The sequence below is a fragment of the Microbacterium sp. FG3 genome, assembly GCF_057809335.1.
Genome location: NZ_JBMDJT010000020.1, coordinates 1 through 44,719 on the forward strand (window position 1 = coordinate 1; position 44,719 = coordinate 44,719).

The following is a 44,719-nucleotide window of genomic DNA, read 5'->3' on the forward strand; positions in this document are numbered from 1 at the left end:
CCGTCGCCGGCGATCGGCTGCGTGCCACTGCCGGACTCCGACGAGCCACCGCCGCCACCGGGCTGCGTGATCGAACCGCCGACACTCACACTTGAACCGTCGTTCGTCGGTGGTGGGCACGACATCGTCGGGATCACCGCGCCGCAGTTCACCCCCGCCGCCGACGCACTCACCGCTCCGAGCCACACGAGCACGATCGCGAGCGGAAGTGCCGCGATCAACCGTCGGAGGTGCATTCCAAGCCTCCGCTTCGCCCCGTCATCGCTGCGACAGCGAGCCGCGTAGACGTTGTCGGAGCGGGAACGACCTCGACTCGCACCGCTTGCACATCACCGCGATCCGCGGCGATCAACGACTCGCCCGATTCGTCCAGCACCTCAACGTCGGCAACGTTGAGACAGACATCAAGAGAGGCTGTTGCATCGGCGGGATCAGCCTCGACGAGTTCCACGTCGTCGACGACCGCCTCGCCCGTGCGAGTCAGCCCCTGCGCGTGTCCAGTGGTCATCTCTTCTCGCGTTGCCGACAGTGCGTCGTCGACGAGCCACTCGTACACCGGCTCGGCCGTATCCGGATCACTCAGATCGACCTCGTTCGCCGCCTTCACGTACGCCCGGTACGTCTCCTCCGCGGCCGCGAACAGCTCCTCCTCGCTCGCGAACCCGGTCGGCGTCGGCGCCGGCTCGGGCGCGGCGGCGCACCCGGCCAGCGCGAGGGCAAGGCCGAGGGTCAGGGCTGCGGCGAACGGCGGACGCGACATGCCACACACGGTAGCGAGACGCCGCGAGTCTCGCAGGGACTGTCCACAGCCATTAGCGTGACGGCATGACGTTCAACGAGAACGCGGATGTCGGCGGCAACAAGGCGCGGCGGCGCGGACGGGGCGCGGCCATCGCGGGCGGCGGCACGCTCGGCCTCGGCGTGATCGCCGTGCTGCTCATCCAGGCGTTCACGGGGCAGGATCTCGGCGGGCTACTCGGCTTCGCCGACGGCGCCGGCGAAGGGCAGGGATCGGGCGGATCGTCCGTCATCGGAGACTGCGAGACGGGGCAGGACGCGAACGAGAACGACGACTGCCGGCTGGCGGCGGGATCGCTCGCGATCGACGAGTTCTGGTCCGAGACGCTCGAGGGCTATCGGGAGCCGCAGCTGATCATCGTCGACGGATCGACACCCACGCAGTGCGGCACCGCCTCGAACGCCACGGGGCCCTTCTACTGCCCACCCGAGGAGACGGTGTACGTCGATCCCACGTTCTTCGGCCTGCTGCGCGAGCGGTACGACGCCTCGGCGGGCTCTCTCGCGCAGCTGTACGTGCTGGCGCACGAGTACGGGCACCACGTGCAGAACCTCATCGGCGTCTTCGAGCAGTACCCGAACAACGGCACCGGACCGGACAGCAACGGGGTGCGCACCGAGCTGCAGGCGGACTGCTTCGCCGGGGCATGGGTGGCCGCGATGACGCAGCAGGAGGATGAGAACGGCGTGCCCTACCTGCAGCCGCCGACCGCGCAGCAGATCGCCGACGCGCTGGATGCCGCCGCGGCCGTCGGCGACGACCACATCCAGGAGCAGTCGGGCGGGTTCGTCAACCCGGAGAGCTGGACCCACGGATCCAGCGAGCAGCGGCAGCGCTGGTTCGACACCGGCCGCGCCGAGGGGGTGCAGGGCTGCGACACGTTCGCGGTGGCGGGGGATCAGCTCTGATCCGACCGGCCACGAAACGCGCTGTTGCGGTGGTCGCTTCATCTTCGGCCGCTTCGCGGCCTCAGTTCAGCAACCGCCGGGTGCGGGCGGCTCAGGCGGCGCAGTGCACGCACAGTGTCGCGCTGGGACGCGCCCTGAGCCGCTCGGCGGGGATGTCGCGCCCGCACCGCGCGCACACGCCGTAGCTTCCCGCGTCGAGGCGCGCGAGGGCGGCGTCGACCTCGGCCAGCTCGGACCGCGCCTGCGCGTCGAGTCCCTCCAGGCGTGACCATTCCTCGGCGAGCGTGCCGCCCTCCGGATCGTGCTCGTCGTCGGCTGTCGCGGCCGAGCGCGCATCCGCCATCGTCGCGCGCGCATCCTCCCGTCGCCGACGGCCGTCCAGCAGCTGCGCCCGACGCGCCTCGAGGACTGCCCGGAACTCTCCCGGATCGATCCCGCCCGGGCTCACGAGAACCCGCCCTCTCGGATCGCGCGCCGCACGAGCTCGAAGGCCGGATCCTGGAACGCGACGATCCGCGCCTCCTCGACGGCGCTGCCCGCTGCGGCGATCGTCGACACGGCCGCCTCGACCGCGTCCTCGAGCGGCCAGCCGTAGACACCGGCGCTGATGAGGGGGAACGCGACGGATCGGGCGCCGAGCTCGTCGGCGACCTCGAGCGCGCGGTTGTAGCACGAGACGAGCAGGCCGCGATCGCGCTCCCCGGCGGCGTGGTTCGGCCCGACCGTGTGGATCACCCACCGCGCGGGCAGCTCGCCCCCGGTCGTCCACCCCGCGTCGCCGGTGGCCAGGCCGTGGGGGAAGCGCGCGATGCAGTCGGCCAGGATCGCCGGTCCGCCGGCCCGATGGATCGCGCCGTCGACGCCGCCCCCGCCGCGCATCGCGTTGTTCGCCGCGTTGACGACGGCATCGACGTGCTGCTCGGTGATGTCGCCCCGCACCGCCACGATCCTGGTCATCCTTCCAGTGTGGACGATCCCTCCGACGTTGGATCGAGATACCCCTAGGGGGTACTATGAAGCGGAGACGACGACAAGGAGATCACATGGCTGTCGAACGCATCGAACTCGGCAAGAAGGACGCGGGCGCGACGGGTTGCGCCTGCTGCGCCGCCCCGGAGACCTCCACCGCCGCGCAGACGCGGTCGGGGGAGACCGAGACCATCCGCGTCGAGGGCATGACCTGCGGCCACTGCGTCTCGGCCGTGACGGAGGAGCTCTCGGCCCTCGGCGGCGTCGAGGGCGTCGACGTGGATCTGGTGGCGGGCGGCGTCTCGACCGTCACGATCCGCCGCTCCGCCCCGCTGGATCCCGCCGCGATCGACGCGGCCGTGAGCGAGGCCGGCTACTCCGTCGTCCGCTGATCCGCGCGGCGGCGCGGCGCCCTGGGGCAGAATGGCGCCGTGGAGACGGCCGCGGGCGACGAGCGGGAACTGAGGCTGCGGTACGCCGGCACCTGCGTGACCTGCGGTGAGGGCATCGCGAAGGGCGAGCGCGCCACCTACCTGCCGGCGGTTCGGAAGGTGCGGCACCTCGCCTGCGCGCCGTCGCAAACGGAGGTCGCATTCCCTGGACCCACGCCGGTGGAGGATCCGCCCGTCCACGCGGGCACGGCCGGCGCGTCCGCGCTGCGGGAGTTCGAGCGCCGGAGAGCGAAGGACGAGGCCCGCATCGCGGAGCAGAAGGCGAAGGTCGCCTCGGAATGGGGTACCGGGGTCATCGGACGGATCGCCGCGCTGCTCGCCGTGGACGCTCGCCCCCGCACCTCGACCACCGTCTGGTCCCAGGGTGCCGCGGGCGAGGCCCGGGTCGCCGAGAAGCTCGACGCGCTCGCCGAGGTGGGCGTCGCGTCGCTGCACGACCGCCGCATCCCCGGTTCGCGCGCGAACATCGACCACATCGCCGTCACGCCGTGGGGTGTCTGGATCGTCGATGCGAAGAGGTACGTCGGCAAGCGTGTGTCGAGCGACGTGGTCGGCGGGCTGTTCGGCTTCGGCGGGCGGCGGCGCCTTCTCGTCGGCGGTCGCGATCGCTCGCCCCTCCTCGACGGGATCGAGCGGCAGCTCGCGCTCGTGCGCGCGGTCGTCGGCGACGAGATCGACGTGACCGGGTGCCTCTGCTTCGTCGATGGCGAGTGGCCGCTGATCGGCGGCGACTTCGAGATCCGCGGCGTGCGGGTGTGCTGGCCTAATCGCCTCGCGAAGACGCTGCTGCGCACGTCGGAGCCGACGGTCGACGTCCCGCACGTCCACCGCCTGCTGGCCGCGGCGTTCCCTCCCGCCTGATCGCCGCCGAGTGGGCGCGAGACACCGCTTGACCTTGACGCTGCGTCAACCCCTAGCGTCGGAGGCATGAACGACGAGGAGTGGTCGATCCAGCAGGTGGCCCGGATCGCCGGAACCACCAGCCGCACGCTGCGTCACTACGGCGACATCGGGCTGCTTGCGCCGTCGCGCGTGGGCCACAACGGCTATCGCTACTACGACCGGGCCGCGCTCGTGCGCCTGCAGCGCATCCTGCTGCTGCGCGAGCTCGGACTCGGCCTGCCGCAGATCGCCGACGTGCTCGCCCGCGAGACGTCCGAGGCCGATGCGCTCGAGGCGCACCTGGCGTGGCTGCGGCAGGAGCAGGATCGGCTGGCGCGGCAGATCGCGTCGGTCGCGACCACGATCCGTGCGCTGAGAGGAGAGGAGCAGGTCATGGTGGAGAAGATGTTCGACGGGTTCGACCACACGCAGTACAAGGGCGAGGTGGAGAGCCGGTGGGGCGCCGCGGCGTACGCCGAGAGCGACCGCTGGTGGCGCTCGATGAGGGCCGACGAGAAGGCCGCCTGGCAGCGGAAGGTGGCCGACCTGGGACGCGACTGGATCGCCGCGGCCGAGAGCGGCGCGGCGCCCGACGGCCCCGAGGCGCAGGAGCTCGCGCAGCGTCACGTCGAGTGGCTCACGGGCATGCCGGGCACCCCGGCCGCCGATGGTAGCGACGTGAAGGGCTACGTCATCGGACTGGGCGAGATGTACGTCGTCGACCCGCGTTTCGGGGCGAACTACGCCACGAGCGAGGGCGGCACGGCGGGCGCCGAGTTCGTGCGCGACGCGCTGCGGATCTACGCCGAGGCGCACCTGTGATCCGGGCGCCGCGGCCGTAGCCTTGCCGCATGGCGCACGACGGCATCCTGGCGATGGGAGGCGACCTCCTCGCCCGCCTGCACGGCGGCGGGGAGGTCGCCTGGTCGGGGCCGCGGGCGTGGTGGGGCGGCCCGCTCGACGTCGAGGGACTCGCCCTCGGCGCGACCGACGCGGCGGCCCGCGCGCTCGCCGCGCTCATGGGCGAGACGGTGAGCGTCGACTCGGCCGGCGTCGCCGGCTGGTTCGGATCCTTTCCGCTGCTGCGGGTGGACGGGCGTGCGCTCACGGGTTTCGCCCCGCTGTCCGGCTTCTTCGAGGCCGGGGACGGCTGGGTGCGCACCCACGCCAACTACCCGCACCACGAGCGCGCGCTGCTCGCGGCGCTCGGCGCGCGCGACGGCGACGAGGCGCGCGTCGCGATGCGCGGTCTGCCGGCGCTCGAGATCGAGCGCGCCGCCTTTGAGGCGGGCGGGCTCGCGGTGGCCGTGCGCGAGCCGGGGGACTTCGCCGGGGGTGCGGAGGGGGAGTGGATCCGGCTCTCGCACCTCGGCGAGGGACGGCCCTTCGACCCCGCACCGGGGCCGCGCCCGCTCGCCGGGCTCCGCGTGCTCGACCTCACCCGCGTGCTCGCCGGCCCGTCCGCCACGCGGCTGCTCGGCGCGCTCGGCGCCGACGTGCTGCGGGTGGACCCGCTGCACCTGCCCGAGCCCCTCGACCAGCACCTCGACACGGGGTTCGCCAAGCGCTCGGCCGTCGCGGCCTTCGGCGAGGGCGTCGAGCGGCTGCTCGCCGACGCGCACGTCGTCGCGCTCGGCTACCGGATCGAGCGGCTCGCGCGGCACGGGATGGATCCCGAGAGCCTGCGGGAGCGGCATCCGCACCTGGCCGTCGTGTCCCTCGACGCGTGGGGCGACGCGCCGGGGTGGAGCGGCCGGCGCGGCTTCGACAGTCTCGTGCAGGCGGCCACGGGCATCGCCCGCGTGTACGGCCGCGACACCGGCGACGGCTGGCGGCCCGGCGCCCTGCCCGTGCAGGCGCTCGACATGGCCACGGGGCTCGGGATGGCGGCGGCCGCGATCGCGCTCGCCGCATCGGGCCGCGGGGGATGGGCGCACCTCTCGTTGCTCGGCGCCGCTCGCCGGCTGCTCGCCCTCGGCGCCGGGCCGCCCGATCCGGCCGCCCTCGACATCCCGCTGCGCACGACCGACAGCCCGTACGGGCGCCTCACGTACGCGCCGCCGCCCTTCCGCATCGCCGGTGAGGCCGTGGACTACGCATCTGCGCCGCAGCGGTACGGATCCGCCGGGCTCGCCTGGCTCTGAGGCGCCGGCGCCCGCTGGTCACACGTCGAGCTCGTCGCCCGGGTCGAGGTCGAAGAACTCGCCGCCGTGCTGCTCGGTCGCCCAGCGCAGGCGGTCGCGGTGCATCGTGCGCCCGACGACCGAGAGGGTCATGTCGTGCACGCCGAAGGCGCGGCGCGGCGCCACGGCGAGCACGAAGTCCATGGCGTCGCCGATGCGCAGCCACGGCGCCCCGAGCGGCGCGGCGAGCGTGTCGACCTCGACGCCCTCCGGCACGTGGAACGAGTCGCCGGGGTAGTAGAGGCGCTCGTTCACGAGCACGCCGAGGTTCTGCACCGGCGGCAGGCTCGAGTGGATCAGCGCGTGCGCGCCGCCGAAGAAGCGCAGCGTAAATGCGCCGGCGGTCACGACGTCGCCCGCCGAGACCACCTCGATGTCGTAGCCCGCCGCCGCATCGGCCACGCCCTGCGGCGCGTAGATCGGCACGCGGGGCGCGACCTGCGCGAGGTGGTCGAGCTGGGCCGGCGTCCAGTGATCCGGGTGCTCGTGCGTGATGACGACCGCCGCCAGATCGTGCAGCTCCGCGAGCGCGGTGGTGAAGCCGCCGGGATCGATGACGAGCGTGTCGCCGGCGTCCTGCAGACGGAGGGTGGCGTGTTCGTGCTTCGTGACGCGCATATCGCCATCCAATCACCGTCCGGCCCCGGCGACACGCGCGAGATGCGCGCGGGAGCCGCGCCGATTTGTCCGGCTCGCCGGACTCATGGCATACTCTTCTAGTTGCCCCGCTGAGGGAGCAACGCGAAAAACTCAAGAACGGCCCCATCGTATAGCGGCCTAGTACGCCGCCCTCTCACGGCGGTAACGCGGGTTCGAATCCCGCTGGGGTCACACTCGGAAGCCCCCGGTTCCTCGGAACCGGGGGCTTCCTCCGTCTCGGGGTCAGGCCTCCGCGTCGCGCGCGGCCGCCCGCGCCCGCCCGCGGCGCCGGATGAGCCACACGAGCAGCACGACGGCGGCGATCGGCACGAGCCACGGCAGCGCGAACCCGACGACGGCGACGAGGCCCCCGAGCGCCGCGACGAGCGCGTTCCACCCCGTCAGCATGCCGTCGAGGAAGGGCGAGCCGGGCTCGACGGGCGCCGGGGTGTCCTGTCGCACGAGCCACACCTGCAGCGTCGACATCGCCACGCGCCCCTCGACGTGCTCCAGCTCGGACTCGTACGCCTCCAGCTCGGACTGCCGCTGCGAGAGCTGGTTCTCCACCTCCAGCAGGTCGGCCACCGAGCCGGCCTCGGCCATGAGCTCGGTGAGCCGCGCGATCGACGCCTCCGCCGCCGCGACGCGGGCGCGAAGGTCCACGGCCTGGCCCGTCACGTCCTCGCGTGCGATGCTCGTGCGCAGCACCTCGCCGAGCCCGCCCAGATCCGCGATCGCGGCGTCCAGGCTGTCGCTCGGCACGCGCAGGGTGGCCGCGTCCGAGGACGACGGGGCGATCGTCGACGTCGACGCGTCGTCCGACGACGCCTCGGGCGCCGCGCTCACCGCGAGGTGCTGCACGTACCCGCCGTGCTCGGCGGCGAGTGCGCTCAGCGCCTCGGCCGCGTCGGCGGGGGAGGCGACCTCGACCGAGACCTCGGCCGTCACCGCGACCTCCCGATCCTCCTCGAGCGCACCGTCGCTGCCGGATCCGCCGGCCGCGGATCCGCCGGATGCCGCGTCCTCGGATCCCGCCTCGTCGGACGCCGCGCCGCCCGACGATCCGCCCCACACGCCGGTGCCGGGGGCCTCGACGCCGGGCACGGTCGGCCACGGCTCCCCGGCGATGCCGGGCTCGGCGACCCCCGAGGCGTCGCTCTCGCTGATCGACGCGCCGCGCACGCCGTTCAGGATCGCGGGGGAGGCGACGGCGGCGACGACGACGAGGCTCGCGGCGATCGCCGCGCCGCCCCACGCCCGCCGCCGGCGCCGCCGACGGCGGGCGAGCTCGAGCCGGCGGTCGGCCGCGATCGTGGCGAACACGGCGTCCTCGACGCGCGCGATCGCCTCGTCGCCCATCTCCGGAAGCCCGCCCGGCGCGGCGGCGTCGGCGTCCGTGCGCTCCGCGCCGCCGTCCGGCGCGCCCCCGCGCGGTGCGTCCTCGTGCTCCGACGACGTCATGACATCTCCTCTCCGGCGACGATCCGCAGCCGGCTCCGGATGCGGGAGAGACGGTTGCGCACGGCGCCGTGCCCCACGCCGACGCGCTCCGCGGCCTCGGCGTACGGCAGCCCCTCCGCCACGCACAGGCGCAGGATCTCGCGGTCGACGCCGCTCATGCCGGCCAGCTCACGCAGCACGGCCTCCAGCGTCGTCGCGGCGATCACCTGCCGCTCCACGTCCGTGGGCGCCGCGATCCCCTCGGCGTGCTCCGCACCCACGACGTGCGCGCGCTCGCGCAGGCGGGAGCGGATCCGGTTCGCGGCCGTGTGCCGGCAGATCGCTGCGAGCCACGGAAGCAGCGAGTCGCCCGCGAGGGCGAGCCCGCCGAGCTTGCGCCACGCGACGACGAACGTCTCCTGCACGGCGTCCTCGGCGTCCGGCCGCGTGCCGAGCAGCCCGTGCGCGATCCAGTAGACCGCGCGCGCGTGCCGGCGGTACAGCGCGCGGAACGCGGGCTCGCTCCCGGCGGCCGCGCGGGTCACCAGTGCCGCGTCCTCCTCGTCCTCGTGCATGCCTCCGCCTGTCGTCGGGTGAGGGAATCGTCTCTCACCCTGTCAGTGTCCGCGGGGGACCGATCGTCTCGGATCCATCACGACGTGTCCCGCCGATGCGTCGCGCACCGCCGCACGAGAGCCCGCCGGACGCCCCGGGACGCGACGGCGCCGGAGCGCGGCGCGGTACCCTGGAGGAGCGAGAGGGAGTATCCCGTCATCGCGCATCCGTCATCACGAGCTCCGACGACGCGGCTCCGGGTGCGCACCGCGCCTGCGCGGGGGAGAGACTTTCGAGATCCCACACGTCTCCGAAAGGCTCCCGCCGTTGGACATCCCCATCTGGTTCGAGGTCGGCTCGCTCGTCGTGCTCGTCCTCATTCTCGTCGCCGATCTGCTGATCATCCTGAAGCGTCCCCACATCCCCTCCACGAGGGAGTCCACGCTGTGGGTGGTCTTCTACATCACCCTCGCCCTCGTCTTCGCGGGGGTGCTGTGGCTGGTCGTCGACGCGCAGCACGCCGGTGAATTCGTCGTCGGCTGGCTCACGGAATACAGCCTCTCGATCGACAACCTCTTCGTGTTCGTGCTGATCATGGCCCAGTTCTCGGTGCCGCGGCGCTATCAGCAGGAGGTGCTGATGGTGGGCATCATCATCGCCCTCGTGCTGCGCGCGGCCTTCATCCTGCTGGGCGCCGCCGCGATCGAGAACTGGAGCTGGATCTTCTACCTCTTCGGCGCCTTCCTCGTCTTCACGGCCATCCGCCAGGCGCTGCCGGAGAAGCACGAGGGCGACGCGCAGACCGAGAGTTTCATCGTCCGGACGATCCGCCGGTTCGTGAACATCAGCGACGAGTACGACGGCGCGAAGCTGACGACCGTCGTCGACGGCAAGAAGATCCTCACGCCCATGCTCATCGTGTTCGTCTCGATCGGCGTGACCGACCTCATGTTCGCGATCGACTCGATCCCGGCCATCTACGGCATCACGCAGGTGCCGTTCCTCGTCTTCGCCGCCAACCTGTTCGCGCTCATGGGCCTGCGCCAGCTGTACTTCCTGCTGGGCGACCTGCTCGAGAAGCTGCGCTACCTGCACTTCGGTGTGGCGTTCATCCTCGCGTTCATCGGCGTGAAGCTGTTCTTCCACGCGCTGCACGTCAACGAGCTGCCCTTCATCAACGGCGGGCATCACGTGGAGTGGGCGCCGGAGATCAACAACTGGATGTCGCTGGGCGTGATCATCGGATCGATGGCCGTCGCGACGATCGCGAGCCTCCTGGCCGACGCGCGCGACAAGCGCAAGGCGGCCGCCCGCACCGCGGGCGACGAGAGCGCGCTCCCGTCCGAGGCGCGCGCGCACGGCGACGAGCGCTGATCGATCCGATCAACGAAGGCGGGATCCTGCTCATCGAGCGGGGTCCCGCCTACGCTTTCGCTGGGCACAATGTGCGCGAAACGCGAGTCGGCGTTGCAGAGTGCTAGGGTGTTCGCATGCGCGCGGTGCTCCTCCTTAGTCGCCGCGACGAGCCCTCGTCCTAGGGCCAGGCTCGTCGCGGAGTCACGTGATGCGCCCGACCCGCCGACGAGACCTGGAACCGACATGACTTCACCCGCGACCCCCGCGATCCCCGAGAACCCCCGCACGCTGGCCGAGAAGGTCTGGGACGCCCACCTGGTGTCCAAGGGAGAGAACGGGCAGCCCGACCTCCTCTACATCGACCTGCACCTCGTGCACGAGGTCACGAGCCCGCAGGCCTTCGACGGGCTGCGGGCCGAGGGCCGCCCCGTGCGCCGCCCCGACCTGACGATCGCCACGGAAGACCACAACACCCCGACGCTCGCGATCGACAAGCCCATCGCCGACCTCACGAGCCGCACCCAGATCGAGACCCTGCGCCGCAACGCCGCCGAGTTCGGCATCCGGCTGCACTCGCTGGGCGACGCCGAGCAGGGCATCGTGCACGTCGTGGGCCCCCAGCTGGGCCTGACGATGCCGGGCATCACCGTGGTGTGCGGCGACAGCCACACCTCGACGCACGGCGCGTTCGGCGCGATGGCGTTCGGGATCGGCACGAGCGAGGTCGAGCACGTGCTCGCCACGCAGACGCTGCCCCTCAAGCCCTTCAAGACCATGGCGATCACGGTGGAGGGCGAGCTCAAGCCCGGCGTGACCGCCAAGGACATCATCCTCGCCGTCATCGCGCGGATCGGCACGGGCGGCGGCCAGGGCTACGTGCTCGAGTACCGCGGCAGCGCCATCCGCTCCCTCTCGATGGAGGGGCGCATGACGATCTGCAACATGTCGATCGAGGCGGGAGCGCGCGCCGGCATGGTGGCGCCGGACGAGACCACCTTCGCCTACCTGAGGGGGCGCCCGCACGCGCCGCAGGGCGCGGACTGGGACGAGGCCGTCGCGTACTGGAAGACGCTGCCCACCGACGAGGGGGCGGCGTTCGACGCCGAGGTCTTCATCGACGCGGACGAGCTGGAGCCGTTCGTCACGTGGGGCACGAACCCCGGCCAGGGTGTGAACCTGGGCGGCCGCGTGCCCTCGCCGGAGGACTTCGAGGACGAGGGCGATCGCAAGGCGGCCGAGCGCGCGCTCGAGTACATGGCGCTCGATGCGGGCACGCCCATGAAGGAGATCGCGGTCGACGCCGTCTTCATGGGCTCCTGCACGAACAGCCGCATCGAGGATCTGCGCGCGTTCGCGTCGATCATCAAGGGCCGCAAGAAGGCCGACGGCGTGCGCGTCATGGTCGTGCCGGGCTCCGCGCGCGTGCGCCTGGAGGCCGAGGCCGAGGGCATCGACAGGATCGTCGAGGAGTTCGGCGGCGAGTGGCGCTTCGCCGGCTGCTCGATGTGCCTGGGCATGAACCCCGACCAGCTGGCGCCGGGGGAGCGCTGCGCCTCGACGAGCAACCGCAACTTCGAGGGTCGCCAGGGCAAGGGCGGGCGCACGCACCTCGTCTCGCCCCTGGTCGCGGCGGCGACCGCGGTGCGCGGCACCCTCTCGGGGCCGGCCGACCTCGCGCCGCTGGACGAGCACGCACTGACCGGAGCGGAGGCCTGACATGGAGAAGTTCACGACGCACACCGGCGTGGCCGCGCCCCTGAAGCGGTCGAACGTCGACACGGACCAGATCATCCCCGCGGTGTTCCTGAAGCGGGTCACGAAGACCGGCTTCGAGGACGCCCTCTTCCACGGCTGGCGCCAGGACCCGGAGTTCGTGCTGAACCAGCAGCCGTTCGCGGGCGCCTCGATCCTCGTCGCCGGCCCGGACTTCGGCACGGGATCGAGCCGCGAGCATGCCGTGTGGGCGCTGCGCGACTACGGCTTCCGCGTGGTGCTGAGCCCCCGCTTCGCCGACATCTTCCGCGGCAACTCCGGCAAGCAGGGCCTCGTCACGGGCGTGATCTCCGAGGACGATCTGCACCGGATCTGGGCCGCGATCGACGCGCAGCCCGGCATCGAGATGACGGTCGACCTCACGACGCGCACGGCCGTTGTCGGCGACTTCACGGCTCCCTTCGACATCGACGATTACACTAGGTGGCGGCTCCTCGAGGGGCTCGATGACATCGGGCTCACGCTGCGCGACGCGGATGCGATCACGCAGTTCGAGGCCCGCCGCGAGGCGTGGCGGCCACGCACCCTCCCGGTGCCGTGAGCCCGGCCGGAAGCCCCTGAGGATCGGGGCAGACGGCCCCCGACCGGCGGCGCGAGCCGCCTAGACGATGTGAGGCCATCTGCACCATGACACTTCTCGGCTCCACGGAGACCACCCAGCGCGTCGACGCTGACATCCTCGAGATCCGCGGGGGCCGGCCCCTCAAGGGTCAGGTGGACGTGCGCGGCGCGAAGAACCTCGCCACCAAGGCGATGGTCGCCTCGCTGCTCGGCGAGACGCCCAGCATCCTGCGGGACGTCCCCGACATCCGCGATGTCGAGGTCGTCCGCTCGCTGCTCGAGGTGCACGGCGTGCACGTGTCGGCCGGCGAGGAGCCGGGATCGCTCGTGCTCGACCCCGCCGACGCGAAGTCGGCGAACTTCGAGCAGATCGACGCCCACGCCGGCTCGTCGCGCATCCCGATCCTCTTCTGCGGGCCGCTGCTGCACCTGCTCGGCCAGGCCTTCATCCCCGACCTCGGCGGCTGCCGCATCGGCGACCGCCCCATCGACTTCCACCTCGACGCGCTGCGCAAGTTCGGCGCGATCGTCGACAAGCAGCCCAGCGGCATCCGCCTGTCGGCCCCCGAGGGCCTGCACGGCGCGCGCATCGAGCTGCCGTACCCGAGCGTGGGCGCGACCGAGCAGGTGCTGCTCACGGCCGTCAAGGCCAAGGGCGTCACCGAGCTGCGCAACGCGGCGATCGAGCCCGAGATCATGGACCTGATCGGCGTGCTGCAGAAGATGGGCGCGATCATCTCCTACGAGCCCAACCGCGTGATCTTCATCGAGGGCGTCGACGAGCTCAAGGGCTACGACCACCGCAGCCTCTTCGACCGCAACGAGGCCGTGTCGTGGGCCTGCGCCGCGCTCGTCACCGACGGCGAGATCTTCGTCAAGGGCGCGCGCCAGTACGAGCTGCTCACGTTCCTCAACGTGTTCCGCAAGGTCGGCGGCGACTTCGACGTCACCGACGACGGCATCACGTTCCGCCGCGGCGAGACGCCGCTGAAGCCCGTCATGGTCGAGACCGACGTGCACCCCGGGTTCATGACGGACTGGCAGCAGCCGCTGATCGTCGCGCTGACGCAGGCCGAGGGCACCTCGGTCGTGCACGAGACCGTGTACGAGAATCGCCTGGGCTTCACCCACGCGCTCAACCAGATGGGCGCCGACATCGTCGTGCACCCCAACGGCATCGACGACCCGAAGCGCCGCGTGCCCCGCCGCGCGCTCGAGCAGGCGGCCGTCATCAACGGACCGACCCCGCTGCGCGGCGCGGACATCGTGGTGCCCGACCTGCGCGGCGGCTACGCGTACGTCATCGCGGCGCTGGCCGCCGAGGGCACCTCGCGCGTGAGCGGCGTGCGGATCATCGCGCGCGGCTACGAGAAGTTCCTCGACAAGCTCAGCGCCCTCGGCGCCGACTTCGACGTCGTGGGCTGAGCGTGGCGCCGATCTCCCCGGAGCGTGCGCGGCCGGGCGGCGTCTTCCGCCTGCTCGCGATCATCGTCGTGCCGCTGTACGCGTGGTTCGCGAAGATCGAGATCCGCGGCCGCGAGAAGATGCCGCTCGACGGTCCCTTCGTGCTGGCCCCGAACCACCACAGCGAGATCGATCCGCTGACGATCGCCGTCGCCACGTGGAAGCTGGGGCGCCTGCCGCGATTCCTCGCCAAGGAGAGCCTTTTCCGCGTGCCGGTGCTCGGCGCCGCCCTGCGGGCCACCAAGATGGTGCCCGTCAAGCGCGGCAACCAGGGCGCGCTCGCGCTCGAGCAGGCCAAGGTGCTCGTCGAGAACCGCAGCGGCGTGATCGTGTACCCGGAGGGCACCCTCACGCGCGATCCCGACCTGTGGCCCATGCGCGGCAAGACCGGCGCGGTGCGGATCGCGCTGGCCGGCGGGTTGCCCGTCATCCCGGTCGCGCACTGGGGCGAGCAGCAGATCATGCCGCGCTACGGCAAGCTGCGCCTGTGGCCGCCCCGCCGGCCCGTGACGCTCGTCGTGGGCGATCCCGTCGACCTGTCGGACCTCGCCGGCCGCGCCCAGGAGCGCGCCGCGCTCGAGGAGGGCACGGAGCGCGTGATGGCCGCCATCACCGCACTGCTCGAGGAGCTGCGCGGCGAGAAGGCGCCGCCCGAGCGGTGGGACCCCACCCAGCACGGGCAGGCCGAGACGGGGCGCCTCTGATGGGCCCGCGGGTGGCGGTGCTCGGCGCCGGCAGCTGGGGCACGACGTTCGGCAAGATCCTCGCCGACGGCGGCGCGCGCGTCACGATGTGGGCGCGGCGCCCCGAGCAGGCGCACGAGATCGACGAGGCCAAGCGCAACTCGCAGTACCTTCCCGGCATCAACCTGCCGCGCACCATCCGCGCGACGCCGCGGCTGGCGCGCGCCGTCGACGGCGCGGAGCAGATCTACCTCTCCGTGCCGAGCAAGACGGCGCGTGAGGCGCTCAAGCAGCTGCGGCCCTTCGTCGCGCGCTCCGAGGTGCCGATCGTGAGCCTCATGAAGGGCGTCGAGAAGCGCTCGGGCATGCGCATGAGCCAGGTGATCGCCGAGGTGCTGGACTGCGATCCCGCCCGGATCGCCGTGGCCAGCGGGCCGAACCTCGCGCTCGAGATCGCGCGCGAGCAGCCGACGGCCGCCGTCGTGTCGTCGAGCAGCCTCGAGACCGCCGAGCTCATCGCGCGCACGGCCACGAACCGCTACTTCCGCACGTTCGTCAACACCGACGTCGCCGGGACCGAGTTCGGCGGCGTGCTGAAGAACCTCATCGCCGTCGCGATCGGCATCGTCGACGGCGTGGGGTACGGCGAGAACACGAAGGCCTCGATCATCACGCGCGGGCTCGTCGAGATGACGGACTTCGCCGTCGCCTACGGCGCCCAGGCCGAGACGATGCACGGGCTCGCGGGCCTCGGCGATCTCATCGCCACGTGCCAGTCGCCGCTGAGCCGCAACAACACGGCGGGCCGCCTGCTCGGCCAGGGGTACACGCTGCAGGACGTCGTGGCGCACATGGAGCAGACGGCCGAGGGCCTCGGATCGGTCGGCCCGATCCTGAAGCTCGCGAAGGCGAAGGGCGTCGAGATGCCCATCGTGCAGCAGGTGAAGATGGTGCTGGACGGCGCGATGGATCCCAAGGACATCGGCCCGCACCTCACGACGGACGACGACACCCCGCAGGGCGAGAGGACGCAGAATGGCCAGGACGACCGTGGCGGTGCTCTTCGGAGGGCGTTCCAGCGAGCACGCGATCTCCTCCGCGACGGCGGGGGGAGTGCTCGGCGCGATCGACCGTGACCGCTACGCGGTGATCCCGGTCGGGATCACCCGCGACGGCGTCTTCGTGCTCGAGCAGGACGAGCCCGCGCGCTTCGCGCTCGACGCCGAGCGGCTGCCCGAGGTGGTCGACAACGGCACGCGCGTGCTCTGGCCCCTGCCCGGCGAGGGGCGCGAGCTGCGCGTGCGCCGCGCCGACGGCACGGTCGACTCGCTCGGCGAGGTCGATGTCGTGCTGCCGATCCTGCACGGCCTGCACGGCGAGGACGGCACGATGCAGGGCTTCCTCGACATCCTCGGGATGCCGTACGCGGGCGGCGGCGTGCTGGACTCGGCGATCTGCATGGACAAGCACTTCATGAAGGTGGCGCTGCAGGCCGCCGGCATCGCCGTGTCGCCGTGGGTGACCGTGCGCGCGTCGCGCTGGGCCGCCGCGCCCGACGCCGTGCGCGCGGAGGCCGCCGCGCTCGGATACCCGCAGTTCGTCAAGCCCGCGCGGGCGGGATCGAGCGTGGGCGTGTCGAAGGTGCACGACGCGTGCGAGCTGGACGAGGCGATGAGCCTGGCCCTGGCCGAGGACGACAAGGTGCTCATCGAGGCCGGCATCGCGGGCCGCGAGATCGAGGTGGCCGTGCTCGAGGGCCGCGGGGGCGCGCCGGCGAGGGTGTCGCTGCCCGGCGAGATCGTGCTCACCACGCGCGAATTCTACGACTTCGAGGGCAAGTACCTGGGCGGCGACGGCGCCGAGGTGGTGTGCCCGGCCGATCTCACCGACGAGCAGATCGCGCGGATCCGCGACGTCGCGGCGCGCGTCTTCGAGGCCGTGGAGGGGCGCGGGCTCGCCCGCGTCGACGTGTTCCTCACGCCCGAGGGCGAGGTCGTCGTGAACGAGCCGAACACCATGCCGGGCTTCACGCCGATCTCGATGTACCCGAAGTGCTGGATCGCATCGGGCCTGAGCTACGCCGACCTCATCTCGGAGCTCATCGAGCTGGGCCTCGAGCGCACCCGCTGACCGGCGCAGGCCGGGTCAGCCGACGTACTCGGCCTCGTCCGGGGCGACGCACTCGCCCGTGCGCTCCAGCTGCGACACGGCGCCGCCGAGCGCGCTGAGCACGTCGTTGCTCGAGACGCCCTGGCCGTCCTCGTCCACCGCCGTGTCGACGTAGACCGACGCGGCGGGCGTGCGGCCGTAGGTGGCCATGCGCAGGCGCGGGAAGTCCGTGTCGTCGACCACCCAGTCCACGCCGCCGACCGAGACGCACTGCAGCGTGCTCGGCGCCAGCGGCTCCAGGCCGCACGCGAAGATGACCTCCTGATCCTCGCCCCACACGGCGGTCGCCTGCGCGTCGGTCCAGACCCGCGGCAGGTCGCCGAGCGCATCGGGCAGGCGCACCGAGACCTCGGCGCAGAGCGGGTCGTTCGCGAGCGGCTCGGCGGGCAGGTGCACCGTGGCTGCGCAGCCGCCGAGGGCGAGCGCGCCCGCGAGGATCGCGGCGAGCCGCGCACTCATGGCGCCCCCGGCCCGGGCGGCGGAGGAACGGCGGCGGATCACCCCTCCAGCGTATTGCGGGGTCGCGTGTGGATACCCTGAACGGATGGATCCGACCGTGGGCGAGCTGAGCGAGCGAGAGGTGCTGCGGCGCATCGCGGCGCGCACGGGCAGGGCGCCGGCGGCGATCGTGGGCCCGGGGGACGATGCGGCGGTCGTCGCCGCGCCGTCGGGCTCCGTGGTGGCCACGACCGACACGCTCGTGCACGGCCCCGACTTCCGCCTCGCCTGGTCGAGCGGGTACGACCTCGGCTGGAAGGCCGCGGCGGTCAACCTCGCCGACGTCGCCGCGATGGGCGCCCGCCCGACGGGGCTGCTCGTCGCGCTTGCGATGCCGAGCGCGACGAGGATCTCGTTCGTCGAGACCCTCGCCGACGGGCTGCGCGAGGCGTGCGAGGCGCTCGCCCCCGGCTGCGCCGTCGTGGGAGGCGACCTCACCGTCTCCGACACCCTGACGATCGCCGTGACGGCGCTCGGCGACCTGGAGGGTCGCCCCGCCGTGCTGCGCTCGGGCGCCCGGCCCGGCGACGTCGTCGCCGTGGCGGGCGAGCTCGGCGCCGCCGGTCGCGGCCTGGCGATCCTCTTCGACCGCTTCCGCGACGACGGCGGCGAACCGATTCCCGTCGACCGCGCGGCGCTCGGGGAGGGGGAGTCCGCGCTGCTCGACGCGCAGCTGCGGCCCGCGCCGCCCCTCGGGCTCGGCCCGATGGCAGCGATGTCGGGCGCCACCGCGATGATGGACGTCTCGGACGGGCTCGCGCTCGACGCGACGCGGATGGCCGAGGCCTCGGGCGTGCGTCTCGACCTCGATCCGGCCGCCCTGGGCGCCGATCGGCGCGCCGCCCTGGAGGGCGGAGAGGACCACGCCCTGCTGGCGACGTTCCCCGGAGACGTCCTCCCGCCCGGGTTCCGCCCGATCGGCCGCGTCGAGGAGGGATCGGGCGTCTCGGTCGGGGGCGAGCCGTACGACCGTCGCGGCGGTTGGGACCCCTACGCCGACTGGGACGCGCGCACCGGCTGACGCGGCGCGGATCGCTGGCTAGGCTGGCGCCATGTTCTCCTACGATCCGTATGCAGAGCTCGCCACGCTGAGGGACTTCGCGCCCCTCACCGTCACCAGCACCGACATCGCCGAGGGGCAGCCGCTGCCGAAGGCGCAGTGGGGATCGGCCGGCGGCGGGTCCGACATCTCCCCGCAGCTGAGCTGGTCGGGGGCGCCCGAGGGCACGAAGTCGTTCGCCGTGTCGTGCTTCGATCCGGACGCGCCGACGGGCTCGGGCTTCTGGCACTGGGCCGTCTACAACCTTCCGGCCGACGTGACGTCGCTCGACACGGGCGACGACCGCCCCTCGGCGGGCATCGCGCTGCGCAACGAGTCGGGCGAGCCCGGCTTCATCGGCGCCGGCCCGCCGCCGGGAACCGGCGTGCACCGCTACTTCTTCGTCGTCGACGCGCTCGACACGGTGCTGGAGCTGCCCGAGGGGGCGACGCCCGCGATCCTCGGCTTCAACCGGCACTTCCACGCGCTCGCGCGCGGCATCCTCGTCGCCACGGCGACGAGCGACTGACCGCCACGCGCGTGCACGACGCGCGCCGACGCCCGTTCCGCCGTGCCCCGCGGGGCCGGCGGAACGGGCGTCTCGCGTCCGGGCGTCAGGCGCGGTGGGTGGGCGCCTGCTCGGCCTCCGGCTCGGGGACCGGCCGAGCCGTCGCCGGCTCGTCGGCCGTGACGGGCGCGCCGGCAGCAGGGGCCGGCTCCTCCGTCAGGCGAGCAGCGGCCGGCGCGTCGTCGATCTCCGGCTCCTCATCGGCGGGCAGCGCCTCCGCCGCCGGCACGGGACGGGCGGGCACGAGCGCCTTGGCCGCGGCGATCGCGGCGGTCAGGGCGAGGCCGATCAGGCCGGCGCCGAGCACCGGTCCGCCCACCGTGACGAGCGCCTGGCCCGCATAGACGTCGGCCGTGGTGGCGCTGCCGTCGAGCAGGGTCGTGCTCATGTTGTCGATCGTGGGGAAGCTCATCGCGAATCCGGCCGCGGTGGCGGCGAGCGATCCGATCAGCAGCACCCAGTAGGGCGCGCTGGTGATGAGTCGGGGCGTGCGGGGCATGATTCTCCTCGGGTTCGCATGCGGACTCCGCCACGATCCCCGGCGCGCCCATGCGCGGCCGATGCGTTCCCTATGCTCCCGCTGTGGATCGCCGCGTCAGGCCACGGGGCGCTTCAGCCGCAGCACCACGACCGTGAAGGCGGCGGCCGAGAGGGCCGCGAGCACCATGTGGATGCCGACGAGCAGCTCGGGCAGGCCGTTGCGGGCCTGGAAGACGCCGACGATCACCTGCACGGCGATGACGGCGAGCAGCGCGACGAGCCACGGCAGGGGGCGGAGCCGGCGCACCGCGGCGATCACGACGAGCGCGACCACGAGGGCGAGCAGGATGTAGCCGGGCCACGAGTGCACGTGCGCGAGCACGGTCGCATCGAAGCCGTCGCGGATCACGGCGGCATCGCCGGAGTGGGGCCCGTTGGCCGTGGTGAGCACGCCGAAGAGGATCGTGAGGGCGAGGACGAGCGTCGTCGCGTGGGTGAGGGCGGCGAACCACGCCGGCACGGCGCGCTCGCGCGGGCCCGGCACGTCGTGCAGTCGCACGAGGTAGGCGGCCGTGACGCACACGAGCACGAGCGACGAGACGTAGTGGAAGCCCACGATGAAGGCATTCAGCTCGGTCAGCACCGTGATGCCGCCCACGAGCGCCTGCGCCACGACGCCGGCGACGACGATCCACGCGAGGATCTGCAGGTCGCGGCGGGCGGGCAGCGAACGCACCGAGTACACGGCCGCGGCGATCACGGCCAGCAGCAGCACGGCGGTCGCCGCCCAGAACTCGCCCACGGCGAGGTAGGCGACCACCGCGGCGGCGATGCCGCCCAGCGCGAACCACACCGCCGCCAGCACGTCGCGGCGCGTGCCCACGGCGCGCAGCGTGAGCAGCAGCACGGCGATCGCGACGATGCCGACCGCGCCGGTCATCGTGCGGTTGCCGAACTCGATGAAGCCGTGGATGCCCATCTCCTGCGTCGGCACGAGCGACTCCGGCGTGCACAGCGGCCACTCCGAGCAGCCGAGGCCGGAGCCGGTCAGGCGCACGGCGCCGCCCGTGCCGATGATCGTCGTCTCGAAGAGGAACGAGAGCCAGGCGAACAGGCGCAGCCAGCCGCCGCCGACGGCGGCGGCGCGGGGCGCGGTGAGCGGGGGAGCGGCGGGTGCGGTGGCCATGCGGGTGGTGCCTCCTGATCCGCTCCGAATCCGACACGCACGGCGCCGTGGGGGAGCGAACCTGTAGAATTGAATCGCTGAAAAAACGGGCGGTTCCGCCCGTGGCGACAGCAGACAGTCTAAGGCGCGATCCGCGTCGCAACGGGGCCCCAGTACGGCACTCCACTCCGGAGCGCCGGGCCGGCTGACACCGTTTCGGGACCCATGAGGAGAGTAGAGACCGCATGTCTGATGTGCTGATCGACCGCCCCGAGCTCGAAGGTCTGGGGGTGTACGAATTCGGCTGGCACGACCCGGACGTCGCCGGCGCGAGCGCCAAGCGCGGCCTCACCGAGGCCGTCGTCCGCGACATCTCGGCCCTCAAGCAGGAGCCGGAGTGGATGCTGAAGACCCGGCTGAAGGCCCTCTCGCTGTTCGAGAAGAAGCCGATGCCCACGTGGGGCGCCGACCTCAGCGACATCGACTTCGACAACATCAAGTACTTCGTCCGCTCCACCGAGAAGCAGGCCCAGACGTGGGAGGACCTGCCCGAGGACATCAAGAACACGTACGAGAAGCTCGGCATCCCCGAGGCCGAGCGTCAGCGCCTCGTCGCCGGCGTAGCCGCGCAGTACGAGTCCGAGGTCGTCTACCACCAGATCCGCGAGGACCTGGAGGCGCAGGGCGTCATCTTCATGGACACCGACACGGCGCTGCGCGAGCACCCCGAGTTCTTCGAGGAGTACTTCGGCACCGTGATCCCGTCCGGCGACAACAAGTTCGCCGCGCTGAACACGGCCGTGTGGTCGGGCGGATCGTTCGTGTACGTGCCCAAGGGCGTGCACGTGGAGATCCCGCTGCAGGCCTACTTCCGCATCAACACCGAGAACATGGGCCAGTTCGAGCGGACCCTGATCATCGCGGACGAGGGCAGCTACGTCCACTACATCGAGGGCTGCACGGCGCCGATCTACAAGAGCGACTCGCTGCACTCGGCGGTCGTCGAGATCATCGTGAAGAAGAATGCCCGCGTGCGCTACACGACGATCCAGAACTGGTCGAACAACGTGTACAACCTCGTCACCAAGCGCGCCGTCGCCCACGAGGGCGCGACGATGGAGTGGGTCGACGGCAACATCGGCTCGAAGGTCACGATGAAGTACCCGTCGATCTTCCTGATGGGCGAGCACGCCAAGGGCGAGACGCTCTCGGTGGCCTTCGCGGGCCCCGGTCAGCACCAGGACGCCGGCGCGAAGATGATCCACATGGCGCCGTACACGCAGTCGTCGATCGTCTCGAAGTCGATCGCCCGCGGCGGCGGCCGCGCCGGCTACCGCGGCGAGGTGCGCGTGGACGAGAAGGCCCACCACTCCGCCAACACGGTGCGGTGCGACGCCCTGCTCGTCGACACGATCTCGCGCAGCGACACGTACCCCGCGATCGACATCCGCGTGGACGACGTGCAGCTGGGCCACGAGGCCACGGTCTCGAAGGTGAGCGAGGAGCAGCTGTTCTACCTCATGAGCCGCGGCATGCCCGAGGACGAGGCGATGGCGATGATCGTGCGCGGCTTCATCGAGCCGATCGCCCGCGAGCTGCCCATGGAGTACGCCCTCGAGCTGAACAAGCTCATCGAGATGGGCATGGAAGGATCGGTCGGCTGAGATGACGGCCCCCACGCAGGCGCCTGCAGAGGCGCAGAACGAGCACGCCCACCGCGACCCCGCGACGGTCATCATCCCGCCGCAGGACGAGGTGACGGTCCCCGTCCAGACGCGCTCGGAGCGCCCCCGCTCCTACGAGCCCGCCGACTTCGGCACCCCCAGCGGCCGCGAGGTCAACTGGGTGCACGCCCCGATCAAGCGGCTCTCGCCGCTGTTCGAGCGCGCGGCCGAGAACGACGGCGTGACCTACGCCTTCGATGCGGGTGAGCGCTACGACGCGGGCACGCTCGCGATCGGCGCCGCCCCGCGCGGCGAGGTGTTCGAGCCCGAGGACCTGCCCGCCGCCGTGGCGTGGCAGGGTTCGCCCGAGGCGCGGTTCATCCGCATCCCGCGCGAGGAGGAGGTCGCCGAGCCGATCGTCCTGCGCATCACGGGCCAGGGCGCCGAGCGCCGGGCCGATGCGCACCTCGTGATCGAGGCGCAGGAGCACAGCCAGGCGGTCGTCGTGCTGCGGCACGAGGGCGCGGCGCAGCTGGCCGAGAACGTCGAGATCATCGTGCGCGACGGCGCGACCCTCACGGTCGTGGCCGTGCAGCGGTGGGACGACACGGCGATCCACGCGGCGGCGCACCAGGCGCGCGTGGGCCGCGACGCCACGCTGCGTCACTTCGTCGTGAGCTTCGGCGGCGGCGTCGTGCGCGTGAACCCGAACGTCGAGCTCGCGGGCGCAGGATCGAACGGCGAGGTCTTCGGCCTGTCGTTCGCCGACTCGGGCCAGCACCTCGAGAGCCAGGTCTACCTGCACCACAAGGGCCCCGAGACGACCGGCAACGTGCTCTACAAGGGCGCGCTGCAGGGCGCGAGCGCGCGCAGCGTGTGGATCGGCGACGTGCTCATCGGCCCGGACGCCGTCGGCACCGACTCGTACGAGGCCAACCGCAACCTCGTGCTCACGAACGGCGCGCGCGCGGACTCGATCCCGAACCTCGAGATCCAGACGGGCGACATCAAGGGCGCCGGCCACGCGTCGGCCACCGGTCGCTTCGACGACGAGCAGCTGTTCTACCTGCAGGCCCGCGGCATCGACGAGGCCGAGGCACGTCGCCTCGTCGTGATCGGCTTCCTCGCCGAGATCGTGCAGAAGCTCGGCCTGCCCGAGCTGGAGGCCGAGCTCTCGGCCGCGATCGAGCAGGAGATCGCCGCCGGGGAGGGGATCGCCGCGTGAGCGCGACCCGCGTCTGCGCCAAGAGCGAGCTGGTCCAGGACCAGGCTCGCCGCGTGGAGGTGGACGGTGTGCCCATCGCGCTCGTCCTGGACGCCCAGGGCGAGGTGCACGCGATCGGCGACACCTGCACGCACGGCGACATCTCGCTGTCCGAGGGCTTCGTCGAGGGCGACTCGCTCGAGTGCTGGGCCCACGGCTCGGCGTTCTCGCTGCGCACCGGCAAGCCGCTGAACCTTCCGGCCTACGAGCCGGTGCCCGTCTACGAGGTGACGATCGAGGGCGACGACGTGCTCATCGATCCCACCGTCATCAAGTCGGCCTGAGCCAGGCCCCACGAACTCTCCACAAGAAGGAATCAACATGACTGTCCTCGAGATCAAGGACCTGCACGTCACGGTCGAGACCGACGAGGGGACCACGCCGATCCTCAACGGCGTGACCCTGACCGTGCGCTCGGGCGAGACCCACGCCATCATGGGCCCGAACGGCTCGGGCAAGTCGACGCTCGCGTCGACGATCGCCGGCCACCCCAAGTACACCGTCACGGGCGGATCGATCACGCTCGACGGCGAGGACGTGCTGGAGATGGCCGTCGACGAGCGCGCCCGCGCCGGACTGTTCCTGGCCATGCAGTACCCCGTCGAGATCCCCGGCGTGACGGTGGCGAACTTCCTGCGCACCGCCAAGACCGCCATCGACGGCGAGGCCCCCGCCATCCGCACGTGGACGAAGGAGGTCAAGGAGGGCATGTCGGCCCTGCGCATGGACCCCAAGTTCGCGCAGCGCAACGTGAACGAGGGCTTCTCGGGCGGCGAGAAGAAGCGCCACGAGATCCTGCAGCTCGAGCTGCTGAAGCCGAAGCTCGCCATCCTGGACGAGACCGACTCGGGCCTCGACGTCGACGCGCTGAAGATCGTGTCGGAGGGCGTCAACCGCGCGAAGGAGAGCACCGGCCTCGGCGTGCTCCTCATCACGCACTACACGCGCATCCTCCGCTACATCCAGCCCGACTTCGTGCACGTGATGGTCGCGGGCAAGGTCGTCGAGGAGGGCGGCCCCGAGCTCGCCGAGCGCCTGGAGGCCGAGGGCTACGCCGCCTACCTGCCTGCGGACGCGCCCGTCGAGGCGTAAGGTCGAGGCCATGACCGCGACGCTCACTCCCGAGAAGTACGACGAGGTCACCGAGGCACTCAAGGACGTCATGGACCCCGAGCTGGGGGTCAACGTCGTCGACCTGGGCCTCATCTACGACCTCGGCTGGGACGACGAGAACGACGCCCTCGTCATCCACATGACGCTCACGAGCGCGGGCTGCCCGCTCACCGACGTCCTCGAGGAGCAGACGGCGCAGGCGCTGGACGGCGTCGTCGAGCAGTTCCGGATCAACTGGGTCTGGATGCCGCCGTGGGGTCCCGAGCGGATCACCGACGACGGCCGCGACATGATGCGCGCGCTCGGCTTCTCCATCTGATCCGCCCGACGAGGGCCCCGTCCACGGACGGGGCCCTCGTCGTTCCCGGCTTAGGATGAGACGGGTGACCACGCCTCTCGACGCCCTGCCGCTGAACCTCCTGCGGGCCCGCACGAGCAGCAAGTGGATGCGCTACCCGGACGAGGTGCTGCCGCTGTTCGTCGCCGAGACGGACTTCCCCCTCGCCGACGTGATCGAGCGCGCGCTGCTCGACGCCGTGCGCCGCGGCGACACGGGCTACGCGCCGCCGGGCGACTCCCGCATCCCCATGGCCTTCGCGGGCTTCGCCGCGCGCCGCTTCGGCTGGCGGGTCGATCCCTCGCGCGTGCGCACGACATGCGACGTCATGATGGGCGTCGCCGAGCTGCTGCGCGCCGTCACGGAGCCCGGCGACCGCGTCGTCATCACGCCCCCGGTGTACCCGCCGTTCTTCGGCGTGCACGAGGAGAGCCGCACTGTCCCCGAGACGGTGCCGCTGATCCGCTCCGACTCCGGCTGGTCGCTCGATCTGGACGGGATCGAGCGCGCCTTCGCCGCCGGTGCCCGCGCGATCCTGCTGTGCAACCCGCACAACCCCACCGGCACGGTGCACGACGCCGCCACGCTCGCCGAGCTGGCGCGGATCGCGCAGCGGCACGGCGCGTGGGTGATCAGCGACGAGATCCACTCGCCGCTCACGCTGCCCGGCGCGACCTTCACGCCGTTCCTCGCGGCCGCGCCCGAGGCGGCCGAGATCGGCTTCGCGGTCACGAGCGCGAGCAAGGCGTTCAACCTCGCGGGCCTGAAGTGCGCGCTCATCGTCACGGACGCCGACGGGCCCACGCGCGTCGTGCGGCGCATCCCCGACGAGGTCGAGTGGCGCACGTCGATCCTGGGGCTCATCGCGGGCGAGGCGGCCATGACGGCGGGCGACGAGTGGCTCGACGCGCTTCTCGCGCGGCTCGACGCCAACCGGGTGCTGCTGACCGACCTGCTCGCCGAGCACGCGCCGGGGGCGCGCTACCTGCCGCCGCAGGCGGGCTTCCTGGCCTGGGTGGACTTCGCGGCGGGCGGCTGGGGCGATGACCCCGCGCTGCGCATCCTCAAGGAGGCGCGCGTCGCGCTGAACCCCGGCCCGTCGTTCGGCGAGCAGGGGCGCGGCTTCGCGCGGATCAACATCGGCACCGGGCCGGAGATCCTCACGGAGGCGCTGCGCCGCATCGGCGGGGTGCGGGCGTCGTGAGCGCGCCCCGCGATTTCTCCGGCCCCATCCCGATCCCCGCGCACCCGGCGCCGACGCGCGAGAGCATCTGGGACCCGCAGCACGTCTGGGTGACGATCGGCTCGTTCGCGCTCATCTTCCTCGCGGCCGTGCAGTCCCTGGCCGTGACCACCGTGATGCCGGCCGTGAGCGAGGCGCTGCACGGCGAGGCGCTGTACGCCGCGGCGTTCTCGGGCACCCTGGCCGCGAGCGTCATCGGCATGGTGGCCGTGGGGGCGTGGGCCGACCGCGCCGGGCCCGTCGTGCCGCTGTACGCGGCCGTGGCGCTGTTCGTGACCGGACTGATCATCGACGCCCTCGCGCCGACGATGGGCGTGCTCGTGATCGGGCGGCTCGTGCTCGGGCTGGGATCGGGCGGCCAGCTGGTCGCGCTCTACGTGGTGGTGGCGCGGATCTTCCCCGCCGCCCTGCACGGCCGCGTGTTCGCCCTCTTCTCGGCCGCGTGGATCGTGCCGGCGCTCGTGGGGCCGTTCCTCGCCGGGGCGGTGGCGCAGTACCTGCACTGGCGCTGGGTGTTCGCGGGCGTCGCGGTGCTCGCGGTGCTCGCCATGGTCATGATCGCGCCGCGGCTGCGCGGCATCGACGAGCCCGCGGGCGCGCCGGCGGCCGGATCGCGCCGGCTCATCGTGCGCCGCCTGCTGCTGGCCGTGATCGTGGCGGGCGCCGCGCTGTCGCTCGGGCTCGCGGGCGATCTGCCCAGCCCGTGGTCGTGGGTGATCGCGGCGGCCGCCCTGCTGCTCGTCGCGGTGGCCGCGGCGCCGCTGCTGCCGCGCGGCACGTTCCGCGCGGCGCCCGGACTGCCGTCGGTCATCCTGATGCGCGGCGTGCTCGCCGGCGGCTTCTTCGGCGCCGAGGTGTATGTGCCCAAGCTCTTCATCGACGCCTACGCCTGGACGCCGACCTTCGCGGGGCTCGGGCTCACGATCGCGGGCATCACGTGGGCGCTCGGGGCGGAGCTGTCGGCCCGTCACGCCGACCGCATCGGCAACACGCGCCTCGTGCTCACGGGCGTGACGATCCTCGCGGGGTCGGTCGCGCTCGTGCTCGTCTCGGCACTGGCGGGCTGGCCCGGCATCGTGCCCGCGCTCGCGTGGGGCGCCGCGGGCCTCGGCATGGGGCTCGTGTACGCGCGCCTGTCGGTGCTGATGCTCGCCTACTCGAGTGCCGCGAGCCAGGGCTTCAACTCGTCGGCCCTGCAGATCGCGGATGCCGTGGGCTCCTCGGCCGTGATCGCCGTGATGGGCCTCGTCTTCCTCTCGCTCGGCCCCGCCACGGGCTTCTCGGCCGTGTTCGCGCTGGCGGTGCTCATCATGCTGCTCACGCTCGTGCCCGGCCTGCGGCTCGGGCACGCACGCGAGCTCTGACGCGACCCGCTCAGAGCCGCAGGCCCGCGAGGATGGCGGCGACGCCGGCGTCGAAGTCGGCGGCGGTCTCGTCCGCGACGGCCGCGGGGTCGGCCGCGACCGCGCCGAACTCCGCGGCCTGGATGCGCTGCTGCACGAGCGAGGCGTGCCCGAGGACGAACGGCAGCAGCACGCGGGCGGCGCGATCGGGATCGGCGGACCTGTCGCGCCCGAACGCGGCGCGCAGCGTGTCGTGCGCCGCGAGCGCGCCGAGCGACAGCGCCGCCGAGCTCAGCACGACCTCGGCCCCGTCGCGGTGGGCCAGCAGCGCCGAGCGCAGCGCCCGCGCCGTGCCGACGACATCCGCAGCGGGGGCGGCCTCCGCCACGATCCGGTCGGCGAGCGAGGCCAGCAGCGCCTGCTTGCTCTCGACGTGCCAGTACAGCGCGCTCGGCTGCACGCCCAGCTCGGAGGCGAGGCGGCGCATCGTGAGGTCGGGCAGGCCGTAGGCGTCGAGCAGCCGCAGGGCGACGTCGACGATGCCCTCCCGGTCGTGCCGCACGCGATCGCGCATGCCTCGACTATAGTGAACGCTGTTCAGTGAACGGTGTTCAGGAGGCGGAATGGCAGAACAGTCCTGGGAGGCGCGCGACCTCGCGCGGGTCGCGGTATTCGCGGCGCTCATCGTGGTGCTGGGGCTGATGGGGCCGATCCCCGTGCCCGGCCTGCCCGTGCCGGTGACCGCGCAGACGCTCGGCGTCATGCTGGCCGGCACCGTGCTGGGCGGACGCCGCGCCGGAGCCGCCGTGCTCATCGTCTTCGTGCTCGTCGCCATCGGCCTGCCCGTGCTCGCGGGCGGACGCGGCGGCCTCGGCGTGTTCGTCGGCCCGACCGTCGGCTTCCTCCTCGGGTGGCTGCCCGGTGCGATGGTGGCGGGCTGGATCGCGCATTCCGGCCGGCTGACGTGGTGGCGGGTGCTGCTGGGCGCGCTCGTGGGCGGCATGGTCGTCGTCTACGCCGTCGGCATCCCGCTGCTCGCCCTCGTCGGCGGGCTCACGCTGCCGCAGGCGGCGCTGGCGAACGTGGCGTTCCTGCCGGGCGATGCCGTCAAGGTCGCCCTCGCCACGATCCTCACGCTGCTGCTGTACCGCGCGTACCCGCCGGCGTTCCCCGCGTCGGTCCGCGCCCGGCGCGCGGCGCGGGCGCGCGCGTGACGGCACCCGGCATCGAGGTGCGCGGGCTCGGCGTCGCCATCGACGGGGCCCGCATCCTCCGCGACGTCACGGTGTCGCTGCCGCAGCGCCGGATCGCCGTGATCGGGGCGAACGGATCGGGCAAGTCGACCTTCGCGCGCACGCTCAACGGCCTCGTCGCCCCGAGCGAGGGGACCGTGCGCGTGGCCGGCATCGACGTGGCCCGCGAGCCGCGGCGCGCGCGCGAGGCGGTGGGGTTCCTCTTCACGAATCCCGACGCGCAGCTGCTCATGCCCACGCCGATCGAGGACCTCTCCCTCTCTCTGCGCGCGGCGGGGGCGAGCCGGCGCGAGGTCGCCGCCGAGGCCATGGCGGCGCTCGAGCGCTTCGGCCTGGCCGAGCGGGCCGATCAGCCGTCGTACAGCCTCTCGGGCGGGCAGAAGCAGCTGCTCGCGCTGGCGGCCGTGCTCGTGCGCCGGCCCCGCGTGGTGGTGGCGGACGAGCCGACGACCCTGCTCGACCTCGGCAACGCCCGCCGCATGGCGCGGCTGCTGCTCGAGGGCGACGAGCGCGGCCCGGTGGCGGATCAGGTGGTCATCGTCACGCACGACCTCGAGCTGGCCGCGCGCTGCGACATCGCGCTGCGCTTCGGCGCGGGGCGGCTCGTGGAGGCGGGGGAGCCCGCGGGCGTGATCGACCGGTACCGCGCGGAGTTCCCGTGATCGCGCTCTACCGGCCGGGGCGCAGCCCGCTGCACCGCGCGCCGGCGGGGGCGAAGCTGCTCGGGCTCGCCGCGCTCGCCCTGGCAGTGTCGCTCATCCCTCACACGGTCTGGACGGCGGCCGGAACGCTCGTCGGGGTGCTGCTGCTGTTCCTGCTCGGCGGCATGGGGCCGGGGGAGTTCGGGCGCCAGTTGTGGCGGGCGAAGTGGATCGTCCTCCTCCTCGCGATCTCGCAGGCGGTGTTCCTGGGGCCGGAGGCGGCGCTCATCGGCACGACCCGCGTCGTGGCGATCGTGCTGCTCGCCGCGCTGGTGACGCTCACGACGCCCATGGGCGAGCTGCTCGAAGCGCTGCAGACCGCCCTCGGCCCGCTGCGGCGCGTGGGCGTGGACCCCTGGCGCGTGGCGTTCACCGTCTCGCTCGCGATCGCCGCCGTGCCGGTCGTCGCCGGCTTCGCCGCGCAGGTGCGCGAGGCGCAGCGCGCCCGCGGCGTGCGGCTGGGGCCGCGGGCCGTGGTCACGCTGCTCGTCCTCGCGCTGCGGCACGGCGACGACGTCGCCGACGCCCTCACGGCCCGCGGCCTGGCCTAGCGTCCGGCGCCGGACCAGGGGTCCGCTCTCACGGGCCGTCCCTCCGCGCGTCGGCGACGGGACGCGCGTCCGCGTCGTCCTCGCGCCGGCGATCGGCGCGGGTCTTGGTGATGCTGGCGACGGTGGCCACGGCGATGGTCGCGCCGATGAACAGCAGCGAGAACCAGATCGGGATCTCGGGCGCCCAGGCCACGCCCTCGCCGCCGTTGATGAACGGCAGCTCGTTCACGTGCAGGGCGTGCAGCAGCAGCTTCACGCCGATGAACGCGAGGATCACGGCGAGGCCCTGCGCGAGGTAGACGAGTCGCTCCAGCAGGCCGCCGATGAGGAAGAACAGCTGGCGCAGGCCCATGAGGGCGAACGCGTTCGCGGTGAAGACGATGTACGCCTCCTCCGTGAGCCCGTAGATCGCCGGGATGGAGTCGACCGCGAAGACGAGGTCGATGAAGCCGATCGCGACGATCGTCAGCAGCATGGGCGTGACCCAGCGGCGGCCGTCCTTGCGGACGGTGAGGCGATCGCCGTGGTACTCGTCCGTGACGGGCAGCACGCGGCGCACGAGGCGCATGAACGCGCCGTCGGCGGGATTGTCGTCGTGCCCGCCGCGGGCCTGCCGGTACGCGAGCACGAGCAGCAGCGCGCCGAAGACGTAGAAGATCCACGAGAGGTTGGCGATGAGCGCGGCGCCGACGGCGATGAAGATGCCGCGCAGGATGAGCGCGATGACGATGCCGATCATCAGCACCTTCTGCTGATAGATGCGCGGCACGGCGAAGCCGGTCATCACGATGAGGAACACGAAGAGGTTGTCGACCGACAGGGCCTTCTCGGTGAGGTAGCCGGCGAAGTACTCGCCGCCGTACGTCCATCCCGAGACAAGGCCGATGCCCACGCCGAACAGCAGCGCGAGGCCGATGTAGAAGGCCGACCAGCGGGCGGCCTCGCCGACCGAGGGCGCGTGCGGCTTGCGCACGTGCGCGAAGAACTCGTAGACGAAGAAGACGATCGTGACGAGGATGGTGATGCCCCACACGACAGGGGTGATGTTCAAGGAAGGCTCCAGGACTTGGCGTGGACGAATCGACATCAAGGTCTTCCCCATTCCCGTGACGGGAACCGGTGGCCCGGAGTGCGATGCACCCGTAGTGACGAGCCGACCGTGTCGGAGTACTCCCCTTGCACTCTCGATCCTAAGGGATCGAGATGGATGCGGGCTGTCAGCCCGGGCGGCGGCCTAGCTGAAGCCGACCACGCGGCGCGCGACGCGGTAGGTCAGCAGCGTGACGCGCCGCCCCACGGGCCCGGGCAGGTTGGCGCTCGTGCCCATCACGCCGTGGCGCAGCCGCGTGTAGATCCACGGGCTCTCGTGCTTGATCTCGCGCCACAGGGCGCGCCGCTGCGCGAGGTGCTCGGGCGTGCCCGCGCGCACGAGCAGGGCCGAGGTGATGCCGCACAGCACCTCGACGTGGTGCAGCACGTAGCCGTACAGCCCCTGCGGCACGGTCGAAGGATGGGGGAGGGCCGCGAGCACGAGGCGCGTCACCCGCAGCTGCTGGTCGACGCGGCGCACCATGACGGCGTCGTTGACCGACTGGTCCGCGCGACCGATGAAGTAGCGGTACAGGTCGACGTCGAGGTAGTACAGCCGGCGGGTGTGCACGAGCGGCTGCACGACGTAGAGGTTGTCGACGTAGAAGGTGTGCTCGGGCAGCGCCAGCCCGGACTCCCGCAGCAGCGCCGTGCGATACGTGAGGGCGTGCATCATGAGGTACTGGCGGCGCCCGAAGACGCCCACCTCGTCCCAGCCGAACACGCGCCGGCGCGGCATGACGTCCTCGTACCGGATGTGCCGGCGGCTTCGTCCCAGCCGCTCGTGCACGTAGTTCGTCACGACCGCATCGACGCCGCCGGTGGCCTCGAGTCGCTCGAGCGTCGCCACGAGCAGGCGCAGGGCGGGCACATCCAGCCAGTCGTCGGCGTCGAGGACCTTCAGGTACGCGCCTCGCGCGGCGGCGACGCCCGCGCCGATCGCGCCGCCGTGCCCGCGGTTGCGCTGATGGATGACGCGGAAGGTGTCGGGGTGCTCGAACGCGTAGCGGTCGGCGAGCGCGCCGGTGTCGTCGTGCGATCCGTCGTCGACGACGACGACCTCGATGCGCTGCACGCCGATGAGGGGGTCGAGTGCGCGGGCGAGATACGCGGCGGCGTCGTACGCGGGCACGACGATCGTCAGCAGGGGATGCACGTATAGATCGTCGTCGAAGACGGGCGTTGGCACCAATTCAGCTCGCATTCGTGGGATCGAGACGTGGGGAGGGGAGGAGGATCCGCAGCGAGAACCAGCGCTCGTCGGCGGAGATCGAGACCGTGCCGCCGTAGCGCTCGACCGTCTGCTCGATGCTGCGCAGGCCGTAGCCGTGATCGGAGCGGCGGCCCTTGCGCGAGACGATGCGGCCGTCGGCGCGGTGCAGGACGCCGTCGAAGGTGTTCTCGACGCGCAGCATGGCGAAGTCGTCCTGCGCGAACAGAGCGACGCGCACCGCGCGGCGGTCGGGATCGTCCACGCGCCGCGTGTTCTCGATGGCGTTGTCGAGCGCGTTGCCCATGACGGCGACGATGTCGAGGTCGCTCATCCCCTCGAGCAGGGCGCCGTCGGCCACGCACGTGATCTCGACGCCGTCCTCGCGGGCCGCGGTCGCCTTCGCGTGCAGCACGGCGTCGAGCACGGCGCTGCCGGTGTGGAAGAGCGCGCCGTCGTCGGCGAACGAGCGCTCCAGCTCGTCCACGAGACGCGAGCGCGCGCCCGGATCGGACTCGGCCCGCAGCGCCTGGATCGCGTGCTTCATGTCGTGGTGCTTGCGCGCGGTCTCGTCGATCGCGCGCTTGGTGGCGCGGTACTGCTCGTGCTGGCTGCGCAGCAGCGACTGCATCGCCTGCGTCTGCGCGCGCGAGCGCAGCTCCATGCGCCACTCCTGCTGCGCGTACAGGGCGATGCAGCCGCACAGGTCGACGAGGGTGCGGATGTAGAAGATCTCGGGTCCCAGGCGGCCCGAGAACGGCGTGTTCGCGTTGACGAAGCTGAGGTTCGACAGCGCGAAGGTGACCGCCGCGATGGCGCCGGCCGAGATCACCTCGCGCCAGCCCACCTCGAGCGGCTCGGCGCGCGGCATGTGGCGCGCCTCGGCCACGCCGGCGATCGCGAAGCACGCGCCGTACGTGGCGACGAGCAGGGCGACGGCGGGCGGGGTCAGCTGCCCCGTCGGGAAGAAGTAGGTGTGCAGCTGCCAGTGCAGCGAGGCGACGAGCTCGGCCAGCACGAACGCCCGCGCCGTGAGGTACGCCGTCGTCGCCCAGCCGCCGGCGACGCTCGTGCGCAGGAAGACGAGCATGACGACCACGGCGGCGAGCATGCCGACGGTCCACAGCGGCAGCGGCAGGGCGTCGGCGAGCAGCTGCGTGGCCACGAGCGCCGCGAGCCCCGCCGCGAGCACGGCCACGAGCGTTGCAGGGCCGACGCGCCGCCGCACGATCGCGATGTACACCAGGCACGCGCCCCACTCGGCGAGGCCGGTGCAGATGCGGGGGATATCGGGCAGCGCCTCGCCGATCACGAGGCCGCCCCGACGGAGCCGATGTGCGCCGCGAGGGCGGCGAGGAACGCCTTGCGCTTGGGCCGGCTGATCGGCAGGACCGTGCCGTCGCGCAGGCGGCACTCGCTCTGCTCGACCCCGGTCACGTGGGCGAGGTTGACGAGGTAGCCGCTGTTGCACCGCTGGAACGCCGCGCCGTCGAGCTCGGCCTCGAGGGCCTTCAGCGACGAGACGACCGAGTGCGTCGCGGTGTGGGTGTGGATGAGCACGCGGTGCCCGGCGGTCTCGAGGTACACGATGTCGGCGAGGTCGACGCGGTGGTGGGCGCCGTCGGCCTGGAACAGCAGGGTGCGCCGCTCGCGGCGCGCGAGCTGCGCGAGCACGCGATCCATCTCCTGCGCGAATGCGGGGTACGCGACGGGCTTGAGCAGGTAGCTCAGCGCCTGCACCTCGTAGCCGCCCACGGCGTAGCGCGGCGAGTTCGTGATGAAGACGATCACGACGTCGTCGTCCAGCTCGCGCACGCGCCGCGCGGCGGCCATGCCCGAGACGCGCTCCATCTCGATGTCGAGCAGCAGCACGTCGTACTCGGGCCGGTAGCCCGTCACGAGGCCCGCGCCGTCGTCGAACACCGACACGTCGAACCGCACCCCCCGATCCGCCTCGTAGCGGTTCAGGTGGGCGACGGCCTGCTCCCTGCTGTGCGGGTCGTCCTCGACGACGCCGACCCGCACGATGCCTTCCACGACGCCAGCCTACTGACGGGTCATGGCTGCGCTCACGATTCGCGCGGCCCCCGCGCCGGCTCGGCCGCCGCGGCATCGGCCTCGGCGTCGGCGTCGGCGGTCTCGGGCACCTGGCGGAAGATGACCTTGAAGATCGGGTAGAACACCCAGAACGAGATGGCGGCGTTGATGATCATCGTCACGACGTCGGCGGTCGTCTCGCCCGTCGCGCCCCAGCCCCATGTGTCGATCAGCAGCTCGTAGATGGGCGCCTTGTAGAAGCCCTGCGCGGCCGCCGCGATGAACGTGATCACGACGTACGCGACGGCGTACCAGAACGCCGCGCGCCAGATCGAGGTGTTCGACTTGAACGTGATGTTGCGCTGCGCGAAGAAGTTGAGCACCTGCGCGATGAGCAGCGTGATCTGCACCGCGAGGAAGTACGCCAGCCCGCCGCCGCCGGCGGGCAGCGGACCCGCGGCGTAGTCGAACATGTAGTACTGGCTGCCGTCCACGTTCGCGCCGATCGGCAGCCACCGGAAGTCCACGTCCACCAGGCCGGTGAAGCTGTCGAAGCCCCAGCGGAACAGCGGCATGAGCGCCAGCTGCAGCACCGTCACGCCGTTGGAGAGGAGGAAGAACATCGCGAACTTCGACAGCTCGGGATGCTTCTCCTGGAACGACGACCACCAGCGCCGGATCGAGGCGATCATGCGCGACCTCCACTCTGAGTCTCGAAGGAGCGGCGGGTGCGCCGCTCCGCCCGGCGTCCCCGCAGGAACGCTCGGATGATCTGGGCGAGACCGCGCAGGGCGCGGCCGTTCGCGAGCGTGAGCACGCCGTCGACGAGCTCGGGCGTCGCGAGTCCGCCCGACATCTTCGCGAGCGCCCGGAACGGCATGTTCAGCAGGAACAGCATGTTCAGGTCGGGCGTGCCCTTGCGCTCGGAGGAGGCGCGTCGCCCCTCGAGCAGGCGGTAGATGAGGCGTCCCAGTGCGCTGGGCGAGTCGGCGAGGCGCAGCAGCGGATCGTTCACACCGATCCTGCCCGCCTCGTCGACGCGCGGGACATCGCGGCCGAGCAGCGCCGCGAAAGCCTCGTCCGATACGTCCGTCGTCCGCGCGGGGTACGCGGCCAGGGCCGGATCGGGCTCGCCCGCCGGGACGGTGCCCGCGACGTCGAGCGACGCGGTGAGGCGGAGGTCGCGCACGCTCGCGCCGACGCGCACCTCGTAGCGACCGGCCTCCACCTGCCACGACGCGGTCTCGGTGTCGTAGAACCGCAGGGCGCGCTCGGGGAGCGGGACGGTGATCGTGCGCGCCTCGCCGGGCTCGAGGTGCACCTTGCGGAAGCCGGCGAGCGCGAGTGCCGGGCGCAGCACGCGGCTCGCGTCCGCGCGGGCGACGTACACCTGCGCGACCTCCGCGCCGGCGACAGGTCCCGTGTTCTCGAGGGTGAAGGCGGCCTCGCGCTCGGTGACGACGAGGTCGCGGTAGGCGAACGTCGTGTAGCTGAGCCCGAAGCCGAACTCGAACGCGACGTCCGCGCCGGTGCTCTCGTACCAGCGGTAGCCGACGAACGGACCCTCCCGGTACTCGGCGGTCGCGCCCGTGGCGGGGAACGCCCCGGCGGTGGGGGTGTCGGCGAGCGAGACGGGGAGCGTCTCGGCGAGGCGCCCCGACGGGTTCACGGCGCCCGTGATCACGTCGACGAGCGCCTCCGCGCCGGCCTGGCCGCCGAGGTAGCCGTGGACGAGGGCGCGCGCGTCGGACGCCCAGCCCGTCTCGACGGCGCCGCCCGCGCTGAGCAGGACGACGACGGGCACGCCCGTCGCGGCGACCGCGCGCAGCGTCTCGATCTGGTTGCGCGGGATCTCGAGGGTCGCGCGATCCATCCCCTCCGACTCGGCCGTCTCCGGCAGGCCGAGGCACACGATCGCGACGTCCGCCTCGCGGGCCGCCCGCGCGGCCTCGGCGACGAGGGCGGGTTCGGGCGCGCCGTCGCGGCGGAAGCCCTGGGCGTGGCCGGCGAGGGCGAGCGGGGAGGCGGCGACGGCGTCGACGAGGTTCGTCACCCGCGTGGCGTTGACGAGCGACGATCCGGCGCCCTGATAGCGGGGGTTCTGCGCGAAGTCGCCGATGAGCGCCACGCGCGTGCCGGCGGCGAGCGGGAGGATGCCGCCCTCGTTGCGGAGCAGCACGGCCGACTCGGCGGCGGCGCGGCGGGCGAGCGCGTGGTGGCCCGCGACGTCGATCGCGACGCGCGCGGCGTCGTTCGCCGTGCGCTCGATGAGCACGAGCAGCTCGCGGACGCGGTCGTCGAGGTCGCTCTCGGCGAGCTCGCCGGCCTCGACCGCCGCGACGATCTCGCGCGCCGACGTGAAGCCGGGGGAGGGCATCTCGAGCGTGCCGCCGGCGGCGACGGCCGCCGCGGCGTCGTTCCCGCCGCCCCAGTCGCTGATGACGGCGCCGTCGAAGCCCCACTCGTCGCGCAGCACGCCCTTCAGGAGGTGTGCGTTCTCGTGGGCGTAGGTGCCGTTCACGAGGTTGTACGACGACATGATCGCCCAGGGGCGGGCCTCGCGCACGACGATCTCGAACGCCGTGAGGTAGATCTCGCGCAGCGTGCGCTCGTCGAGCACGGAGTCGCTGGCCATGCGGCGCAGCTCCTGGCTGTTCGCGGCGAAGTGCTTGGGGGTGGCGGCCACGCCCTGCGACTGGATGCCGCGCACGTATGCGGCGGCGAGGCGGCCGGACAGCTCCGGGTCCTCGGAGAAGTACTCGAAGCTGCGCCCGCCGAGCGGGCTGCGCTTGATGTTGAGGCCCGGCCCGAGCAGCACGTTCACGCCCTGCGCGCGCGCCTCCTCGCCGAGCGCCGTGCCGATCCGCTCGGCCAACTCCTCGTCCCACGCGTTCGCGACGGTCGCGGCGGTGGGGAAGCACGTGGCGGGCTCGGAGGCGGCGATGCCGAGGTGGTCGCCCGCGCCCGTCTGCTTGCGCACGCCGTGCGGGCCGTCGGCCATCCAGATCCGGTCGATGCCGGCGCGCGGCACGGGGCGCGTCTGCCACGTGTTGTCGCCGCTGAGCAGCGCCGCCTTCTCGAGCAGGGTGATGCGGGAGATCGTGTCGTCGTGGGTCATGCGTTGCTCCTGTGGGGTGACGTCCCGCCGGGCCGGCGGGACGGGGGGGGGGGGGGGCGAGGAGGGCGCCCGCCCCGGTGTGCGTCAGGCCGTCGCGGCGCCTTCCGCCTCGGCCGGCGCGCCGGAGGTACGGTGACGGCGCACGCGGATCACGACCCACACGATGCCGGCCGCGATGAGCAGGCCGAGGGCGATCGTGCCCCACAGGACCCCGAGCTCCCAGCCGGCCATGTGGTACTCGAGCGTCGCGCCCGGCGCCATGCCGTTCATCGCGTTCGAGTTGGCGACCGTGTAGAGGATGTGGTGCATGGCGGTGCGCATGTTGTGCACCGCCGCGGCGCTCTCCGTGTCCTGCATGACCTTGGAGCCGGCGAAGGTGAGCTGCAGGTCGGAGCCCGCGGCGATGCCCTGGTCGGCGTACATGTAGTCGTACAGGTTGAAGTCGGTGATGACGAAGCCGTCGAAGCCCCACTCCTCGCGCAGCACGTCGGTCATCAGCGCCGTCGATCCGCCGGCCCACGTGGTGCCGAGCAGGTTGAACGAGCTCATGATGCCGAGCGCGCCGACCGTGGCGGTCTGCGGCTCACCCTCGGCGTCGAGGTAGGGGACCTCGCCCGAGGTCTCCTTCACGGGGATCTCGAACGCCTTGAGGTAGATCTCGCGCATCGCCTGCTCGGTGACCCACGTCGCCAGGCCCTTGCCGTTGACGCGGTTGGTCTCCTGGTCGTTCAGCGCGAAGTGCTTCGTCAGTGTGTAGACGCCGCGCTCCATCGCACCGTTCGAGACGGCCGTGGCGAGCTTGCCCGAGATGACCGGGTCCTCCGAGTAGTACTCGAAGTTGCGGCCCGCGAAGGGCGAGCGGTGCAGGTTGACCGCCGGGGCGTACCAGCCGTTGGCGCCCATCGTGAGCGCCTCGTTGCCGACGGAGACGCCCATCTCGTGCGCGAGGTCGACGTTCCAGGTCTGGCCGATGAGGTACTCGGACGGGAACGCCGTGCCGGTCCACAGGCCCGGGTTGATGAACGAGCTGAAGCCGGCGGGGCCGTCGAGGTCGTTCGTGCGGATCTTGCCGATCTCCGGGATGGCCGCCGTGTTGTAGGCGCCCGAGAGCAGCACGTCGGTCATGTCCTCGACCGTGAGCTGGTCGAGCAGCTCGTCCCACTTCGGGTCGTCCGCGTCGAGGCCGCGCAGGTCGATCAGCGAGAGGTCGTTGTCGGCGCCGGTGGTCGGCATCTCCACATCGGCCTCGGCGTTGACGGCGGCCGCGTCGTACGGCTCGAAGCCCTCGACGACGGCGTCGCTCGCGACGAAGTCGTCGCCCTCGGGGGCGGTGGGGAAGGTACCGGCGAAGTCCGCGCGCGAGAACTCGGTGCGGTTCTCGTCGAACGCTGCCGAGACGTCGTCGAAGCGGTTCACGGCCGGGACCTCGTCGCTCGCGCGACCGTCGACGTAGGCGATCGTCTCGTCCACCGTGTAGGTGATGGGCTCGACGCCCGCCGCCAGGTGGTGCGAGTCGGTCTGGAGCTTGAGCTCGTAGTCGCCCTGCTCGAGCACGTACGCGCCCGCGCCGCGCCAGTCGTAGGAGGCCATGTCCTCGACGTCCATCGTGACGGTGACCGTCTCGGTCGCGCCCGGCTCGATGACCGGGGTCTTGACGAAGTCGCCGAGCACGACGTGCGCCTTCTCGATGCCGCCCGGCGTGTACGGAGCGGTGTAGTACAGCTGCACGACGTCCTTGCCCGCGACGTCGCCCGTGTTCGTCACGGCCACGTCGATCGAGATCTCGCCGTCGACGTCGCCGAGCTCCTGCCCGGTCACGGCCCACTCGAACTCGGTGTAGCTGAGGCCGTAGCCGAAGGGGTAGACCACGGCCTGGTCGTAGTCGATGAAGCCCTCGGCGGCCGCGGTCTCGTAGTAGCGGTAGCCGACGTAGATGCCCTCCTCGTAGTCCACGAAGTAGGCGTCGTCGATGTTCTCGTACGCGTAGTCGCCGAAGTTGGCGAACGTCGGGTCGGCGGTGAAGTCGCGCGCGAAGACGTCGACGGTGTGACCGGAGGGGTTCACGTCGCCGTTCAGGATGGAGCCGAGGGCCTGGAAGCCGTTGGCGCCGGGGGAGCCGACGAGCAGGATGCCGTCGATCTCCGGGTCGTCCTGCAGCGTGCCGAGCTCGAACGACGTCGAGGCGTTGACGAGCACGACGACGTCGTCGAAGTGCTCCTTCGCGAGGTTGAGGGCGTCGATCTCGTCGGTGTTCAGCTCGAGCTGGTGCGTGCCGGGCTCGGCGCGGTCGTCCCACGCCGTCATGTCGGTGGCGAGGTCGCCGCCCTCACCGCCGCCGCGGCCGATCACGACGATCGCCGCGTCGCCGTACTCGCCGAACGAGTCGATCGCCGCGTCGGTGTAGTCGCTCACCGGCATCTCGCCGATGTTGTAGTTGGAGGCCTCGGGGTCGTCCATCACGATGTTCGTGCGGCCGCCGTCGGCGGGGGCGTTGTCGGCGGCGAAGTCCGCGAGGAGGTCGTAGACCGTGTCGTTGACGGTGAAGCCGCCGGCCTCGATGCCCGCGCGGATGTTCGTCGCGCTCGTCGTGTCGGCGGTGCCCGATCCGGAGCCGCCGTAGACCGGGTCGGCGGCGCCGCGGCCGAGCAGCGTCACGGCGCCCGGCTCGAGCGGCAGGGTGCCGTTGTTCTTGACGAGGGTCATGCCCTCCTCGGCGATCTTCACGACCGTCTCGGTCGACGCGGCCTTGGCCTCGTCGACGGTGGCGTGGTCGCCCTCGTAGTACCGGGTGTCCCAGTCCTCGGTCTCGGCGGTGTTCTTGATCTCCCAGGTGCCCGCGCCCATGTAGGACTCGATGGCGCCGCGGAACATGCCGATCGCGACGTTCGCACCGACGGCGACCACCGTCACGAACGCGAGGACCGGTACCCAGATCCAGAGGAATCTCTTGTTGCTCATCGGCTTCTTCGGCTTCTTCGCCGTGGCGTCGCTCACGTGCTGCTCTCCTTGCAGTTCCCGCGCCCCTGCATCCGTGCAGGCGCGTCCGGTGTCATAGGGACCTTCTCGACATCTCAGCACCCGGCCCGTCGGCGGCGCGGCCGGCATGCAGAATCTGTCGTCTGCCGTGCATAACCTGCACTCCCGGCTCGCGGGCGGCGCACGCGACGTAGGATGGGAGGCTGGCGCGGTCGCGCCCGATCCCCGAAAGAACGGATGTTCCGCTGTGCTTGCCGTGCACGACCTCGAGATCCGCGTCGGCGCGCGCATGCTCATGTCCGGCGTGACGTTCCGCGTGGGTCCCGGAGACAAGGTGGGCCTCGTCGGCCGCAACGGAGCCGGAAAGACCACCCTCACGAAGGTGCTGGCCGGCGACCTCATCCCCGCCGGAGGCCGCGTGGACCGCAGCGGCGAGCTCGGGTACCTGCCGCAGGATCCGCGCTCCGGCGATCCCGAGGAGCTCGCGCGCACCCGCATCCTCGACGCCCGCGGGCTCGGATCGATCCAGCTCGGCATGGCGAAGGCCAGCGAGGAGATGGCCTCGGACGACCCGAAGGTCGCCGAGAAGGCCATGAAGCGCTTCGGCAACCTCATGGAGCGCTTCGAGGGCCTGGGCGGCTACGCGGCCGAGGCCGAGGCGGCCACGATCGCGAACAACCTCTCGCTGCCCGACCGCATCCTCGACCAGCCGCTCAAGACGCTCTCGGGCGGCCAGCGCCGCCGCATCGAGCTGGCACGCATCCTCTTCAGCGACGCCGGCACGATGATCCTCGACGAGCCGACGAACCACCTCGACGCCGACAGCGTGGTGTGGCTGCGCGAGTTCCTGAAGTCGTACAAGGGCGGTCTCATCGTCATCAGCCACGACGTGGACCTCGTGGAGGAGACCGTCAACCGCGTCTTCTACCTCGACGCCAACCGCCAGGTGATCGACATCTACAACATGGGCTGGAAGCACTACCAGCGCCAGCGCGTGGCCGACGAGGAGCGCCGCCGCAAGGAGCGCGCCAACGCCGAGAAGAAGGCGTCGGTGCTGCAGCAGCAGGCCGCGCGCTTCGGCGCCAAGGCTTCGAAGGCCGCCGCCGCCCACCAGATGGTCGCGCGCGCCGAGAAGCTGCTGTCGGGCCTCGAGGAGGTGCGCCAGGAGGATCGCGTCGCCAAGCTGCGCTTCCCCAAGCCGGCGCCGTGCGGCAAGACGCCGCTCATGGCGAAGTCGCTGTCGAAGTCGTACGGCGCGCTCGAGATCTTCGCCGGGGTGGACCTCGCGATCGACCGCGGCTCGAAGGTGGTCGTGCTGGGGCTGAACGGCGCGGGCAAGACCACGCTGCTGCGCATCCTGGCGGGCGTCGACAAGAGCGACACGGGCCAGATCGAGCCGGGCCACGGCCTGAAGATCGGCTACTACGCGCAGGAGCACGAGAACCTCGACGTGAACCGGTCGGTGCTGGAGAACATGATCTCCGCCGCCCCCGACCTCAACGAGACCGAGGCCCGCAAGGTGCTCGGGTCGTTCCTGTTCACGGGCGACGACGTTCTCAAGCCCGCGGGCGTGCTCTCCGGCGGTGAGAAGACGCGCCTGTCGCTCGCGACGCTCGTCGTCTCGAGCGCCAACGTGCTGCTGCTCGACGAGCCGACGAACAACCTCGATCCGGCCTCCCGCGAGGAGATCCTCGGCGCCCTGTCGCACTACGAGGGCGCAGTCGTGCTCGTGTCGCACGACGAGGGCGCCGTGGAGGCGCTCAACCCGGAGCGCGTGCTGCTGCTGCCCGACGGCGTCGAGGACATCTGGAACCGCGACTACCTCGAGCTGATCACCCTGGCCTGACGCTCACGCGTCCAGCAGCGCGTCCTCCTCCTCGGCGTCCCGATCGCGGCGCTTCGCACGCGGCCGTCGCGGCGGCGCGGGGGCCGACTCGTCGTCGTCCTCGTCCTCGTCCGGGTCGAGATCCTCCTCGCGCTTCGCGGCGATCTCGGTGCGGATGATGTAGCCGATGAAGCCGAAGCCCATGACGGCGAAGAGGATCCACTGGATCGCGTACGACAGGTGCGGACCGGGATCCTCGGTGGGCGGCGTCAGCTCGCCGGGGCGCTCGGCGGGCGCCGGATCCTCCGACACCATGATCCCGTAGGCGCTCACGATCGTCCCGTCGCCCGCGACATCCGCCACGGACGGCAGGTGCAGCGTCGGCAGCTGGCCCTCGGGCGCGGTGCGGCCCGACTCGGGCAGCGGCTCGCCCGGGCGCAGCCGCGCGATCACGGTGACCTCGCCTTCGGGGGCGGCGGGCACGAACTCCGGCTCGGACTCGTGGCCGGGCGGCACCCAGCCTCGGTCGACGACGAAGATCCGTCCGTCCTCGAGGCGCAGCGGCACGAGCACCTCGAACGCCGCCGTGCCGCCCTGCGCGCGATTGCGCACGAGCAGCTGGTGCTCCGTGAGGTACTCGCCGGTCAGTTCGACGGGGCGCCACTCGTCGGCGGGGTCGAGGTCGTCGGTGCCGGCGATCAGCTGCTCGACGGGCACGGGCTCGGCGTCGTAGTTCGCCTCGACGAGCGCGATCATCGCGGCGCGCTCCTCGTTGCGCGAGAACTGCCAGTGCGACAGGAAGCCGCACACGACGGCGAACAGGGCCGCGACGAGGCCGTAGACGGTCCAGCGGACGGCGGGGGAGCTGTTCTTCACGAGGCGACCCCCTCGACGACCTCGAGCGGGAAGCCGCGGGAGCCGAGGAAGTCGCGCAGATAGGCGACGTGCTCGTCGCACGCCAGCCACACCTTGCGGCGCTCGGGGGCGTGGATCTTCGGGTTGCGCCAGCGGATGCTCCACGCGGCCGCGGCGCGGCAGCCGGCGCGCGAGCACGTGGGCTCGACGGGGTCGAGGCCGATCACGAGGGCTCGCCGTCCTCGCGCGGCGCCGGGCGGGGCGCCTCCGCGATCCGGATCACCCACGGATCCTCCGGCGCGGCCTGCGGGGTGGCCTCGATCCGCGCCCGCTCGGGGCTCACGGCGCCCGACACCACGCGGGGCGAGGCGGCGTTGGCCATCACCACGGCGATGTACGGCAGGAAGATCGCGCCGACGGCGAAGACCGCCGTGTGCCAGCCGTACGGCACGACGGCGGCGCACAGGATGACGCACGCGAGGCGGACGGCCATCGTGAGCAGGTAGTTGCGCATGCGCAGGTTCTCGTCGTCCTCCGGAGACATCTCCAGGGACGTCGCAGACTGGGCCCTCGACGCGCGCTTCACGATGCTTCCAGCGTACGCGTGCCGGGGCTGTGCGGCCGCTGCCCGTAGGCTGGTGGGCGGTCCGAATCCCCAGCCAGGAGGCACATCCGTGAGCACCGAGAACGTCGTCCTCGTCACCGGCGGCAACCGCGGCATCGGCCGCGCCATCGCCGAGCGCTTCGTGCGCGACGGCCACCGCGTCGCGGTGACCGCCCGCAGCGGCGAGGGCCCCGAGGGGGCGCTCACCGTGCACGCCGACGTCAACGACGGCGCCTCGCTCGACGCCGCGATCGCCGAGGTCGAGGCGCAGCTCGGCCCCGTGACGACCGTCGTGGCGAACGCGGGCATCACCCGCGACACCCTGCTGATGCGCATGAGCGACGAAGACTTCGACGCCGTCGTCGGCACGAACCTCGGCGGCGCGTTCCGCACCGTCAAGCGCGCCATCAAGAGCATGATCAAGGCACGCCGCGGCCGCATCATCCTCATCTCCAGCGTCTCAGGCCTGTACGGCGTGGCCGGTCAGGCCAACTACTCCGCCTCGAAGGCCGGCCTCGTGGGCTTCGCCCGCGCGATCACCCGCGAGCTGGGCGGCCGCGGCATCACGGCGAACGTCGTGGCACCGGGCTTCATCGAGAGCGATATGACGGCCGAGCTGGACGACGCGACGCAGGCCACCTACAAGAAGCAGATCCCGGCCGGTCGCTACGGATCGGCCGACGAGGTCGCGGGCGTCGTCGCGTGGCTCGCCTCCGACGACGCCGCCTACATCTCGGGCGCCGTCATCCCCGTCGACGGCGGGCTGGGGATGGGGCATTAGTTTTTATTGAATCTGCGCCGCTCGGGCTGTTTTCTTTTTTGAATCTGCGCGCGCTCGGGCTGTTTTCTTTTTGAATCTGCGCGCGCTCGGGCGCCGCTCCGCGGCGCCGCTCGCGTGCTCGCGCCGGCGCGTCCCGCGCCGACGAGGCGGCGCTTCGCGCCGCGGGGGGGGC

At 72.1% G+C, this 44,719-nt stretch carries 47 protein-coding genes and 1 tRNA gene; 27 read left to right on the forward strand and 21 right to left on the reverse strand.

Annotation, left to right across the window (positions count from 1 at the left end; all coding sequences use genetic code 11):
* On the reverse strand, positions 1–221 hold a 221-nt coding region (locus tag ACODR5_RS08245), incomplete at its 3' end, for a hypothetical protein (protein ID WP_488983304.1).
* Positions 218–760: a hypothetical protein gene (locus tag ACODR5_RS08250; protein ID WP_488983305.1), complete on the reverse strand. Its 543-nt coding sequence runs from the start codon at positions 758–760 to the stop codon at positions 218–220. The genes ACODR5_RS08245 and ACODR5_RS08250, both read right to left, overlap by 4 nt.
* A 65-nt stretch (positions 761–825) precedes the next feature.
* Here ACODR5_RS08250 and ypfJ point away from each other — a divergent pair, with 65 nt between their 5' ends.
* Entirely contained in the window at positions 826–1,707 is an 882-nt protein-coding gene (gene ypfJ, locus ACODR5_RS08255; protein ID WP_488983306.1) for a KPN_02809 family neutral zinc metallopeptidase, read from the forward strand.
* A gap of 91 nt (positions 1,708–1,798) precedes the next feature.
* On the opposite strand, the gene ACODR5_RS08260 is transcribed toward ypfJ, so the two are convergent.
* Together ACODR5_RS08260 and ACODR5_RS08265 are read right to left on the reverse strand one after the other, a co-directional pair.
* Positions 1,799–2,050 (reverse strand): TraR/DksA family transcriptional regulator, encoded by a 252-nt coding sequence (locus ACODR5_RS08260; protein WP_488983307.1) that lies wholly within the window; start codon positions 2,048–2,050, stop codon positions 1,799–1,801.
* 101 nt (positions 2,051–2,151) lie between these two features.
* Positions 2,152–2,664 (reverse strand): O-acetyl-ADP-ribose deacetylase, encoded by a 513-nt coding sequence (locus ACODR5_RS08265; RefSeq protein ID WP_488983308.1) that lies wholly within the window; start codon positions 2,662–2,664, stop codon positions 2,152–2,154.
* Between the two features lie 86 nt (positions 2,665–2,750).
* Here ACODR5_RS08265 and ACODR5_RS08270 point away from each other — a divergent pair, with 86 nt between their 5' ends.
* The 4 genes from ACODR5_RS08270 to ACODR5_RS08285 all read left to right on the forward strand — a co-directional run bounded on the left by ACODR5_RS08270 (position 2,751) and on the right by ACODR5_RS08285 (position 6,154).
* Positions 2,751–3,068, forward strand: a complete 318-nt coding sequence (locus ACODR5_RS08270; RefSeq protein WP_449853721.1) for a heavy-metal-associated domain-containing protein — start codon at positions 2,751–2,753, stop codon at positions 3,066–3,068.
* A gap of 39 nt (positions 3,069–3,107) precedes the next feature.
* Positions 3,108–3,989, forward strand: coding sequence for a nuclease-related domain-containing protein (locus ACODR5_RS08275; RefSeq protein ID WP_488983309.1), 882 nt, complete (start codon positions 3,108–3,110; stop codon positions 3,987–3,989).
* 66 nt (positions 3,990–4,055) lie between these two features.
* Positions 4,056–4,832: a MerR family transcriptional regulator gene (locus ACODR5_RS08280; protein WP_488983310.1), complete on the forward strand. Its 777-nt coding sequence runs from the start codon at positions 4,056–4,058 to the stop codon at positions 4,830–4,832.
* Between the two features lie 29 nt (positions 4,833–4,861).
* Positions 4,862–6,154, forward strand: a complete 1,293-nt coding sequence (locus ACODR5_RS08285; protein ID WP_449853718.1) for a CoA transferase — start codon at positions 4,862–4,864, stop codon at positions 6,152–6,154.
* Between the two features lie 18 nt (positions 6,155–6,172).
* Here the strand turns inward: ACODR5_RS08285 and ACODR5_RS08290 are convergent, their stop codons facing one another.
* Positions 6,173–6,811: an MBL fold metallo-hydrolase gene (locus ACODR5_RS08290; RefSeq protein ID WP_488983311.1), complete on the reverse strand. Its 639-nt coding sequence runs from the start codon at positions 6,809–6,811 to the stop codon at positions 6,173–6,175.
* A 140-nt stretch (positions 6,812–6,951) separates the two neighbouring features.
* Here ACODR5_RS08290 and ACODR5_RS08295 point away from each other — a divergent pair.
* Positions 6,952–7,024 (forward strand) — tRNA-Glu (locus ACODR5_RS08295).
* A gap of 51 nt (positions 7,025–7,075) precedes the next feature.
* Here the strand turns inward: ACODR5_RS08295 and ACODR5_RS08300 are convergent.
* Together ACODR5_RS08300 and ACODR5_RS08305 are read right to left on the reverse strand one after the other, a co-directional pair.
* Complete coding sequence (locus ACODR5_RS08300) at positions 7,076–8,293, reverse strand: DUF4349 domain-containing protein (RefSeq protein ID WP_449853716.1); 1,218 nt, start codon at positions 8,291–8,293, stop codon at positions 7,076–7,078.
* Complete coding sequence (locus tag ACODR5_RS08305; protein WP_449853715.1) at positions 8,290–8,847, reverse strand: RNA polymerase sigma factor; 558 nt, start codon at positions 8,845–8,847, stop codon at positions 8,290–8,292. Before ACODR5_RS08305 ends, ACODR5_RS08300 begins: the two co-directional genes overlap by 4 nt.
* 307 nt (positions 8,848–9,154) lie before the next feature.
* On the opposite strand from ACODR5_RS08305, the gene ACODR5_RS08310 reads away from it, so the two are divergent.
* From ACODR5_RS08310 to ACODR5_RS08340, 7 genes are all read left to right on the forward strand, one after another.
* Positions 9,155–10,201 carry a TerC/Alx family metal homeostasis membrane protein gene (locus ACODR5_RS08310; protein ID WP_488983312.1) on the forward strand — a complete coding sequence of 349 codons (1,047 nt, stop codon included), beginning with the start codon at positions 9,155–9,157 and terminating at the stop codon, positions 10,199–10,201.
* 225 nt (positions 10,202–10,426) lie between these two features.
* The gene (gene leuC / locus ACODR5_RS08315) at positions 10,427–11,899 is read left to right on the forward strand and encodes a 3-isopropylmalate dehydratase large subunit (protein ID WP_488983313.1); all 1,473 of its coding nucleotides are present in this window, start codon (positions 10,427–10,429) and stop codon (positions 11,897–11,899) included.
* Position 11,900: 1 nt separating this feature from the next.
* Positions 11,901–12,497, forward strand: a complete 597-nt coding sequence (leuD, locus tag ACODR5_RS08320; RefSeq protein WP_449853712.1) for a 3-isopropylmalate dehydratase small subunit — start codon at positions 11,901–11,903, stop codon at positions 12,495–12,497.
* An 86-nt stretch (positions 12,498–12,583) separates the two neighbouring features.
* Complete coding sequence (murA, locus tag ACODR5_RS08325; protein ID WP_449853711.1) at positions 12,584–13,942, forward strand: UDP-N-acetylglucosamine 1-carboxyvinyltransferase; 1,359 nt, start codon at positions 12,584–12,586, stop codon at positions 13,940–13,942.
* Positions 13,939–14,685, forward strand: a complete 747-nt coding sequence (locus ACODR5_RS08330) for a lysophospholipid acyltransferase family protein (protein WP_488983330.1) — start codon at positions 13,939–13,941, stop codon at positions 14,683–14,685. The genes murA and ACODR5_RS08330 overlap by 4 nt, the downstream gene beginning before the upstream one ends.
* Positions 14,685–15,800 (forward strand): NAD(P)H-dependent glycerol-3-phosphate dehydrogenase, encoded by a 1,116-nt coding sequence (locus tag ACODR5_RS08335; RefSeq protein WP_449853710.1) that lies wholly within the window; start codon positions 14,685–14,687, stop codon positions 15,798–15,800. Before ACODR5_RS08330 ends, ACODR5_RS08335 begins: the two co-directional genes overlap by 1 nt.
* Complete coding sequence (locus tag ACODR5_RS08340) at positions 15,700–16,794, forward strand: D-alanine--D-alanine ligase family protein (protein WP_488983314.1); 1,095 nt, start codon at positions 15,700–15,702, stop codon at positions 16,792–16,794. The genes ACODR5_RS08335 and ACODR5_RS08340 overlap by 101 nt, the downstream gene beginning before the upstream one ends.
* A 15-nt stretch (positions 16,795–16,809) precedes the next feature.
* Here the strand turns inward: ACODR5_RS08340 and ACODR5_RS08345 are convergent, their stop codons facing one another.
* Positions 16,810–17,334 (reverse strand): DUF3515 family protein, encoded by a 525-nt coding sequence (locus tag ACODR5_RS08345; protein ID WP_488983315.1) that lies wholly within the window; start codon positions 17,332–17,334, stop codon positions 16,810–16,812.
* 43 nt (positions 17,335–17,377) lie between these two features.
* Here ACODR5_RS08345 and thiL point away from each other — a divergent pair, with 43 nt between their 5' ends.
* On the forward strand, positions 17,378–18,352 hold the full coding sequence (gene thiL / locus ACODR5_RS08350; protein WP_488983316.1) for a thiamine-phosphate kinase: 975 nt from the start codon (positions 17,378–17,380) through the stop codon (positions 18,350–18,352).
* A 31-nt stretch (positions 18,353–18,383) separates the two neighbouring features.
* Entirely contained in the window at positions 18,384–18,899 is a 516-nt protein-coding gene (locus ACODR5_RS08355; protein WP_449853706.1) for a YbhB/YbcL family Raf kinase inhibitor-like protein, read from the forward strand.
* Positions 18,900–18,984: 85 nt separating this feature from the next.
* Here the strand turns inward: ACODR5_RS08355 and ACODR5_RS08360 are convergent, their stop codons facing one another.
* Both ACODR5_RS08360 and ACODR5_RS08365 read right to left on the reverse strand, forming a co-directional pair.
* On the reverse strand, positions 18,985–19,437 hold the full coding sequence (locus tag ACODR5_RS08360) for a dinucleotide-utilizing enzyme (RefSeq protein ID WP_449853705.1): 453 nt from the start codon (positions 19,435–19,437) through the stop codon (positions 18,985–18,987).
* Between the two features lie 96 nt (positions 19,438–19,533).
* Positions 19,534–20,604, reverse strand: coding sequence for a COX15/CtaA family protein (locus tag ACODR5_RS08365; protein ID WP_449853704.1), 1,071 nt, complete (start codon positions 20,602–20,604; stop codon positions 19,534–19,536).
* A 224-nt stretch (positions 20,605–20,828) separates the two neighbouring features.
* Between ACODR5_RS08365 and sufB the strand changes: the two genes are divergently transcribed.
* The 7 genes from sufB (at position 20,829) to ACODR5_RS08400 (ending at position 27,568) form a co-directional block, all read left to right on the forward strand.
* A complete protein-coding gene (gene sufB / locus ACODR5_RS08370) occupies positions 20,829–22,247 on the forward strand; it encodes a Fe-S cluster assembly protein SufB (protein WP_449853703.1) in 1,419 nt (472 codons plus the stop codon).
* A 1-nt stretch (position 22,248) separates the two neighbouring features.
* Positions 22,249–23,472 (forward strand): Fe-S cluster assembly protein SufD, encoded by a 1,224-nt coding sequence (sufD, locus tag ACODR5_RS08375; RefSeq protein WP_449853702.1) that lies wholly within the window; start codon positions 22,249–22,251, stop codon positions 23,470–23,472.
* On the forward strand, positions 23,469–23,795 hold the full coding sequence (locus ACODR5_RS08380) for a non-heme iron oxygenase ferredoxin subunit (RefSeq protein ID WP_449853701.1): 327 nt from the start codon (positions 23,469–23,471) through the stop codon (positions 23,793–23,795). Before sufD ends, ACODR5_RS08380 begins: the two co-directional genes overlap by 4 nt.
* A 37-nt stretch (positions 23,796–23,832) precedes the next feature.
* Positions 23,833–24,603, forward strand: a complete 771-nt coding sequence (gene sufC / locus ACODR5_RS08385; protein ID WP_449853700.1) for a Fe-S cluster assembly ATPase SufC — start codon at positions 23,833–23,835, stop codon at positions 24,601–24,603.
* A gap of 10 nt (positions 24,604–24,613) precedes the next feature.
* Complete coding sequence (locus ACODR5_RS08390) at positions 24,614–24,943, forward strand: metal-sulfur cluster assembly factor (protein WP_261167227.1); 330 nt, start codon at positions 24,614–24,616, stop codon at positions 24,941–24,943.
* 64 nt (positions 24,944–25,007) lie between these two features.
* A complete protein-coding gene (locus ACODR5_RS08395) occupies positions 25,008–26,165 on the forward strand; it encodes a MalY/PatB family protein (protein WP_449853699.1) in 1,158 nt (385 codons plus the stop codon).
* Positions 26,162–27,568, forward strand: coding sequence for an MFS transporter (locus tag ACODR5_RS08400; protein ID WP_488983317.1), 1,407 nt, complete (start codon positions 26,162–26,164; stop codon positions 27,566–27,568). The genes ACODR5_RS08395 and ACODR5_RS08400 overlap by 4 nt, the downstream gene beginning before the upstream one ends.
* A gap of 10 nt (positions 27,569–27,578) precedes the next feature.
* Here the strand turns inward: ACODR5_RS08400 and ACODR5_RS08405 are convergent, their stop codons facing one another.
* Positions 27,579–28,121 carry a TetR family transcriptional regulator gene (locus ACODR5_RS08405; protein ID WP_488983318.1) on the reverse strand — a complete coding sequence of 181 codons (543 nt, stop codon included), beginning with the start codon at positions 28,119–28,121 and terminating at the stop codon, positions 27,579–27,581.
* Positions 28,122–28,170: 49 nt separating this feature from the next.
* On the opposite strand from ACODR5_RS08405, the gene ACODR5_RS08410 reads away from it, so the two are divergent.
* From ACODR5_RS08410 to ACODR5_RS08420, 3 genes are read left to right on the forward strand one after another with little or no spacing between them, the layout of a single operon-like run.
* Positions 28,171–28,761, forward strand: coding sequence for a biotin transporter BioY (locus tag ACODR5_RS08410; RefSeq protein ID WP_488983319.1), 591 nt, complete (start codon positions 28,171–28,173; stop codon positions 28,759–28,761).
* Entirely contained in the window at positions 28,758–29,462 is a 705-nt protein-coding gene (locus ACODR5_RS08415; protein ID WP_488983320.1) for an energy-coupling factor ABC transporter ATP-binding protein, read from the forward strand. The genes ACODR5_RS08410 and ACODR5_RS08415 overlap by 4 nt, the downstream gene beginning before the upstream one ends.
* Positions 29,459–30,052 (forward strand): energy-coupling factor transporter transmembrane component T family protein, encoded by a 594-nt coding sequence (locus ACODR5_RS08420; RefSeq protein WP_449853694.1) that lies wholly within the window; start codon positions 29,459–29,461, stop codon positions 30,050–30,052. Before ACODR5_RS08415 ends, ACODR5_RS08420 begins: the two co-directional genes overlap by 4 nt.
* Before the next feature lie 28 nt (positions 30,053–30,080).
* Here ACODR5_RS08420 and ACODR5_RS08425 read toward each other — a convergent pair whose 3' ends face one another.
* The 7 genes from ACODR5_RS08425 to ACODR5_RS08455 form a co-directional block, all read right to left on the reverse strand.
* Positions 30,081–31,103, reverse strand: a complete 1,023-nt coding sequence (locus ACODR5_RS08425) for a TerC family protein (RefSeq protein WP_488983321.1) — start codon at positions 31,101–31,103, stop codon at positions 30,081–30,083.
* Between the two features lie 183 nt (positions 31,104–31,286).
* Positions 31,287–32,297, reverse strand: a complete 1,011-nt coding sequence (locus ACODR5_RS08430; protein WP_488983322.1) for a glycosyltransferase family 2 protein — start codon at positions 32,295–32,297, stop codon at positions 31,287–31,289.
* A 37-nt stretch (positions 32,298–32,334) separates the two neighbouring features.
* Positions 32,335–33,663 (reverse strand): ATP-binding protein, encoded by a 1,329-nt coding sequence (locus ACODR5_RS08435; protein ID WP_488983323.1) that lies wholly within the window; start codon positions 33,661–33,663, stop codon positions 32,335–32,337.
* Positions 33,660–34,388 carry a LytR/AlgR family response regulator transcription factor gene (locus ACODR5_RS08440; protein ID WP_449853665.1) on the reverse strand — a complete coding sequence of 243 codons (729 nt, stop codon included), beginning with the start codon at positions 34,386–34,388 and terminating at the stop codon, positions 33,660–33,662. Before ACODR5_RS08440 ends, ACODR5_RS08435 begins: the two co-directional genes overlap by 4 nt.
* Positions 34,389–34,420: 32 nt before the next feature.
* Complete coding sequence (locus ACODR5_RS08445) at positions 34,421–35,080, reverse strand: hypothetical protein (RefSeq protein ID WP_488983324.1); 660 nt, start codon at positions 35,078–35,080, stop codon at positions 34,421–34,423.
* Positions 35,077–37,506 (reverse strand): glycoside hydrolase family 3 C-terminal domain-containing protein, encoded by a 2,430-nt coding sequence (locus tag ACODR5_RS08450; protein WP_488983325.1) that lies wholly within the window; start codon positions 37,504–37,506, stop codon positions 35,077–35,079. Before ACODR5_RS08450 ends, ACODR5_RS08445 begins: the two co-directional genes overlap by 4 nt.
* Positions 37,507–37,590: 84 nt before the next feature.
* Complete coding sequence (locus ACODR5_RS08455) at positions 37,591–40,500, reverse strand: glycoside hydrolase family 3 N-terminal domain-containing protein (protein ID WP_488983326.1); 2,910 nt, start codon at positions 40,498–40,500, stop codon at positions 37,591–37,593.
* Positions 40,501–40,729: 229 nt separating this feature from the next.
* Between ACODR5_RS08455 and ACODR5_RS08460 the strand changes: the two genes are divergently transcribed.
* Entirely contained in the window at positions 40,730–42,328 is a 1,599-nt protein-coding gene (locus tag ACODR5_RS08460) for an ABC-F family ATP-binding cassette domain-containing protein (RefSeq protein ID WP_488983327.1), read from the forward strand.
* A 3-nt stretch (positions 42,329–42,331) separates the two neighbouring features.
* Here the strand turns inward: ACODR5_RS08460 and ACODR5_RS08465 are convergent, their stop codons facing one another.
* Genes ACODR5_RS08465 through ACODR5_RS08475 form a run of 3 tightly spaced genes read right to left on the reverse strand, consistent with a single transcriptional unit; the run spans position 42,332 to position 43,706 of the window.
* Entirely contained in the window at positions 42,332–43,183 is an 852-nt protein-coding gene (locus ACODR5_RS08465; RefSeq protein ID WP_488983328.1) for an SURF1 family cytochrome oxidase biogenesis protein, read from the reverse strand.
* Positions 43,180–43,389, reverse strand: a complete 210-nt coding sequence (locus ACODR5_RS08470) for a hypothetical protein (protein WP_449853659.1) — start codon at positions 43,387–43,389, stop codon at positions 43,180–43,182. Before ACODR5_RS08470 ends, ACODR5_RS08465 begins: the two co-directional genes overlap by 4 nt.
* Positions 43,386–43,706: a DUF3099 domain-containing protein gene (locus tag ACODR5_RS08475; protein WP_488983329.1), complete on the reverse strand. Its 321-nt coding sequence runs from the start codon at positions 43,704–43,706 to the stop codon at positions 43,386–43,388. The genes ACODR5_RS08470 and ACODR5_RS08475 overlap by 4 nt, the downstream gene beginning before the upstream one ends.
* A 130-nt stretch (positions 43,707–43,836) precedes the next feature.
* Here ACODR5_RS08475 and fabG point away from each other — a divergent pair, with 130 nt between their 5' ends.
* Entirely contained in the window at positions 43,837–44,547 is a 711-nt protein-coding gene (gene fabG / locus ACODR5_RS08480; protein ID WP_449853657.1) for a 3-oxoacyl-ACP reductase FabG, read from the forward strand.
* The last annotated feature ends 172 nt before the right edge of the window (positions 44,548–44,719 follow it).

Bases quoted from the DNA above. Each gene is read 5' to 3' on its own strand.
- ACODR5_RS08250 (WP_488983305.1), bottom strand. From the start codon at position 760: ATGTCGCGTCCGCCGTTCGCCGCAGCCCTGACCCTCGGCCTTGCCCTC.
- ypfJ (WP_488983306.1), top strand. From the start codon at position 826: ATGACGTTCAACGAGAACGCGGATGTCGGCGGCAACAAGGCGCGGCGG.
- ACODR5_RS08260 (WP_488983307.1), bottom strand. From the start codon at position 2,050: ATGGCGGATGCGCGCTCGGCCGCGACAGCCGACGACGAGCACGATCCG.
- ACODR5_RS08265 (WP_488983308.1), bottom strand. From the start codon at position 2,664: ATGACCAGGATCGTGGCGGTGCGGGGCGACATCACCGAGCAGCACGTC.
- ACODR5_RS08270 (WP_449853721.1), top strand. From the start codon at position 2,751: ATGGCTGTCGAACGCATCGAACTCGGCAAGAAGGACGCGGGCGCGACG.
- ACODR5_RS08280 (WP_488983310.1), top strand. From the start codon at position 4,056: ATGAACGACGAGGAGTGGTCGATCCAGCAGGTGGCCCGGATCGCCGGA.
- ACODR5_RS08285 (WP_449853718.1), top strand. From the start codon at position 4,862: ATGGCGCACGACGGCATCCTGGCGATGGGAGGCGACCTCCTCGCCCGC.
- ACODR5_RS08290 (WP_488983311.1), bottom strand. From the start codon at position 6,811: ATGCGCGTCACGAAGCACGAACACGCCACCCTCCGTCTGCAGGACGCC.
- ACODR5_RS08300 (WP_449853716.1), bottom strand. From the start codon at position 8,293: ATGACGTCGTCGGAGCACGAGGACGCACCGCGCGGGGGCGCGCCGGAC.
- ACODR5_RS08305 (WP_449853715.1), bottom strand. From the start codon at position 8,847: ATGCACGAGGACGAGGAGGACGCGGCACTGGTGACCCGCGCGGCCGCC.
- leuC (WP_488983313.1), top strand. From the start codon at position 10,427: ATGACTTCACCCGCGACCCCCGCGATCCCCGAGAACCCCCGCACGCTG.
- leuD (WP_449853712.1), top strand. From the start codon at position 11,901: ATGGAGAAGTTCACGACGCACACCGGCGTGGCCGCGCCCCTGAAGCGG.
- murA (WP_449853711.1), top strand. From the start codon at position 12,584: ATGACACTTCTCGGCTCCACGGAGACCACCCAGCGCGTCGACGCTGAC.
- ACODR5_RS08335 (WP_449853710.1), top strand. From the start codon at position 14,685: ATGGGCCCGCGGGTGGCGGTGCTCGGCGCCGGCAGCTGGGGCACGACG.
- ACODR5_RS08340 (WP_488983314.1), top strand. From the start codon at position 15,700: ATGGCCAGGACGACCGTGGCGGTGCTCTTCGGAGGGCGTTCCAGCGAG.
- thiL (WP_488983316.1), top strand. From the start codon at position 17,378: ATGGATCCGACCGTGGGCGAGCTGAGCGAGCGAGAGGTGCTGCGGCGC.
- ACODR5_RS08355 (WP_449853706.1), top strand. From the start codon at position 18,384: ATGTTCTCCTACGATCCGTATGCAGAGCTCGCCACGCTGAGGGACTTC.
- ACODR5_RS08360 (WP_449853705.1), bottom strand. From the start codon at position 19,437: ATGCCCCGCACGCCCCGACTCATCACCAGCGCGCCCTACTGGGTGCTG.
- ACODR5_RS08365 (WP_449853704.1), bottom strand. From the start codon at position 20,604: ATGGCCACCGCACCCGCCGCTCCCCCGCTCACCGCGCCCCGCGCCGCC.
- sufB (WP_449853703.1), top strand. From the start codon at position 20,829: ATGTCTGATGTGCTGATCGACCGCCCCGAGCTCGAAGGTCTGGGGGTG.
- sufD (WP_449853702.1), top strand. From the start codon at position 22,249: ATGACGGCCCCCACGCAGGCGCCTGCAGAGGCGCAGAACGAGCACGCC.
- sufC (WP_449853700.1), top strand. From the start codon at position 23,833: ATGACTGTCCTCGAGATCAAGGACCTGCACGTCACGGTCGAGACCGAC.
- ACODR5_RS08390 (WP_261167227.1), top strand. From the start codon at position 24,614: ATGACCGCGACGCTCACTCCCGAGAAGTACGACGAGGTCACCGAGGCA.
- ACODR5_RS08405 (WP_488983318.1), bottom strand. From the start codon at position 28,121: ATGCGCGATCGCGTGCGGCACGACCGGGAGGGCATCGTCGACGTCGCC.
- ACODR5_RS08410 (WP_488983319.1), top strand. From the start codon at position 28,171: ATGGCAGAACAGTCCTGGGAGGCGCGCGACCTCGCGCGGGTCGCGGTA.
- ACODR5_RS08445 (WP_488983324.1), bottom strand. From the start codon at position 35,080: ATGATCGCCTCGATCCGGCGCTGGTGGTCGTCGTTCCAGGAGAAGCAT.
- ACODR5_RS08450 (WP_488983325.1), bottom strand. From the start codon at position 37,506: ATGACCCACGACGACACGATCTCCCGCATCACCCTGCTCGAGAAGGCG.
- ACODR5_RS08475 (WP_488983329.1), bottom strand. From the start codon at position 43,706: ATGTCTCCGGAGGACGACGAGAACCTGCGCATGCGCAACTACCTGCTC.